The 57,671-nt window shown below is 41.6% G+C and carries 43 protein-coding genes (2 of these 43 cut by a window edge); 4 read left to right on the plus strand and 39 right to left on the minus strand.

The features are described from left to right. The 6 genes from AKG39_RS02625 to AKG39_RS02650 all read right to left on the minus strand — a co-directional run. Positions 1 to 83, minus strand: the beginning of a protein-coding gene (locus AKG39_RS02625; RefSeq protein ID WP_050738805.1) for a hypothetical protein. Its footprint begins 1,039 nt before the window's first position; 83 of the gene's 1,122 nt are visible here — the first part of the coding sequence; its start codon is at positions 81 to 83; the stop codon falls past the left edge of the window. Positions 84 to 268: 185 nt separating this feature from the next. Continuing rightward, entirely contained in the window at positions 269 to 997 is a 729-nt protein-coding gene (locus AKG39_RS02630; RefSeq protein ID WP_050738806.1) for an amino acid ABC transporter ATP-binding protein, read from the minus strand. Further along, positions 978 to 1,643, minus strand: a complete 666-nt coding sequence (locus AKG39_RS02635; protein WP_050738807.1) for an amino acid ABC transporter permease — start codon at positions 1,641 to 1,643, stop codon at positions 978 to 980. The genes AKG39_RS02630 and AKG39_RS02635 overlap by 20 nt, the downstream gene beginning before the upstream one ends. A 151-nt stretch (positions 1,644 to 1,794) precedes the next feature. Next, the gene (locus AKG39_RS02640) at positions 1,795 to 2,565 is read right to left on the minus strand and encodes a transporter substrate-binding domain-containing protein (RefSeq protein WP_050738808.1); all 771 of its coding nucleotides are present in this window, start codon (positions 2,563 to 2,565) and stop codon (positions 1,795 to 1,797) included. A gap of 288 nt (positions 2,566 to 2,853) precedes the next feature. Further along, positions 2,854 to 4,269, minus strand: coding sequence for a hypothetical protein (locus tag AKG39_RS02645; RefSeq protein WP_050738809.1), 1,416 nt, complete (start codon positions 4,267 to 4,269; stop codon positions 2,854 to 2,856). Positions 4,270 to 4,273: 4 nt separating this feature from the next. Beyond that, positions 4,274 to 4,843, minus strand: coding sequence for a hypothetical protein (locus AKG39_RS02650; RefSeq protein WP_050738810.1), 570 nt, complete (start codon positions 4,841 to 4,843; stop codon positions 4,274 to 4,276). Between the two features lie 304 nt (positions 4,844 to 5,147). On the opposite strand from AKG39_RS02650, the gene AKG39_RS02655 reads away from it, so the two are divergent. Further along, entirely contained in the window at positions 5,148 to 6,365 is a 1,218-nt protein-coding gene (locus AKG39_RS02655; protein ID WP_050738811.1) for an LCP family protein, read from the plus strand. 102 nt (positions 6,366 to 6,467) lie between these two features. Here AKG39_RS02655 and AKG39_RS02660 read toward each other — a convergent pair whose 3' ends face one another. From AKG39_RS02660 to rfbD, 19 genes are all read right to left on the minus strand, one after another. Further along, on the minus strand, positions 6,468 to 7,844 hold the full coding sequence (locus AKG39_RS02660) for a DUF6056 family protein (RefSeq protein ID WP_278277905.1): 1,377 nt from the start codon (positions 7,842 to 7,844) through the stop codon (positions 6,468 to 6,470). A 3-nt stretch (positions 7,845 to 7,847) separates the two neighbouring features. Continuing rightward, positions 7,848 to 9,224, minus strand: a complete 1,377-nt coding sequence (locus AKG39_RS02665) for a DUF3329 domain-containing protein (RefSeq protein WP_050738813.1) — start codon at positions 9,222 to 9,224, stop codon at positions 7,848 to 7,850. 52 nt (positions 9,225 to 9,276) lie between these two features. Next, the gene (locus tag AKG39_RS02670) at positions 9,277 to 11,145 is read right to left on the minus strand and encodes a DUF2142 domain-containing protein (protein ID WP_050738814.1); all 1,869 of its coding nucleotides are present in this window, start codon (positions 11,143 to 11,145) and stop codon (positions 9,277 to 9,279) included. 69 nt (positions 11,146 to 11,214) lie between these two features. Continuing rightward, on the minus strand, positions 11,215 to 11,991 hold the full coding sequence (locus AKG39_RS02675) for a glycosyltransferase family 2 protein (protein ID WP_201780238.1): 777 nt from the start codon (positions 11,989 to 11,991) through the stop codon (positions 11,215 to 11,217). 1 nt (position 11,992) lies between these two features. Then, on the minus strand, positions 11,993 to 12,352 hold the full coding sequence (locus tag AKG39_RS02680; RefSeq protein ID WP_050738815.1) for a DUF2304 domain-containing protein: 360 nt from the start codon (positions 12,350 to 12,352) through the stop codon (positions 11,993 to 11,995). Then, positions 12,349 to 13,071 carry a glycosyltransferase family 2 protein gene (locus tag AKG39_RS02685; protein ID WP_050738816.1) on the minus strand — a complete coding sequence of 241 codons (723 nt, stop codon included), beginning with the start codon at positions 13,069 to 13,071 and terminating at the stop codon, positions 12,349 to 12,351. The genes AKG39_RS02680 and AKG39_RS02685 overlap by 4 nt, the downstream gene beginning before the upstream one ends. Before the next feature lie 9 nt (positions 13,072 to 13,080). Continuing rightward, complete coding sequence (locus tag AKG39_RS02690; RefSeq protein WP_050738817.1) at positions 13,081 to 13,428, minus strand: hypothetical protein; 348 nt, start codon at positions 13,426 to 13,428, stop codon at positions 13,081 to 13,083. Positions 13,429 to 13,452: 24 nt separating this feature from the next. Further along, positions 13,453 to 14,850, minus strand: a complete 1,398-nt coding sequence (locus AKG39_RS02695) for an undecaprenyl-phosphate glucose phosphotransferase (protein ID WP_050738818.1) — start codon at positions 14,848 to 14,850, stop codon at positions 13,453 to 13,455. Between the two features lie 22 nt (positions 14,851 to 14,872). Next, a complete protein-coding gene (locus AKG39_RS02700) occupies positions 14,873 to 15,745 on the minus strand; it encodes a glycosyltransferase family 2 protein (protein ID WP_050738819.1) in 873 nt (290 codons plus the stop codon). 94 nt (positions 15,746 to 15,839) lie between these two features. Continuing rightward, the gene (locus tag AKG39_RS02705; protein ID WP_050738820.1) at positions 15,840 to 16,823 is read right to left on the minus strand and encodes a glycosyltransferase family 2 protein; all 984 of its coding nucleotides are present in this window, start codon (positions 16,821 to 16,823) and stop codon (positions 15,840 to 15,842) included. A 189-nt stretch (positions 16,824 to 17,012) separates the two neighbouring features. Then, on the minus strand, positions 17,013 to 19,856 hold the full coding sequence (locus tag AKG39_RS02710) for a GBS Bsp-like repeat-containing protein (RefSeq protein ID WP_050738821.1): 2,844 nt from the start codon (positions 19,854 to 19,856) through the stop codon (positions 17,013 to 17,015). Between the two features lie 165 nt (positions 19,857 to 20,021). After that, positions 20,022 to 23,150 (minus strand): GBS Bsp-like repeat-containing protein, encoded by a 3,129-nt coding sequence (locus AKG39_RS02715; protein WP_050738822.1) that lies wholly within the window; start codon positions 23,148 to 23,150, stop codon positions 20,022 to 20,024. A gap of 207 nt (positions 23,151 to 23,357) precedes the next feature. Continuing rightward, entirely contained in the window at positions 23,358 to 25,676 is a 2,319-nt protein-coding gene (locus tag AKG39_RS02720; RefSeq protein ID WP_083439384.1) for a glycosyltransferase family 2 protein, read from the minus strand. 23 nt (positions 25,677 to 25,699) lie between these two features. Next, a complete protein-coding gene (locus tag AKG39_RS02725) occupies positions 25,700 to 26,896 on the minus strand; it encodes an ABC transporter ATP-binding protein (RefSeq protein ID WP_050738823.1) in 1,197 nt (398 codons plus the stop codon). Positions 26,897 to 26,929: 33 nt separating this feature from the next. Further along, positions 26,930 to 27,739: an ABC transporter permease gene (locus tag AKG39_RS02730; RefSeq protein ID WP_242852538.1), complete on the minus strand. Its 810-nt coding sequence runs from the start codon at positions 27,737 to 27,739 to the stop codon at positions 26,930 to 26,932. A gap of 164 nt (positions 27,740 to 27,903) precedes the next feature. Next, entirely contained in the window at positions 27,904 to 29,007 is a 1,104-nt protein-coding gene (gene rfbB / locus AKG39_RS02735) for a dTDP-glucose 4,6-dehydratase (protein WP_050738824.1), read from the minus strand. 16 nt (positions 29,008 to 29,023) lie between these two features. Continuing rightward, entirely contained in the window at positions 29,024 to 29,590 is a 567-nt protein-coding gene (gene rfbC / locus AKG39_RS02740) for a dTDP-4-dehydrorhamnose 3,5-epimerase (RefSeq protein WP_050738825.1), read from the minus strand. Between the two features lie 8 nt (positions 29,591 to 29,598). Beyond that, positions 29,599 to 30,468, minus strand: coding sequence for a glucose-1-phosphate thymidylyltransferase RfbA (gene rfbA, locus AKG39_RS02745; RefSeq protein ID WP_050738826.1), 870 nt, complete (start codon positions 30,466 to 30,468; stop codon positions 29,599 to 29,601). A 20-nt stretch (positions 30,469 to 30,488) separates the two neighbouring features. Continuing rightward, positions 30,489 to 31,346: a dTDP-4-dehydrorhamnose reductase gene (gene rfbD, locus AKG39_RS02750; protein WP_050738827.1), complete on the minus strand. Its 858-nt coding sequence runs from the start codon at positions 31,344 to 31,346 to the stop codon at positions 30,489 to 30,491. Between the two features lie 183 nt (positions 31,347 to 31,529). On the opposite strand from rfbD, the gene AKG39_RS02755 reads away from it, so the two are divergent. Next, positions 31,530 to 32,900 (plus strand): LCP family protein, encoded by a 1,371-nt coding sequence (locus AKG39_RS02755; protein WP_160316136.1) that lies wholly within the window; start codon positions 31,530 to 31,532, stop codon positions 32,898 to 32,900. A gap of 239 nt (positions 32,901 to 33,139) precedes the next feature. On the opposite strand, the gene AKG39_RS02760 is transcribed toward AKG39_RS02755, so the two are convergent. From AKG39_RS02760 to AKG39_RS02775, 4 genes are all read right to left on the minus strand, one after another. Next, positions 33,140 to 34,843, minus strand: a complete 1,704-nt coding sequence (locus AKG39_RS02760) for a phospho-sugar mutase (protein ID WP_050738829.1) — start codon at positions 34,841 to 34,843, stop codon at positions 33,140 to 33,142. 181 nt (positions 34,844 to 35,024) lie between these two features. Beyond that, positions 35,025 to 36,809, minus strand: a complete 1,785-nt coding sequence (locus AKG39_RS02765; RefSeq protein ID WP_050738830.1) for an Ig domain-containing protein — start codon at positions 36,807 to 36,809, stop codon at positions 35,025 to 35,027. A 393-nt stretch (positions 36,810 to 37,202) separates the two neighbouring features. Beyond that, a complete protein-coding gene (locus AKG39_RS02770; protein WP_050738831.1) occupies positions 37,203 to 38,648 on the minus strand; it encodes a GBS Bsp-like repeat-containing protein in 1,446 nt (481 codons plus the stop codon). Positions 38,649 to 39,035: 387 nt separating this feature from the next. After that, positions 39,036 to 42,641 (minus strand): hypothetical protein, encoded by a 3,606-nt coding sequence (locus AKG39_RS02775; RefSeq protein WP_050738832.1) that lies wholly within the window; start codon positions 42,639 to 42,641, stop codon positions 39,036 to 39,038. A gap of 345 nt (positions 42,642 to 42,986) precedes the next feature. Between AKG39_RS02775 and AKG39_RS02780 the strand changes: the two genes are divergently transcribed. Both AKG39_RS02780 and AKG39_RS02785 read left to right on the plus strand, forming a co-directional pair. Beyond that, entirely contained in the window at positions 42,987 to 43,622 is a 636-nt protein-coding gene (locus AKG39_RS02780) for a TetR/AcrR family transcriptional regulator (protein ID WP_050738833.1), read from the plus strand. After that, positions 43,622 to 44,695: a radical SAM/SPASM domain-containing protein gene (locus AKG39_RS02785; protein ID WP_050738834.1), complete on the plus strand. Its 1,074-nt coding sequence runs from the start codon at positions 43,622 to 43,624 to the stop codon at positions 44,693 to 44,695. Before AKG39_RS02780 ends, AKG39_RS02785 begins: the two co-directional genes overlap by 1 nt. A gap of 192 nt (positions 44,696 to 44,887) precedes the next feature. Here AKG39_RS02785 and AKG39_RS02790 read toward each other — a convergent pair whose 3' ends face one another. From AKG39_RS02790 to AKG39_RS02835, 10 genes are all read right to left on the minus strand, one after another. Beyond that, positions 44,888 to 45,652 (minus strand): transposase, encoded by a 765-nt coding sequence (locus AKG39_RS02790; protein WP_050738835.1) that lies wholly within the window; start codon positions 45,650 to 45,652, stop codon positions 44,888 to 44,890. 379 nt (positions 45,653 to 46,031) lie between these two features. After that, entirely contained in the window at positions 46,032 to 49,034 is a 3,003-nt protein-coding gene (locus AKG39_RS02795; RefSeq protein WP_050738836.1) for a hypothetical protein, read from the minus strand. Positions 49,035 to 49,467: 433 nt separating this feature from the next. Beyond that, complete coding sequence (gene galU / locus AKG39_RS02800; protein WP_050738837.1) at positions 49,468 to 50,340, minus strand: UTP--glucose-1-phosphate uridylyltransferase GalU; 873 nt, start codon at positions 50,338 to 50,340, stop codon at positions 49,468 to 49,470. A gap of 2 nt (positions 50,341 to 50,342) precedes the next feature. After that, positions 50,343 to 51,671: a UDP-glucose dehydrogenase family protein gene (locus tag AKG39_RS02805; RefSeq protein WP_050738838.1), complete on the minus strand. Its 1,329-nt coding sequence runs from the start codon at positions 51,669 to 51,671 to the stop codon at positions 50,343 to 50,345. Between the two features lie 12 nt (positions 51,672 to 51,683). Continuing rightward, complete coding sequence (gene mreB, locus AKG39_RS02810) at positions 51,684 to 52,751, minus strand: rod shape-determining protein (RefSeq protein ID WP_083439386.1); 1,068 nt, start codon at positions 52,749 to 52,751, stop codon at positions 51,684 to 51,686. Between the two features lie 169 nt (positions 52,752 to 52,920). Then, positions 52,921 to 53,319: an ATP synthase F1 subunit epsilon gene (gene atpC, locus AKG39_RS02815; RefSeq protein ID WP_050738839.1), complete on the minus strand. Its 399-nt coding sequence runs from the start codon at positions 53,317 to 53,319 to the stop codon at positions 52,921 to 52,923. 15 nt (positions 53,320 to 53,334) lie between these two features. After that, on the minus strand, positions 53,335 to 54,735 hold the full coding sequence (atpD, locus tag AKG39_RS02820; protein WP_050738840.1) for a F0F1 ATP synthase subunit beta: 1,401 nt from the start codon (positions 54,733 to 54,735) through the stop codon (positions 53,335 to 53,337). 89 nt (positions 54,736 to 54,824) lie between these two features. Next, a complete protein-coding gene (gene atpG / locus AKG39_RS02825) occupies positions 54,825 to 55,709 on the minus strand; it encodes an ATP synthase F1 subunit gamma (protein WP_050738841.1) in 885 nt (294 codons plus the stop codon). Between the two features lie 24 nt (positions 55,710 to 55,733). Beyond that, positions 55,734 to 57,242 (minus strand): F0F1 ATP synthase subunit alpha, encoded by a 1,509-nt coding sequence (gene atpA / locus AKG39_RS02830; protein ID WP_050738842.1) that lies wholly within the window; start codon positions 57,240 to 57,242, stop codon positions 55,734 to 55,736. 15 nt (positions 57,243 to 57,257) lie between these two features. Then, positions 57,258 to 57,671: the 3' portion of a F0F1 ATP synthase subunit delta gene (locus AKG39_RS02835; RefSeq protein ID WP_050738843.1), read on the minus strand. It continues 129 nt past the right edge of the window; only the last 414 of its 543 coding nucleotides appear in the window; the start codon falls outside the window, past its right edge; the stop codon is at positions 57,258 to 57,260.

A 57,671-nucleotide genomic window follows, 5' to 3' on the forward strand; every position in this document is an offset into this window, starting at 1 on the left:
GCCCCTGTTCTTAACTTATTTTCCAGAACTTTTCTTTTTGTGAAATCCCAGCCTCGAACAACCTTATTTTTCAAATCCATCATTTTATTTTCCTCCTTGTATATTTAATTTTGTAATACCCATATTTTACGACAGTTACCATATCGTTATTTTTTAGAAAAAAAGCCGTCTCTGGGAGGAGACGGCTGAGCTTATGGCCAATAGATAAAGCACACAACTGATTAACAATTGGTCAGTACGGTAGTTTGTCCACAAGTAAAATTTTGATTTATAAAACCTTATTTAAAAAATTGATGGTCCGTTCGTTTTTAGGATTGCCAAAAATTTCACTGGGTGGTCCCTGTTCGACAATATACCCCTCATCAATAAAAATAACGCGATCAGCCACTTCTTTGGCAAAACCCATTTCGTGGGTAACCACAATCATGGTCATACCCTCATTGGCAAGCTTTTTCATAACCGCCAGAACCTCGCCCACCATTTCAGGATCCAAAGCCGAGGTCGGCTCATCAAAAAGCATGACATCGGGTTCCATTGCCAAAGCTCTGGCAATGGCCACACGCTGCTGCTGTCCGCCGGAAAGCTGTTCAGGGTAGACATTTGCTTTTTCTTCGAGATCCACACGCTTTAGAAGCTCATGGGCTTTGGCCTGGGCTTCTTCTTTGGTTTTAAGTTTAAGTGATATCGGCGCAAACGAAATGTTTTGCAGCACCGTCATGTGTGGAAAAAGATTGAATTGCTGGAAAACCATGCCAATGTCCTGGCGATATTTATTAATATCCGCATGGGCTCCGGTTATATCATGGCCATCAACCTCTACGGTTCCGCTGCTGGCATCTTCCAGAGCATTGATACAGCGCAGGAGTGTACTTTTTCCGGAGCCCGAAGCTCCGATTATGCAAATCACTTCCCTTTCACACACTTCCAGGTTAATGTCCTTCAGGACTTCCAAATCGCCAAAACTTTTTTTCAAGTTCTTAATTACTACTTTTCCCATAAGACATTCTCCTTTCGATACGTTTTGATATTTTGGAAAGAATCATAATGATAATAAAGTACATTGCCGCAATGATAGTCCACATTTGAAAAGCCTGATAGTTATTGGCAATAATCAGTCGTCCGGTCTGGGTCAGTTCCTGAATACCAATAACCGAAAGAATGGATGTATCTTTAAGAGTAATAATACACTGGTTAATCAGCGCCGGGGTCATGGTCCGAACGGCCTGGGGCAAAATAACCTTGCGCATGGCCATGCCATAGGGCAAGCCAAGACTTCGGGCTGCTTCCATCTGACCCTTGCTAATGGATTCAATCCCACCTCTGAAAATTTCTGCCAAATATCCTCCGGCATTAAGACTCAAGGCAATTATCCCAGCTAAATTTGGATCCAATCGAATTCCCGTCGCAGCCGGGATTCCAAAGTAAATAAAAAACGCCTGAACAATCAGTGGTGTACCTCTAACAATATCGACGTAGACAACGGCAATGGCACGCATTGCTTTTTTCTTCGATACCGATAAAAGACCAAAGACCAGGCCTAATATTCCGCCAATAATAAGGGATATAATAGTCAGTTGAATCGTTAATCCAAGGCCTGCTAAAAGCCGGGGCCATGTTTGTATAATCAGTTCTGGTATACTCACGTAAAACTCCTTCTTAATGTGTCTATTTATCCAACAGTCTTTACTCACGATGAATAAACACTGTCAGATAACTCATAGAAATCATCTGCCGGTAGAACATTCTACGAGCAGATGATTTAAGTAAACACTATGTTAAATTATAACTGTCAGATTATTTTTGAATGTAGGTATCCAGAATTTCCTGGTATTTACCGCTAGCTTTTACGTTAGCTAATCCGGCGTTGAACATTTTTATAAGTTCAGCATTTTGTCCTTTTTTAACTGCAAATCCATAAGAACTGCCTTTTTCCATTTCGCCAATTATTTTAAGTGGCACACCACTGGCAATAGCATCCCCAACAACTGGGTAATCTTCGAATAATGCAGCTGAATTTCCAGCTTTTACATCTTCATACATATTAGATGAATCCGGGAAAGAAACCGTTTCAAATCCGTACTGAGCCTTAATCGATTCAGCAAAGGTTGCCCCTTCAGTTCCGTTTTTAACCGCTACTTTTTTACCGGCAAGATCAGAGTAAGCTTTAATGGTATTATCATTTGCCGAAACTGCCATCACAACCCCTGAATCAAAGTATGGATCAGAGAAATCAAATGTTTCTTTTCTTACATCCGTAATACTCATTCCGGCGATCATTCCGTCAGATTGTCCGGAAGTTACTTCTCCGAGAGCTGCATCAAATCCAACTGCTTTTAACTCATATTCAAAACCTTGATCTGCTGCAATTGCTGCTAATAAATCAATATCAATACCAACACGTTCACCCTTATCGTTTTCAAACTCAAACGGTTTAAAGGTGGTATCTGTTGCAATAACATATTTTTTTGTATCGCTGGTTGATGTGGTTCCGCTGGAACATCCAACGAGTGAAAAAATCATTAATACAGCCATTGCCAAAACACCAATCTTTGTCGCTTTTTTCATTTCTTTTCCTCCTAAATATAATATTTTTGGTGTATCTCTTACTTGATACACCCGCCCTAATACAGTATGAAGTATATCATTTTTTTTTTATTTTCGCAATAAAAAAAATAATAAACCGAAGACATTTTGGGCCCAACTTTCATAATTAAATTGAATCAGATGCAAAACCTATGCTTGGTGCATGATATTCCGATAACTCCTGCATTTCCGGTCTAAAAAGCCATATATAATAATGAGCATCAAAAAAAGCAGCTATCATTTTTTTTTTAAAATGGCTGCTTTCTTGACTTAATTTTCGGAAGTTTGGGTCAGGTATTTTCGAATACTTTCGTAATCGCCTTCGGCAATAATAAATTCAGAATCCAGATTTTCAAGCATGACTTCCTGGGGCATTATTTCAATGTCATCATCCACCATACTGTTGTAGCTTTCGACCATTAAAACTTCTTTTTGATCCAAAGCCATTTTTCGCTGATTGAGTCCCGCTTCAATAACATCAAGATCATCAATGCGGTTATTAATCAATTTTGATAAACGAATCAGATCATCCAGTACTTCATCCACCACAAATTGCTTATCTATGATATCCTTAAGCTTTTCCCGAATCAAATTCCCGGTGGCAATAATTTTTTCATCTCCGGTAATCGGTGTATAGGTTTCCACTGCATCATGAAACTCTGATACCGCATCCTGGAGAAAATGTGTTTCTTTCATGGATTTCTCAATCTCATAAAAAAGGTAGCCTAATCGTTTTTCGATGGCCAGAAAATCTTCTTCTTTCTCCACAACCGCTTCTCCCGGCAATAGCACCTTTTTGTTCAGACTTTCATCAAGAGACACCGATTTAACTTGTTCAAGGTTATTTGGACTGATCAGATCGCTTCTTTCTGCACTGGGCAGATCTTTAAATAAGTCATTTAATCCTTTTGATTTTTTTTTTTGTTGATTTTCCAGCTCTACCTCTTCAGTTAAGAGGGGTGCTTCCCGGAAAGTACTGTCCATGATTTTTTTTTCGGTGCCTGACAGTTCAGCAGCTTTTGTCGGTGGCATTTTAGTTGTTGGCAGAACCTTTGTCCCGGAAATTTCTTCTCCGGGTTTATTAGCCAGACTTTGTTTGATATCCTTTAAAAAATCGCTGGTTTGATAGCGTTTTTCTTCCTCATAGATGCCCGGTTTTGAAGGTTCATAAGCCTTTTGTTGACCCTGTTTTTCATTTTCTAAAAGAGTCGTGAAGATGCTGTCGTATTCCGAATCCTCTTCATCTGCATGGGACAACCATGTTTTTCGCTCTTCAGTGCTATTGGTAACTTCAACGATCGCTTCATCTTTTCCGATAAGGCTCCACCACAGAAAATGGCAAAGCGTTACCACCAGAAAATCACTGATTGTCAATCCGATAAAAAAGGACAGTGGCACCTCTGGTATCAGAAACCAGCATATCCCAAAAACCATCGCATTACCGATCAGTGAAATAAGTCCACCGATAAATGGAATGTTTTTCAGCAGTAAATTTCGATTCAGATCATATAATGATAGTACCACAACCTTGATGCCAACAAAAATAGCCATTAGAATAATAAATGCATTCGCACTTGGCAGTGTCGCCAGCACCTGGAACACCAATAAAAAGGCATAACCTGAAAGTGCTAAACCGATGGTATCAAAAATCAGTAAACCCCAACATTTTCCCAAACTTAATTTCATCAAATCACTCCTTGCTATTTTTTCTCTGGGAAGTTTTTCGCTTGTCTTTAGAACTTCCTTCACCCAACGAAAAATTACCAAAGGATGACTCCAAATTATCAATTTCCCCTGTATTCCGGTATAATTCTTCGATTTCCTGAAGTTTTTTATATTCACGGTTCAAGGTTTCTTCCTTACGATTAACTTCCTCATGTCTTTGTTTTAAAATTAAAAGCGCTGTTCCAAGAGAATCCAACATTTCCTGAACCATTTTTTCCCGTTTTTCAATATTCGTTAACTGTTCATTCAGCTCTTCCGCTTTATACTCAGGAACTTCGCCTTCCTTCTTCAGAAATCGCGCTTCTTCTTCCTTAATATCTTTAAACACCGTTTCAAAGTTCCCCTTGCCCTGAATCAGGACCTTATTCTGACGTGATTCATCATCATTTCGCGACGCGCCATTATTGACCGTCTTGAGGATCAGGGATTTTAACTCATCATCCTTTTTCAATATTAATTTTTCTAAATCTTCAATACGTGACTCAACATATTCAAAGTACTCATTCTTACCACTGAGTTCCGATTCTTTTCCCATATTTAATCCGCTCCTGTTATTTCAGTTTGAATATTTTCTCTAATTTCTATTATAACAAAGATTTTCCAAAATGTATAATAAGATTTATTATTCCCTTAAATTTTTCCATATGTAAATGTTTTTTTACATATTGTTTACAAATATGGTATAATAGTAAACTGAAACCGAAGATTTATTGAATTGCGGACTCATTTCCAAATATAATTGCATCTGTGTTCTATCCCAATCCTTTGAATACACAAATCTGCACAGCTTTAAAAGAATTGTTATTTTTTTAAAAGCATTTCCAAATGAGGTATAAATATTGAATAAACGACGAAAAAATGTTATTGAAAACAGGCGAACGACTCCTAAAAAAAGACAGCCCAGGGAAAGCCTAAGGCAGGAAAACTCACCACAACGCATAACAGCTCCGGTGAGTCGCAAAAACAGGAAAAACAAAAGGCGTCAGGGTGGTTTTAAAAAATTCTTTAAAACCCTTATTATGCTTGTCATTGTCTTAGCGCTGACCGGTTTTGCCGTAAATGCATTTTTCCTTGGAAATGTCAATAGTGACCTCCACGGCAATATGAGTGCCTATGGCATCAGCAGCGAGGCGGCTGCCATGGCCAAACAGCACAAAATCGTTAATGTGGCTGTTTTTGGTGTTGACGGCCGGGATGATGTTGAAGGTGATCGAACCGATACCATTATGATTGCCAGTGCCGACTATGAGCATAGCAAGATTAAAGTAACCTCCCTGATGCGTGACACCTATGTTTATGTCAATAAAAAATACGGGTACGACAAACTCAATGCCGCTTATGCCTTTGGGGGTCCTGATCTGGCGCTTCAAACCATTAATCAGAATTTTGATACCGCCATCACCGATTATGTGACCGTTGACTTTGATGCCATGGTCACCATGGTTAATGCAGTTGACGGCGTCACCATCGACATTAAAACCGAAGAAGAACTTGACTGGGTGAATGAGTACATCAATGATGTCAATGAAAAAGTAAACACCGGCTCTCCGCATCTGGAAGAAACCGGATCCCAATTGGTGGATGGTTCACAGGCTCTGGCCTATTGTCGGGTGCGTTATGCCGGCGATGGCGACTTTGAGCGCACCCAGCGGCAACGGGCGGTGTTTGAGCAGGTTCTATCCAAGGCCCTTGACCTTGATTTGATGGCTCAATACAAGCTGCTGATGGACACCCTTCCCTATGTGGAAACATCCCTAAGCACCCTTGAAATCATGAAGTATGCCGCAAATCTTGCCTTTATGCCATCAAAAGACATCGAACAAACCCGGCTGCCGGCGGATGAATTAATTTCCCTGGACATGCTTGACGGCGTTTCCTATGTTATTCCCGACACGCTGACCGAGAACATCAAGGAACTATATACATTTATCTATGAAGAAAGCTATACGCCCTCAACCACTGCCACTGAGATCAGCGACGAAATCCAAGATACCCTGAATGGTACTTCTGACGATGAGTATTCCTATTTGGAAGAAGCCACGAATAATTATAAATAACTTCTTTCCGACCCAATAAAAATATATAAAACAAAGCGGCCCTTTATCGATTTGATAAGGGACCGCTTTGTTTTTTTAATATTAATAAATTTGCACTGTTTTTTAACTCGCCAATTGAAGAACTCTTAAAAAGGATTCCAGATATCCGGCGATGGCAAAAAAACAAAGGGCTTGAATCAGCAGTCGCTGTGTTTTTCCTGAAAGTTCCGGCTTAAACTCCTGATAAAGCAGTAAGCCGTAAATTGCAAAACTAACATATTCAAATAAAAAGGTTCGTGCCCCCGATTCGTATACGGTGGCTGAAAAACCCATGACAACCCTGGACATAATCCCGGCACCCATTACCATAACTGCAATCCACATTTTTTTCGAATTTTTAAAAAGCAAAAAAGTCAGCCCCATCAAAAATAATGAAGAAATCATCATTCCCACTAAAATAATATAATGATATAACCCTGGGACAACATTCATTAATTTATTGTAGTCAATCCAGTCCGTAATATTCACACCTTCTATTTTCGATAATAAGCCGTTGAATTTTGGACTCATTAAGATAACCCGGGCTAAGTTAACCAGCAAGCCAAAAATAAAGGTAATCACACCGACGATTCGAGTCATCTTGTCTTTATGCCATGAAAATACCAAAGCCATCCCGGTTATGACCAGTAAAATAAAATTTTGATCAATACAGATTAGCGAAGCTGTAAATGACAATGAAATTTTTTGGATAACACCCAGATCAATATAATCAGGAAAGCGGGTTGCGATTTCGGCCAATTCTCTGACTGAATTTCCCGGACAAATGAGAATAAATACTAGGTTTCCAATCGAGATGATTGTTCCGAGAATCAGAAACCAAGAAAGCTTTTTTTTACAAATAAGAAAAAGCGAAAAAGCAATGTAGAAAGTCATAATAATCGCGGCCATAATTTCCATATTGATTCCGAAAATCAAAGCCGCAAAATAGATAATATACTCGTACCACTTTATGGACTCTTCAAGTAAAATCTTTTTTAGGGGGTACAAGGCCACCAGTCCGATTGTTAACGGCCATAAATAATGAATACTCGTAACAACCCAGCCGGCGGTTGACATCATTGTGGCAAAGGGAACACATGCCAGTAAAAAAACAATGATCCAGTTATGTTCCCATTTATGGTCAGAAACAAATATCTTTGAAATTATAAACGGTAATAAAAAATAAACAACCGCATCGGCCATCGAAAACAAACCAAAGCCTTGGCCTGCAAAAAAAACTGCCACCGGCATAATTATAATCCGGGAACTCCACTGTTCATAGGCATTAGTAATATACATCCATAATGATTGGTTTCTAAGCACTTCTCTATAAACAAGATCATCCCCATAAGACTTCATTCCCAAATGCAACATTAACATTAAAAATGCGAATACTATAAAAGGAAAATACTCCCAGTGGAACAGCTTATTTATACTATCTTTGATTGCGTTCAATTGCACACCTCATTTTCCTTGTTGTAAAATGATATTGGATACGCCATAGTAATCAGCTAACGCACGATTCACCCAATGATTAGGGTCAGCCTGAACATCCCGGAGTCCGTATAAACCGTTATAACTTGTCAACGGAACAATGGCCGGTACCGCAATATAATCGGCCCCTCGTTGCTCTTCGATAATAGCAACCCGTGCTTCATAGTGTCTCATAACGATAACGGCATCGACTCCCGCATATCCCAGCGACATTCCATAATAGAGCAGCATAAAACAGGCTGGAATGAATACTCTGGCTGTTGTTATTTTTCGAGAAAATTCCAGCTGATCTAAAGCATAAATCACGGCGATAATCATAAATGACACCAAACCAAACATCGCCCGTGGCGGGAACTTTGGCGGTGCCAGCATCACCAGCATTGATGCCGCCGCTGCAATGGTAAATATCCCAAAAATCACTGCACCCTTTTTCCCTTTAGCCCGATACAGGAATAAAAAAGCGATAACAGCAATAATAATCAGCGGCATCAGTGCATATAAATTATAGGCAAAATAGGAAAACCGTGTAATCATGGGATTGGATCCAACCAAAGCCGTAACCTCGGCCACCGCCGATTCATTATCCGCCCGCAGCCCATTGCCGGGAGCAAAAATCATACACAAAAATCCGAGTACTGAAAAAGCCAGCCCGGTATATGCAAAAACAGGTATTTTTATTTTTCTTTTATAATAGACAAAGCAAAGTAGCAACATGATTAAAATCATACCGCCGGCAGTGTTTTCGTTGGTAATGCCGCTGAGAAAAAACAGGGGGATCATCACAATCCCAAACCAAATGCTTTTTAATGCCCTAGTCTGTTTTTCTTCATAAAGCCGAAAAGGCAAAATAGCCAGAAGAATGATGGTGCCGCACCATAAATAGTTACAGGAACCGGTAATCCACATCACGGTTTGGCCAAACATCGGAGTAAAGAACCAAACCATAATCGTCACTGTCAAAAGCATGACCGGCCGAATCTTGCGACCAACGGCATTAAAATAAATTGCCAGGATAAAAACAGTATAACACAGACTGTTGGCCACATTAAAGACCGATTTACCCCAAAACACAAACAACTGGGTTAAGGATTCCGCCACCACCCGGCCGCCCCAGCTCATATAGTAGGTTATCTGGGATTTTACAATGTCTTCTATGGACCCCACCGGAATAGGCGTCCCAAAGATAAAAGTATACACATAATCATCTGCAATCAGGGGGGTTTTAATATTCAAAAACACCATGTACACAAAAGTGAAAATTAAGACTGCAAAAAAAAGATATCCTTTTGTTTTTGAGTTTGAATTAATGCTGAGTGAAATAGCGTGTATTCTTTTTTTTAAATTCATATCTTATCGCACCTATTCTCTTTTTGAATTTAAAGCTTCAATCCATTTTTTCTTAGACATAATACAAATTAAATACATATAGAACTGAACTGAATAAAAGCGTTCCAGAAAAAGCAACAACGATAATGTTAATTATTTTTGTATTAAAACTAACCACCCATTTCTTTCGTTGAAACAAAAACAGAAACGGAAAAATCAGAGGGATCAAATAACGCCCCTGAAAGCCCAAAACAATTTGATTTCTTACCGGTGTAAATGTCGCATATAATGCAGTCATTGTGAGTATTAACGTGATTAAGCAGGTGAAAAGAATAATACCTCTATCTCTCATTACCAGAAGGGAACTCTTATCATCGACGTCAAACAAAGCAATTCCAAATAACATCAGCCATATGATAATTTGAGTATTTCTCCCTAAGTCTCCCATATAAGCTAAATACACCGTTGATCCGCCAAGTAAAACATCACGTTGTGAAATAAAAGTTTGAAATATTACCTTAATATATTCTAGTGGGGTGAATATAATAAAAAGAAGTTGTTCTCTCACACTGATTCCAGGAACTTCCCATTGGGTAAGGCCTAATTTTTGCCCATAGAGAAATACCGCCACAAAAGTTAAGCCACCCAGGGCTAACACGCTCAATTTAATAATCCATTCGCCTTTTTTACTACTAAAGTTATTTTTTTTGAAAAGCAGTACCATGAGAAATATCGGGGCATAGGTAACCTTACTTGCAGTAATCAAAATAAAGCAACCAGTCATAATCAATAAATCAGGAATTGATAACTTTTTCTCATCAATAAGCCATTTTATGACGAATGCAAATGCTAAAAAACTAAAGCCATTAAGCACGACATCCGCTGAAAAAGACGTTGCCTGAAACATAACCGTTGCCAATAAGGCACAAACGAATAAAAGTTTTTTGCCCATTGGAATTATCTTAATTGCATAAAAAACCGTTAATGCATATATGATCAAATTAAAAAATCGCCCCAAATAATAAGATCCAATAAATGGAAAATTCAATATTTTACTGACTAAAATCCCAAAAGCGCTAAATATATAAGGAACTGCTGTGTAGGTTAAAGCCATACTTGGATAATATGCCGATTCTGTGATTGAATATTTCTGTGCCAATAGTGAATCCGTTTCTACCTCAAATTCTTCATATGTTCGATAATTTGGATTTGATGTCTGAAATTTCTTTTCTAAAAAATCACCCATACCAATTGGGTACTCAATCGCTTCACCTTCTCGCATAATTATATTTCCACTTGCAAGATTATATGATTTCACAAAATGTTCGGCATCATCCCAACCATAAAGTACCGGTATCATAATCGTATTGGCCAATCCAAAACTTAAAACAAAAATCAAAAATATAACTTCAAGTCGAATATTCCCCTTTTTATATAGAGTAAATCCAATAACACCCATTAACATCATAACCAGTAAAATCATCATTACTCTAATAAGATTGATTTGAAAATAATTCATATTCCGAAAATTATTAACCGATATTTCCTGATCGGTTGCATTGACAAATGATATCGTAATACTATCTACTTTTTCACCAATATTAATACTTTTCTCATTAATAAAATCAATATTATTATTAACTGTTTTACCATTGTAAGAAATCCGGATATTTACATTCTTTCCAAAAGAATCCGTATTGAACTGTAATTTATTCACAAATTCATCGATATTATTAAGTTTAATCGAAGCATTATTGTCAAGAATTCTGTATTTTCCACTTTCCAATATTTCAAGATTATTTGTTGTGATTTCTGTAATATCCTGGTTTTTACTGCCATGGGTGATGAAATTCCAGTTAAATACGAAAACCTCTATTAGCAGAGTTAGTATTAGGACGATCAAACCAATTGCTATAATTCCTATTATCCGATTCTTTTTCACATTCCACCCTAACTATAATACTTATAGTCTTATCCCCTGTATTATTTTTCCAGTAAATTCATTTTTCATTTACAAACTATTTGCTTTTTCACTTTTTTTATAAAAATAAAAAATAATCTGAGCAATACTTGAGGGCCAAAATTTTTTCAACATCAACAAATCTTCTTCTGATCTTTTGTTATTGTTAATTGTATTTGATGTTTCACTCTCGGCATGGATGCGATGGTACATCAAAGTTTCCGACAAATATATAAATCTTCCCTTATATTGTGATATCTGCTCCCAAGCCGCCCAATCTAAATTAGTGCTAAATTCCATATGAAATCTAAAATTCTCAAGCAGACTCTTATTATAGGTCACTGTTGGACAACAAATAGGATTGCCCATAGAAAGCGCTCTTCTTCGAATCATTTTATTTTTATTTGAAATTCTAAATATTGATAACAAGAACTCTTTAATCTTTAAATTTTTATTTTTTGAAACTATCTCATTATTTCTAATTTCTTCATAATTCGAAAAAGAGATAAGAGTGTCCTTGTTTTTATCCATTGCCGCTAACATCTTTTCAAGATATTTTTCATGATAGATATCATCCTGATGAACCAAAGTTACATACTTAGAATTAGCACACTCATAACCAAAGTTCCAGTCTTTACCAATACTACCACCACTATGAGGCAAAATCTCAATATTGTATTTCTTCCCAATTCCCAGAATATGATCGTTGATTGTTGATGTTGCAATAACGATTTTTTCTTTAACCGACTGTTTAACTATTGAAAGAACACAGGCTTCTAAATACTGAGATTCTCCATAGGCACAAATTACAAAAGTATGATTATCCATTCTATTCCTCAGATATTCTTGTTTTTTCCAATTTTCTAACTCTATTATCCAGTAACCCAAAATTCTGAATCAACTCTTTATTTTTCTCAGACAGAACACTTAATTGCTGACTGTTGCGAAATAACAAGATCAATAAAAATGCCGATGTTAAAAAGAACAGTAATGACGGTGGATAGCTGATTCCCACTATTTTCGAAAGAAAAATAATGATATTTGGAAATATCGCCAGGATTAAAATAATGCAGGCACCAATCATCCACAAAATGCTTTCACCCTGTGACATCATATGTTTTCGAACATTATTGTAAATATAACCAATTAGCAAGATGCCAATAACAATAAAAAATATATTTGTAATCATTTCTTTTTACCCTTCCCCAATAAATTGTTAAAATAAACCATCACAATATAATAAAACATTTTTAGCATATATTTTATTGGCTTAATGACGCCGCCATGCATACTCTCTCCGAACTCACGATTTTTCATTTTGACTGAAATCTCATCAATGGTTACCCCTTGGTAAATAAGCTGAATCAATAAATTAGCATCTGGAAATTCAGGATAAGCATAAATTTTTGACAATGGTACGAAAACGCTGCGTTTAATTACCTGAAGCCCCGAAGTTGGATCAGATACATGTTTCCCTGTAAGCCTTTTAATAATTTTTTGAAATAACGTTGTTCCAATTTTCCTGAAGAAAGAATGCTGATAATCTGTTTCCGATAAAAAACGTGATCCTATAACAATATCAACATCCTTTTCCAACGAATACTCATACATTTTTTTAGCCTCGGAAGCCAGATGCTGCCCATCACCATCAAATTGAATAAGATAATCATAATTTTCCTGGACGGCATATTTAAGTCCGGTTTGAACAGCATAGGAGTAACCTAAATTAATTGGTAAATCAATATAATTGATTCCTTCTATTTTTTTCATTACTTCTAACGTATTATCCTTGGAACAATCATTTACAATCAATATGTCTGCTTCAGCGAAATTGTCTTTAATATCATCAACTACCGATGCCAAATTCATGGCCTCATTATAGGCTGGTATAATCATTAATACTTTCATATATTTTATCTATCCCCTAATATTCATTAAAATTACGCCGCCAAGAATACAACCAATCCCCAACCACTGAAACAATCCAATTGTCTCTCCTAAAATAAAGATTGAAGCCGCAATAATTAAAATATTGGAGAGGCCAAGAGCAATCGGCTGAATATAACTTAAGTCATACTTTTGAACAATTACTATCCACATAATAAAGCTAACAACATATAACGCCAATCCAATGATTGTTGTGTATGATAATGATAGGTCAAAATAGCTGCTATTTAAAGCAAAGGCATTGTTATTGGCACCTACTTTAACAAGGGTTAGCCCCCCTACAGTACAAAATAAATAAACAAAAAATAATACAATCATAAAAATCCTTTCTAAATCAAATATCTAATAGCCACTTTTAAAAATCGCTTTGAAAGTCATAAAGAATATTTTCACATCAAACCAGGGTGTCCATTTCTCAATGTATTCAATATCACAGGCAATCCGCTCTTTAATGGACGTATCACCCCGCCAGCCCTTAACCTGAGCCCAGCCCGTAATCCCAGGCCGCACATGATGTTTAATCATATACTTGGGAATCTCATCTTTAAACTGACTCACATAGTGGGGCCGTTCGGGTCTTGGCCCGACAATGCTCATATCTCCTTTTAAAACATTGAAAAACTGCGGCAGCTCATCAATACTCGTTTTTCTGATAAAAGCCCCGAATTTTGTTTTTCGGGGATCATTTGCGGTGGTCCAGCCATTATCATCGCTCTTGGGTGCATCGCTGCGCATGGACCGAAATTTGTAAATCCAAAATTCTTTGCGACCCATGCCAACACGAATCTGCTTGTAAATGATAGGCCCCGGTGATGTTATTTTCACAAGGAAGGCAGTCACAATCATAATCGGAGAAACAATAATTAAAATTATCAGAGATAATAGAATATCTAAAGATCGTTTCAGCGATTTGTAAAAGGCTTTATCTAGAGGAATATATCGGGTATTAATCAGCGGAATGCCATCGAGTTCATCGAAATATGGCTGGGTTCCCTGGATCAGGTGAAAATAATCCGGGATAATCTGGGTTTTAATGCCCTGGTACTCACACACATCAATGACTTCATCAATCCGTTTATAACTGGTATTTGGGAGTGCGATAATAACCTCATCGACCTGATAATCTTCAAGTATTTCATTCATTTCCCGGGTGGTGCCTAAAATCGGAATGCCATCTTTGTCGCTTTTATGATAGTAATCATCCACATATCCGGTAATCTTATAACCCAGCTGCCGGTCCTCGGCAATTTTATTTGCAAAGGTTTGACCGATACTGCCTGCTCCCACAATAATAATATATTTTAAGTTAAATCCCCGTTTGCGTGCGGTTCTCAATATCTTTCTCGCCGAACCCCGCTCAATGGTCATTAGAAGTGTGGCTATCAGAAAAAATGTTCCTAACATGATTCGCGAGAAGTTAATGCTTTTTCCCGTAAAAAGAATAGCCATAATAAGAGCGATTCCCACAATATTGGAAAAAATAATTTCCTGGCACTCTTTAAAAAAACGCTGTTTTCGGTACGGTCGATAGAGCCCGAAAATTGCAAAAATAACGAGGTAAACTGGAATAATTATAAACAGCAACCCCATATATGCGCCAAGATCCATGGTCCGTACTCCATCATCAAAAAGAGGGGAGACAAACCGAATATACCACGCCACAAAAAGAGAGGCTGTCACAACCGTAACATCGGCCAGCACCAATAAAAAATTAAAAAATCGTTGATTGCTTTTGATCATTCACGTTCCTCCTTTCGCTCAATTAAACGTTCTTCCGATGCTTGTTTTTAAAGAGGGCTTTCTTTTTCATCATAGAGGTTCCTGTAATCACACACCAACGTGTCAGCTTACTGTATTTGTTCTGATAGTGTTTGTTATAAAAAATGATCATAGAATCATAAAATGCCTCAATAACTTTGGGGTTTCGCTTGCCGATGCCACTGGCTTTTTTATGATGGAAAATACGAACTTTGGGATAATACATGACCTGATACCCGGCATTTTTTATGCGGTAACACCAGTCCACATCCTCACCATACATAAAATAATCCTCGTCCAGCATACCCACCGCATCAATGACTTTCCTGGGAACCATCATAAAGGCGCCCATAATACAATCGATGGAACAGATTTTGTCTTCATCCACATAGGTGAGGTTGTATGCCCCAAAGCGTGTACTGTCAGGAAAGGCATCATCCAAATGCAGGCTATGATATATCCCATTAAGCGGCGTTGGAAAACTCCGTTTACAGGCAACATCAAGCTTGCCTGAGGGCAGCAGGATTTTACACCCCAAAGCTCCGGTATGTTTATGGTTTTTAATAAACTCATGGGCTTCCTTAAGGGTGTTTGCTTCGACAATGGTGTCAGAATTCAATAAAAGAATATAGTCGCCACCGGCGGCTTTCATACCCAGGTTATTAGCCTTGGAAAAGCCCTGATTTTCATGATTAAGAATGGTTTTTACACTGGGAAACTGTTTTTGAATGCCTTCAATGCTGCCATCTTCCGAGGCATTATCCACTACAATGATTTCATAAGCCAGACTATTCATATTGCTCTTGAGAATGGAGTCAATGCAGTTTGACGTCAGTTCCTGTGTTTTATAATTAACGATAATAATTGATAAATCCATAACATGCCTTTCTTATGCATTTTTTCCATGCAAACGACATTTTATTTTACCATGCACCCCATAAATAGGGAAGCAAATAAAACAAAATTAAAGGTTACTTCCTGAGTTTATTGCCCACAAACCGAAACAGATTGAGGATCAACTGGACTTCAATCAACACATAATGACCTAAATTTTTTGATTGCACCGGGATTTTCTCAATCTTTTTCAGGGTTTTCAGGCCCTCTTTGATGCCGGCCCGGTAGTCCTTGCCATAACCGCGTTTGCGAAAGAGCAGATATTTAATTGAGAACCCCATCATCAGAAAGGGACTGTTTAAAAGCAGCTGCATGAAGGGCATGTTTTTATAAGCCACATAGATGTTGTTTCGGGCTGAAATATTCACCTTAAAGGGACTGTATTTTTCGCCGTCAGCCGTTGTGGCACTGCCAATATGGTAACACAGGGCACCGGGTTCATAATGATTTAAATACCCGAAAATTTTTCCCCGGTAAGAAAGATCCACATCTTCCATATAAGCAAAAAAAGCCTCATCAAATAAACCGATTTCGTCTAGTATCGACCGCCGGTAGATTCCCGCACCGGCGCAGGTACTGAAAATTGCTGTGGGTTTGTCATAGCGGCTGCGCTTGGCCCCATCGCCCCGTTTGTAAGCCCAGCCCAGTATGTTGTAAAAATCCCCGGCATCATCAAGCTTCTCCCGTTCAAAATAGCGGATCATTTTTGAACTTACCGAAAAAACCCGGGGATTTGCATTAATGTGATTATACAGCTTTTTCACAAAATTCTCATCAACCACTACATCGTTGTTCAACAGCAGACAATAACTTCCGTTACTGGCCCGGATCCCCTGATTCACCGATCGCGCGAAACCGGAATTAACTGGATTTTCAATTAGTTTCACTTGCTGGTAATCTTTGATAATGGCAACACTGTGATCACCGGAACAATCATCGACCACAATAATTTCCATGGTGCCCCGGGCTTCAAAACTCTGACCCATTAAACTGTCAAGGCAATTGCCAATATATTTTTCTCCATTATAGTTGGGAATGATAATTGAAACGTCACTCTTCATAAATACTTCCTTTATCGGCTTAATAACTTCGCTTTATTATAACACAGAGTAGGGATTTTTCTAAATAAAAAGAGGCTGAGTGATTTCACTCAGCCTCGAGGGTTATCCGTAACCTCGTCCTGAGGACAATGGTAAATAAATGTCCGTGAAGAGGTTTGCCGGCATACAGCCTTTTTGCGGCATTACTTTTTATTTCAAATTACTGTAAGGATTATGAAAATCAATCCATATTTCGGGATCCACACAGGCGAAATCCGCATTGGCGATGGCCCCAAAGTGGAGATGCGGTCCGTAGGCATCATCAATGTATCTTCCATTAGCATCATAACCGGACCCGCCAACCTTGCCCACTAATTGTCCTTTCGTCACCGTTTGTCCCACACTGACATTTATTTCCTGAAGGTGACCATAGAAGAAAGATACGCTTTCACCATAGCGATCCGTCATTCGGATCCGAACATACCGCCCATAACCCATAAAATAACCGGCCTTTTCAATAACCCCATCTCCTGGAGAATAACAATTGGCGTAATAAGGTGCCGGAATATCGATGCCCTCATGAATGCTTCCCCATCGTGGTCCAAACCAGTCGGTTGGATCACTTGGATTGGGCTTGTAGCCTTTATCCAGCGGATAATTAAAGTAACCATAAATGGTTGAAGTATTCTGTAAAATAGTTTTGACTGAGCTTTGAGCCATAACCATTTTTCCGTTTTTATCCGCTAAATAAGCATGGGTTACGAAATCATCCACAATAATATTGTAATTTCTTAAATTAATGCTGGCTTCCCAGGTGTGGTTGCCAATATAGGTACCCTGCTCCCAGCTGATATCGTCCTGTCCATTGGTTTTACTCCAGGTTGGAAAAACAATACTCCCCACGCCATTTTCATTACCCACATTTTTTATTCTTATTTTAAAGGTATTATTTAAAACGGCTTTGTCATATTCAATGGTTGGGGTTATTTTTTCCATGGTGTAAGTGTTGTTGGCAAATGCGATATTCTCACCCCCATTTCCATACAAATAGGCATGGATAATGTATGGGCCGGTTTCAAAACCATGGCTGTCAATATCTATCAATGCGGTATACTCGCCAATGGTTCCCAAGGTTCCTGGAAACCATTGCACATCATCCTGTCCATTTCGGTTTGTCCACACTGCAAAAGATACCTTTTTTACACCTGTTTGATTACTACAATTATTTGTGCTAATTTTGAATTTTGATACGTCACTATCCTTTATCCCTCCTATTTGCGCCGGCGTTTTTACAAATGGATTGGTTATAATCTTTTCAGTTGATCCAACATAATTGTATTTTTCACTCTTATCAATCACATATGCATGACTTACAAAAGTATCATAGCTCGCATTGTAATTCTTCAGATTAACGGTGGCTTCCCAGGTATCGTTGCCAACATAGGTACCCATTTCCCAATGAATGTCATCCTGACCGTTGGTGTTACTCCAGGTCGGGAAGCTCACCCCGGTAACCCCCTGGGCATTGCTTGCCCCGGTAAGCGTTATTTTGTAGCTATTGTTTGCTACCTCACTAACCTTAATGCCAGGGCTTGGGGCAGCTTGATTGAATGTGTTGGTGTAAAAATTCAGCACTTCACCTCGCAGCCCATAAATATAGGTGTGCACATTATAACTCCCGGTTTCGAAGCCATGATCCTTATTATCAATGGTTACACTGTATTCTCCATTACTGCCAAGAATTCCCTGGGACCATTGAATGTCATCCTGGCCATTTTTTTCACTCCAGGTCGGAAATAACACATTGCCGATGCCAGTTTTCCCGACACAGCCCACCGTGCTAACGGTAAATTGCGTTGGATTTCCCGGAACTTGAGCAACGGCTATCGCGATCTCTGTTAACGGGCTTTTTATGGTTTTTTCCACGGCACTGATATAATTCATTTTGCCTGTTGTATCGATCACATATGCATGGCTGGTGAAGGTATCATAGGTTTGTTTGTAATCTTTAAGATTAACGGTGGCTTCCCAGGTATCGTTACCAACATAGGTCCCGGTTTCCCAGCGAATATCATCCTGACCGTTGGTGTTGCTCCAGGTCGGGAAGCTCACCCCGGTAACTCCCTGGGCATTGCTTGCCCCGGTAAGCGTTATTTTGTAGCTATTGTTTACTATCTCACTAACCTTAATGCCGGGGCTTGGGGCAGCTTGATTGAATGTGTTGGTGTAAAAATTCAGTACTTCACCTCGCAGCCCATAAATATAGGTGTGCACATTATAACTCCCGGTTTCGAAACCATGGTCTTTAATATCGACCGAAACACTAAATTCTCCATTGCTTCCTAAAGTTCCCTGGTACCATCGAATATCGTCCTGGCCGTTATGTTCACTCCAGGTGGGGAATAACACGTTGCCAATGCCGGTTTTACCGGCATAGCCAACCGTACTTAAAATAATTTGTGTTGGGTTGCTTACGTCTCGATTAATCTTCACGGTTATACTGTCCAATGCTACCATTGCCGCTACACTATCTATAGCTCTGGTCTCAATTGATTCCTCACTAGCTTCATGAATGCTTGCATCGGATTCTGGCTTATTTTCATCTGTAATTAGTGGTTCCTCGGCCTTTGCTGCCCCTTCCTGGGTTTCCGGAATTATTTCCGGTTCTGACAAAGCAAGGCCATTGATCACAGTTTCTTCACGAATAGGATTTTGGGTCTTAATTTCAATGGGTTGTTCTCTGATAACCACATATCCTTGTTGGGTTTTTACCTGTACAAGCTGGTAAATTCCGTCCTCTGCCTGGAAAATTTCTGCCCGGCCATTTTCATCGCTGATGCAGGTCTCCATGATTTCTTTTTTCTGATTTTGAATTTCAAAAACTGCACCTTCAATAGGTTCGCTCATTTCATTTTTTACCACAATTACCTGTTTCGGAATTTCAAGGCTTTCCTGGGCAACTATTTGCCAGGGGAAAAAGCTTGAAAGTAAGACTAATACTAAAAATAATGCCATCATTTTCATGCCGGGTTTTTCTCTAATTGTTTGAATCATTTCTGTCTCCTAGAATTCTTTATTGTTAAACGTTACCATATTCCGCCACTTTTATTATCGGCGGGTTCACTCTAATCATAAGTACTAATTGCAGACTATCACTAAACTGTTCCCCATGTCAAATAAAAGCCTGGACTGATTGTTTCTCAGTCCAGGCTTTCAGTTCTAAAATCGATTCATGATTGTTTTAACTTTTGCCGCATAATTTGTATCCGCTGCCCAGGTTCCGGCTAATTCTTCAACTGAGATTGCCCGTAATCTTAATGTATCGTTCCATCTCGGATCAACTTTCGTTTGGTATAACGGTTCAGAGCAGGCATAACATTTCAAATGCTGAACATGTCCTCTAATTCCCATTTGCAGTCCGGTAGCATTGTCTCCGTATTTCGCAGCAAAATCAAATCCCGGTACTCCGCCGGTAGCACCTAAGCCGGCAAAATTAAATTGCCCGACTTTGACATCACCCCCAAATTGAAGGTTACCGGTTTCCAACATTGCCTGAGCAAAAGCGACCTCTGCCCGAACACCTTCTTCGTTACTCTCCTGGATATATAAATCGACAAAGGTTTCTAGATTAACCCCTTTATCGATATACGATTGAGGGTAAACACTTCCCGTCCCCTTGTAATAAGCCACCAATTCTGAGGCTGTCACCGTGGTGCCCCCCATAATAGGCGTTTCAATATATCTGACATTGACGGATGTGTTCCCAAGGAATACATTTCGGCCATTCGCTTCCACTCCATAAATATGAATGGAATAAGACCCGCTATTGCCATTGTGATTTTTGGCATCAATGACCATCTTATAGCTTCCATCACTTTGTTTGGCAGCGGTATACCATTTGATATCATCCTGGCCATTAAGATCACTCCAGGTTGGTACTAGAATACTGCTGATCCCATTGGGTGCCGTAATGCCATCAATGGTCACCGTAATGATATTTTCCGCTACCGAAGCCGCAATATCCTCTGCTGTCATTGGTGAAGTACTCACGTTGATCGCGGTCTCTCCTAAAATTGTCATCTTATTATTATTGTCCGTGCCATAACCATGAACATGATAGGTTCCGCCGTCGTAATTATGATCTTTGATGTCCGCAGTCACACTGTAGCTGCCATCGCTTTGAGCTGTAGCCGTGTACCATTTCAAGTCATCCTGGCCATTAGTTTCACTCCAAAGGGGGATTAGTATTTCTTTAATCCCATTAGGAGCGGCAATGCCTTTGATGGTTGCCGTAATTTCACTTCCAGATACCGTTGCTTCCAGGCTGGCTGCCGTCATATTGGCAGTGGTTGTGGTGGTAATGGAAGCTGTTGCCTCGCCCAATATAACCATCTTATCGGCGTTGTCTGTTCCATAACAATGAATGTTGTAAACACCCATATCATTGTTATGATCCTTGGTATCGATGGTCACGCTGTAGCTGCCATCGCTTTGCCTACTTGCAAGATGCCATTTGAGATCGTCCTGGCCATTAAGCTCACTCCAAACGGGGACTAATATTTGTCTAATCCCGTTGGGGGCGCTGATCCCTTTCACCGTGGCCGTGATCGTAGACCCGGATACACTGGCGGTCAGGCTTGTGGCTGACATGGATGCCGTCATTGTTACCGTGGTATTCCCTAACATTGTCAACTTATTGGCATTGTCCGTTCCATAACAATGAACGCTATAAACACCCGTATCATTATTATGATCCTTGGTATCGATGGTCACACTGTAACTCCCGTCGCTTTGAGCGCTGGCCGTATACCATTTCAAATCGTCCTGGCCATTAAGCTCGCTCCATACCGGCACTTGTATCTGTTTAATGCCATTGGGGGCGGTGATCCCTTTCACTGTGGCCGTGATCTTAGTTCCGGATGCACTGGCAGTCAGGCTTGTGGCCGTCATATTCGCAGTGGTAGTGGTAATGGTAGCGGTTGTTACCCCTAACTCCACCATATAATCGCTGTTGTCAATTCCATAACAGTGGACATTGTAGACTCCGGTATTATAATTATGATCTTTGGTGTCGATGGTTACACTGTAGCTCCCGTCGCTTTGAGCGCTGGCAATGTACCATTTCAGATCATCCTGGCCATTAAGTTCACTCCATACCGGCACTTGAATCTGTTTAATACCATTGGGCGCGGTGATCCCCTTCACCGTGGCGGTGATCTTAGTTCCGGATACACTGGCGGCCAGGTTTGTGGCTGTCATGGGTTTAGTCACGACTACGGTAGTATTCCCTAACATCGTCAAATTATTAGCGTTGTCCGTTCCATAACAATGAACGCTATAAACACCAATCTCATTATTGTGATCCTTGGTGTCGATGGTTACACTGTAGCTCCCGTCGCTTTGGGCACTGGCCGTGTACCATTTGATATCGTCCTGGCCGCCGGTCTCACTCCACACCGGAAACTGAATCTGCTTGATGCCATTGGGTGCGGTGATTCCTTTGACGGTTAACGTGATTTTACTTCCGGATGCACTGGCGGTCACACCGGTTGCGGTCATCGGTCCGAGTTGTGATCCGAAAAGGCCGTTGACTGTCACCAGAATCTGATCCGCCATCTTTTGCTGATTGGCATCATTAGCCATTCTAACGGATTCTGCATTATTTGATACAAAACCGGCCTCAATTAATACCGAGGGCATGCTGGTTCGACGGGTAATGCTGTCATCTCTTTCGACGACTTTGTTTCTGGTGGGAACGTAACCCAAACTTTTAAAGTTTTCATTTAAACTGTAAGCCAGTTCCTTTGATTTAAGGGCGATGGCTGATGGCGATATATCCAAATCCGCCGACGATCCATCCGACCATAACCCAAATGCCTGATAAATGCCGTCGTTATCGACGCTGGGATGATAACTGCTCCAATAGAGCTCATAACCGCTGGCATTACCGCCGGAGTTGTGATGAATACTTAGCAAAAGATCAGCACCTCTGGCATTTGCCGTCTCGCAGATTGTTTTTGAATAAACATCATAATTGGGCTTTGTTGCCAACAACGTTGGTAAACCTGGGTTTCCGGGAATCGGATGACTCAGCATGGCATTGTAGCCGTTGGCCCTCAGCGTTGCAACGGTTTTTATTGCCACCGCATTGTTAAGGTCGACCTCCCGAATCCCATTGCTGCTGTTGACTGCCCCGGGATCCACCCCATCCATATGTCCCGGATTAACCACAACCATTGTTCCTGCGGCCTCAACCGAAAGACTTTCATACGAAAAAAGAACCAGACACATAAAGAGCAGGATTGCCCCCAAGAGTGCGAACTTTCTTTTGTTTTTTATACTTTCCAATTATTTTCCTCCTTCCAATTGAATTTTATATATTCAAAATATTTAAAATATTTTTAAAATTCTATTTGTCACAATATTATCACAATTACCCGGTTATCGTCAATTTTATTGTGACATTTTATACATATTCTTACCCGAAATCACTGTAAAAAAAGAACAATGCAAAATAAATTTATGCATTGTTCCTCAGGCTAATCTTATTCTGTTTTATTTCGCTTTTATTTCGCTTTGTTTCTTGGCATTCATTAATTCATCCCGCTTTTTAGAAGCCACCATTTCATGGTATTTCCGGGGATCCAATAATTCATCATCTCTATTGTTCTCCGACTGCTTAGCATTGATGTCTTTTCCAATGATAAACCCGTTGATATCAACGCAGATGGCATAGTTTCCATCAACCCGGGTTAAATTTCTATTATAAAAAGGATCATCCTTGATATATTTTAACCAGTGGTCCTTCATGTACTTGATTTCGCTGTTAAAGCGCTTGTATTTTGAATAAGTATCCTCGGCGCCGCGTGATTTGGATTCATAATGATATAGTTCCACATTGTGGAGCCAGATATTATATTTTCCTTTTTCATAAAGCTTTAGACAGAAATCCACATCGTTAAAGGCAATGGTCAGCTTTTCTTCAAAACCGCCTACCATATCAAAATCGGAACGCTTAACCATCAGACAAGCCGCGGTAACCGATGTGTAGTTGTTGTTAATAACCAGTTTTCCGAAATAGCCATAATCACCCCGAGGATATCCGCAGTGTCCATGTCCGGCCACCCCGCCCATGCCCAGAAGCACTCCGGCATGCTGGATGGTATTATCGGGATAGTACAGTTTTGCGCCAACCGCACCAATATGTTCCTGTTGGGCAAAGCTGACCATGCGGGTCATCCAGCCCTTGGTAATGACGGTGATATCATTGTTTAAAAACAAAAGATACTCGCCGTTGGCTTCTTCAACCGCCAGATTATTGATTTTTGAAAAATTAAAGGGAATATCGATCCGGATCACCTTAAACTGATCCGGGTATTTTTTTGAGTAATAGTCAAAAAGCATAAAGGTCTCATCTTTTTCACTGCCATTGTCAGCCACAATGATTTCAAATTTTTCATAGACCGTTTTTTCGAAAATAGAATCGATACAGGCTTTCAAATCAAGGGGGTTGTCCCTGGTGGGAATAATTACGGACACCAAACCCGGATTGAATACTTCATACTCAATGTCATAAACTCCCGGAAAAGCCCCATGGCTAACGGTTCCTTTAATGCCTCTTCGTGTCAGGGCATCTTCCAGAGATTTTAATCCGGCTTCAAAGGCATAACCCTTGGACTCGGGATTCACCGCCGTGGAGTTCTGAATCATCCGCCAATGGTACAAAACTTTCTGGATATGATGTATCTTATCGGTTTTTTCGGTGAACCGCAGCACCAGGTCATAGTCCTGGGCGCCTTCGTAACCTTTTCGAAAGCCGCCGATTTCGTCGATGATGCGCTTTCGGTAGACCCCAAAATGGCAGACGTAGTTTGTTGCCAGTAAGATATCCGGGGCCCAATCGGTTTTAAAGAAGGGTTGACTCCGTTTATTGTCTTCGCTTAACTTATCTTCATCACTATAAATCAGATCTGCTTCAGGGTTTTCATTCAAGACTTTAACCACTTCAAATAAGGCAAAATCCGCCAGGGTATCATCATTATCCAAAAGTCCGATGAATTCCCCGGTGGCCAATGCCAAGGCTGAATTCGACGCCTCGGAAATATGCCCGTTTTCGGTCCGATAAACAATTTTTATGCGGGGATCAAGTTCCCGGCAGGATTCCAGCAAGGGCTTAATATGGGCATCCGAGGAATTGTCGTCGGCGATACAAAGCTCCCAATTTTTATAAGACTGGTTTAAAACAGAATCGATACACGCCCGCAACCACTGCTCTTCGACATTATAGACCGGCATAATAATGGAAATTTTCGGATTATACGCAAAGTGCTTAATCTCTTCAAGGACTTTTTTGCTGTCAAAATCTTCATGCACATCGATCCAGAAATCATAGTTTTCCTGATTTTTATATTTTAATTCAAATTTTACTTTTCGGATGGTATTTTTTAAGCCATTACGACCGAGATAACCAATGGTTCTGGTCGCGATATTCGTAATTCGCACCGCATTAAAAAGATTGGGTTTCTTTAAATAGTCATAATTTTTTTTCAAATTGATTTTGACTATTTTCATGACGGTGTTGTCTTTTAATTTGAGTCTGAGCTTCTTCCCATAGCTTTTTTCGTCAAACTCAATGATAAATCCGACCTTGGCATCATCAGACAAAACATACTTATTGTTCACATCGATCCTAAAATCCCGTTTAAAATTAACGCCCTCGGCCTCTTGGCCCAGCACAAACAACTCCACCGGTTCCTTTGTTTTTGTGTTAAACGCCCAACCCTGAACAATGGCTCGTCGATTTTCCTCATCTTTAACAATTTTATCAATGAAATATTTTATTTCTTCCTGCTCTTTAACAGATTTTTTAGCCATTCCAATAACCTTTCCATTCTTTTCTATTCAATTTCCCAATTGTGATCGATATGAACCAGTCCTTCTGTGAAATAATCCGCCACAACCTCAATAATAAAGGCTGATGTTTTATAGTCCAGATTCACAATGCTCTTATTTGCAAAAAGACCAATGTCGACTTCATACTTCCCGCCCAATAATGGCAACCGCGGCACCACATAGCGGACATGGTGAAGCCCTTTTGTATTTGGTATTTTAAGTCCATCCAAATAGGTATTGGGCCCAAAGATGTATTGCCGGTCGATGGTGTAAAATGCCACCCCCACCAAGGGATCAGCGATATAATCATCAAATAATTCATAGTCGATGTCCACTGTAAAATCTTCAAAGGTGTTGATTTTCTCACTGCTGCATGTGACCGTTCTGATTTTGCCGAGATGGATGTCCAATTCCTGTACTTCCAGCAACGAGTTACCTTCTTCAAGGGCCTTTTGGGCCATTGATTCTTTAAGCATTTCACTTTCATACATATCGATGACATGGGTGACATCATCAAACATCCGCATCTCGCCCTGATCGATCCAGACCCCCTTGGTACAAAAACGTTTGATCTGTTCCAAGGTGTGGGAAACAAACAGCACGGTTTTTCCCGAAGCTTTAAATTCCTCCATTTTATTGATGCATTTAATCTGAAACTTCGCATCACCAACTGCCAGAACTTCATCCACAATCAGAATTTCCGGATCCACATTGATGGCTGTGGCAAAGGCCAGTCGGGCAAACATCCCACTGGAATAGGTTTTAACCGGTTGATCAATGTATTCCCCTATTTGAGCGAAATTAACAATATCATCCAATTTTGTGTCCATTTCTTCCTTACTGTAGCCCATAATCAATCCATTGGCATAAATATTTTCAATGCCGGTGTACTCCGGATTAAAGCCGGTTCCCAGCTCCAACAGTGCCGACACTTTTCCATCAACCATAACCTGGCCTTCGGTTTGGGTCAGAACCCCGGCAATAATTTTCAACAGGGTTGACTTACCGGATCCATTTTTACCAACAATCCCAATGGAATCGCCCTTTTTAATTTCTAAATTAATATTATTCAGAGCGTAGAATTTATGATGATATTCTTTTTTTCTGAAAAAACTCATAGACTCTTTTAACCGATCCATCGGCTTTTTATATAATCGATATATTTTTGTTACGTTCTCTATTTTAATTGCTAAATCCGACATTTTTTCCTCCAATGATACGTTAATCAGCATTTTCTATAAAACATCAGCAAAATGCGGTCTCAATCTTCGATAAATCCAAATCCCGACAAATAGGAGGATAAACGAAAAGCCCCAAAAATAAGCGGTCATCACCGGATGTTCCCAAAACCAACCCTGTCCGAAAAAGGATTCCCGATACCCCTGAACAATATAATACAGAGGATTTAATTTTAAGATCCACAATAGCTCCGGAGGAAAAATGTTCACATCCCAAAGAATCGGAGTCCCCCAAAAAAGCACCTGCATCCCCACATTAATAAATTGGAGAATATCCGTAAAAAAAGGTTGTAGCGAAGCTGATATCCAGGTCAGTCCCGTTAAAAAAACAATTAAGCAGAATAGATAATAGAAAATCTGCAAAAAATAGGGGGTTAACGGTTTCCCATAAAGTAATACCATCACCAATGCAAAAATAATAAAGAAAATATGCGTGTACAACGATGATATTATTTTTACGGTTGGTAGAATCTTAATGTTAAACGTCACCTTTTTAACCAGATAATTGTATTCCCGAAAACAATTCGTGCCGTTGACAAGGGACTCTGAAAAGAAAAACCAGACAATAATTCCCGTTAATAGAAATAGAAAAAATGGGATATTTCCAGTGGGCGTCGATTTTAAACCAACTTCAAAAACGAACCAATATACTAGTATTGTCACCGTGGGCTGAATAAAGGCCCACAGTATCCCTAAAAACGATCCCGCATACCTTGCTTTAAAATCATTTACGGAAAATTTCTCAATGAGCTTTCGACTGCCATATAAATCCTTAATATAATTGAATAAATCTTTAATCAAATACAAAGTAACACCTCTTTATCAATCTTAAATGAAAAAGCACAACAAATGTGCTTTGAGACTATCGACAAACATATAAAACAGTACCGACAGTTGTTAATCAGTTGATCGGTACGGTAGTTTATCGACAAGTTGAAAGCACAATAAATGTGCATTTTTTTGACTTTATTCTATTTTTTTGAATACATGGTCTCGTAATACTGCTGATAGCCCCCGGACTTCACCTGTTCCAACCATTCCTGATTGTTCAGATACCACTCGATGGTTTCCACAATGCCCTCTTCAAAGGTATAGGATGGCTCCCAACCCAGTTCGGTGGTAATCTTGGTATTATCAATGGCATAGCGACGGTCATGTCCCAAACGGTCTTCTACATAGGTGATTAACTCCGTGCAGATCTTGGTGCCGTCATTGTCGATGTCATAGTCTCCTGAGCGAAGTTTTTCGCCAACGTTTTCGATAATCAAATTGACAATTTCGATATTGGCTTTTTCATTGTTGCCGCCAATATTATAAACCTCACCTTCAACGCCCTTTTGAAGGATCGCATCGATCCCGCTGCAATGATCTTTCACATGCAGCCAATCTCTGATCTGCATGCCATCCCCATATACCGGCAGGTTTTTTAATGCACAGACATTTGAGATCATCAAGGGAATCAGTTTTTCCGGAAAATGATAAGGCCCGTAATTATTGGAGCAGCGGCTGATGGTTACCGGAAACTTAAAGGTTTGGCCATAGGACCGCACGATTAAATCCGCACTGGCCTTGGACGCCGAGTAAGGACTATTGGCCGTAATAGGGGTGGTTTCGGTAAACATACCGGTTTTTCCCAGCGCACCGTATACTTCATCTGTGGATACCTGGTGAAAGCGCACGCCGTCACGAAAAGTTGGACAGCCACAGGCATCTTTTCCGGTTTGCCAATGATTTTTAGCCTCATCTAAAAGCACCAGGGTTCCCATTACATTGGTCCGAATGAAAATCTCAGGATCTTCAATGCTGCGATCCACATGGGATTCCGCCGCAAAGTTTACCACTGTATCGAAATCATAGGTCTCAAAAAGATTTTTGACCAAAGGCCGATCCGCAATGTCCCCTTTTTCAAAAGCATAATTGGGATGATCTTCAATATCCCTTAAATTTTCAAGGTTCCCGGCATAGGTCAGGGCATCCAGATTGACAATCTTATCATTCGGATGCTCGGCCAGCATATATTTTACAAAGTTCGAACCAATAAAACCGGCACCGCCGGTTACTAATACTGTTTTCATTATTACTCCATTCTCTCTATTCAAATCTTAAAGTATCCCGAATCTCACTTAAAAAAGGCAATTGTTTGTCCTTTTCTGAAAGCAGAGGCTCATTGATACCTTCCAGCGGCCACTTCACACCAATTGTAGGGTCATTCCAGCGTACTCCGCCGTCGTATTCCGGGGCATAAAGGTTGGTGCACTTATAATTAAACACCGCTTCATCGGAGACGACCAGAAAACCGTGGGCAAAGCCCTCCGGCACATAAAACATGGTTTTGTTTTCCGCGGTTAAAAGCACTCCGGCCCATTGTCCATAGGTTGGCGAACCTTCCCGAAGATCAACCCCCACATCAAACACTTCGCCCTGAGTAACCCGTACCAGCTTACCCTGGGAAAACTTGCGTTGAAAGTGGAGGCCGCGCAGAACCCCTTTACTTGATTTCGATTCATTGTCCTGGACAAATTTCATCGTCAGTCCAGCCTCATGAAATTCCTCTTCATTATAAGTTTCCATGAAATAGCCGCGCTCATCCCCAAAAACTGAGGGTTTAACAATCACCAGGCCTTCTATTTCCGTTTTAATTACATTTATTTTTGACATATTGTCTCCTATTTTTCCTTGGAACACTGGATCAGGTACTGTCCATACGCTGTTTTCTTCAATGGTTCCGCCAGCTTTAATAACTGGTCTCGGTTAATGAAACCACGTAGGAAGGCGATTTCCTCAATACAGGCCACATAAAGCCCCTGCCGTTTTTGAATGGTCTCCACAAAATTCGAAGCTTCAATCATACTATCATGGGTTCCGGTATCCAGCCATGCCATCCCCCGACCAAACAGTTCAACTTTCAGGTTGCCCTGTTTTAAGTAGGCTTCATTCACCGTGGTGATTTCCAGTTCACCCCGGGCCGAAGGTTTAATACCTTTGGCGATTTCAACAACGGTGTTGTCGTAAAAATATAATCCGGGAACTGCAAAATTGGATTTTGGCTCAGTGGGTTTTTCTTCAATGGAAAGCACGGTTCCGTCTTTTGCAAATTCGACCACACCGTAGCGCTCGGGATCCGTCACCGGATAACCAAAGATTACTGCGCCGTCGGTGAGCTCAGCCGCTTTTCTGATGGCTCCGGTAAAGCCATGACCGTAGAAGATGTTATCCCCTAAAACCAGGGCAACCTTGTCGTCACCGATGAATTTTTCGCCAATAATAAAGGCCTCTGCCAGTCCGTTGGGAGCATCCTGAACTTCATAGGAAAAGTTAAGTCCTAACTCTTCTCCTGAGCCAAAAAGCCGTTCGAACATGGGAAGGTCATGGGGCGTTGAAATGATTAAGATATCCTGAATCCCTGCCAGCATCAGCGTAGCTAAAGGGTAATAAATCATGGGTTTGTCGTAAATGGGCAATAATTGTTTGGATACCACCCGGGTAATGGGATAAAGTCGTGTGCCGGATCCTCCGGCTAAAATAATACCTTTCATGGTTGCCTCTTTCCTGCTTCCTATTGTAATTTTTCCAGATACTCTGCCAGGGATACCTGCCAGGGTCTGAAATGATTCATCTTTAAATCGTTGAGTGCTTTATTTTCCAGAACCGAATATTTGGGCCGTGGCGCCGGGCGCACAAACTGCTCTGAAGTCACCGGTTCCACCGGGATTTCAATTCCCGACAGTCTGAAAATTTCCAAAGCAAAATCATACCAGCTGCACTGGCCTTCACAGGTGCCGTGGTAAAGTCCATAATGCTCGGTCCCGATTAAATCGATGATGGCAGTGGCTAAATCAACGGTGCTGGTCGGGGATCCGACCTGGTCGTCAACCACGGTAAGTTTGGGATGTTTACCGGCCAGATCCAGCATGGTTTTGACAAAATTATTACCATCGCCGTAGAGCCAGGCGGTGCGGACAATAAAATATTTAGGTGCAATTTTCGATACCGCCTTTTCACCGACGGCTTTACTTTCGCCGTAAACCGTTTTCGGATCAACCGGATCGGTTTCGACATAGGGACGCAATACGCCATTTTCAACAATGCCGGCACCGTCAAAGACGTAATCCGTGGAAACCTGAACCAATACAATATCCAGATCCCGAGCAATTTCCGCTAGCTTTTCAGGGCCGGAGCCATTAATATTCATGGCCAGATCTCTTTGGGTTTCGCAGCCGTCCACATTGGTCAGAGCACCGCAATTGATGATCACCGTCGGCTGTTCTTTTTCGATGATTTCTGTAATCTTTTCTTTATTTGTGATATCAAATTCCGGAATGTCATATCCAACATGAAAAATCTTTTTTTCACTCAGTTGTTGGGTAAGTTCTCTGCCGAGTTGCCCATTACATCCTGTTAATAAAACTTTCATATTTCACCTTATTTCATTGTTATTTTTTCTTTTTCTGGTCATAAAAATTCAGTGTCATTATACTTCAAATTCGAGAATAAGTCTATTTTTTTCTTGGTTCTGAAGATTTCCTATGTTTTTTTAAGGAATATTATGATATTATATCAAAGCATGATTTATTACCATAAAGTGAAAGGAATCTTTATGAAGAAAAAAATAATCCTGGTAGTCCTAGTTCTGTTGGTTTCACTGATTGGCACTGGATTGGTTTATGGTTTCAACACCCTTAGCCAACTCAATGAAATTGTTGCCGAACCGAAACTGGATAAAACCGATTTAAAAGTAAATAACGATTTAGATATTGACACCGTCAATATCGCTGTCTTTGGCATTGATGGCCGAAGTGATGTAGACGGGGATCGCGCTGACACCATTATGGTTTTAAGCATGGATTTTAGAAATGGCACCGTCAAAGTAACCTCAATCATGAGGGATTTAATGGTTCAAATCCCGGCAACTGACGATACCTATGAAAGCTTTGACAAAATCAATGCTTCCTATGCCTATGGCGGACCTGAGCTGACAGTAAAAACCTTAAACGAAAACTTCGATCTCAATATTACCGACTATGTAGTAGTTAATTTTGATGCCATGGTGGATACTGTGGATGCCCTTGGCGGGGTCGAAATCGATGTTAAAAATGAAGACGTACTTGAATGGACCAATAAATACATTGATGACGTGAACGACAAAGTGGGAAAATCGGATCCCAAGCTTGAAGCCATTGGCCCCCAAACCGTAACCGGTGTCCAGGCCCTGGCCTATGCCCGAAATCGCTTTAGTGATGACGACTTTGGACGTACCGAGCGACAGCGGGAAGTAGTGGGACAGATTGCCAAAAAGGGATTCCAGATCGATGCATTGACCGGGGTTAATCTTTTAAGCAAAGTGTATCCCTATGTGAAAACCACCCTTTCCATAAAAGAGCTTACCACCTACGCCAAAGCCTTTTTAGAGTCGACCGATAAGGAGTTTTTGGAATTCCGGGTTCCGACCGATAAATTTGTTACTGATGCGATGATTAACAATGTCTCCTATGTGATCCCAAATTCCCTGGCTGATAATGTGATTGCACTCCATGCCTTTATTTACGGACCCAAACAAACTCAAGTCGCCGCTGACGATACCAGTACCAGCACAAGTGGGACAAGCAGCTCCAGCAGCACAGGCACTACCAACAGCTCCAGCAGCAGTTCCTACACCCCTTATGTACCAACAGACCGGGTAATGGAAATCAGTGATGCCATTGCCTATTATGCCGGCTCATCGCCCAGTGTGACAACCAATACCAATAATTCTGAAAGTACCTATTCGGAAACATACTCTGAAACAACCAATGATACCACTTATAATAACAACACCACCGAAACCAAAACCAAAGAACCGATCAATTACGATAACACATCCAATGATCCCATTGTTTCGGATCCCATCGTTTCAGATCCCATCACCAACAGTCCGACCACAACCGAGCCGGTCACGGCTAATCCTGATTCTGAAACCACCGCCAATTAACCTATTTTGCTAAAAGTCAACAGGCGTCACCTCACAATGAGGTGACGCCTGTTTTGTTTGCAAACCCGTCCTGAGGACAATGGTAAATCGTTGTGTGCTGCAAGATCGTACAGGCTAGGGCCTGTTCGCCTTGATGCACACAACTGATGTTACGATTGCCCTCAGAACTCACTTTTCTGCTTTTTCAACAGAGGGAATGACCTTGCAATGAGGTGACGCCGATTGTATTTCTGACTCGTTTAGCCGTTAATCAGCTCAGTGACCAGTTGCTTAAGAATGGCCTTCTTTTCTTCAGCTTCTTCAGCGGTTTTCCCGGTGACTGAAAAATAGATTTTAAGCTTGGGTTCTGTTCCTGACGGCCGCAGGGCAAACCAGGAATAATCATCAAAAATAAATTTTAATACATTGGATTCGGGCAGTTCAATTTCAGTTTTCCGGGCATTAACCAAATCATCACTAACCCGGGTTTGATAGTCGTTAAACTTAACCAGTTTTGCATTGGCAAAGCCGGGGAAATTCAAGGTTCTGAATTTTTCCATAATCTCAATGATTTTGGCCTTCCCGGTAATGCCTTCAAGAGTCAGTGCCATAACGTCCTCTACAAAATAGCCATGCTTTTCATAGAGCGCAATCAGCGCGTCCTGGAGCGTGAGGCCCTGCTTCTTATAATAATCGGTCATTTCGCAAACCAGTGCCGACGCCACCACCGCATCTTTATCACGGGCATGGTTCCCGGCCAAATAGCCATAACTTTCTTCGTAGCCGAACACAAAGGTATATTCTTTGGTGTTTTCTAATTCAGTGGCTAATTCGCCGATATATTTAAAACCAGTGAGCACATCCATTACCGCAGCACCATGGCTTTTGGCTACAATTCCCCCTAACTCGCTGGTGACGATGGTTTTAACCACCAATTTATTTTCCGGTAAATCTGTTCGGGTTTTTAAATAGTAGTCCACCAACAAGGCGCCGGTTTGATTTCCGGTAAAAAACACGTATTCCCCTTTGGCATCTTTTGCGATGACACCAACACGGTCCCCATCGGGATCCGTTCCGATAATCAGATCTGCATCTTTCTCCTGCGCCAATTTTATGGCCAGCGTAAACACCGCCGGATCCTCGGGGTTGGGATAGGGTGCCGTGGTAAAATCGCCATCAGGCAGCTCCTGCTCTTTTACCACAAACACATCTTGATAGCCCAGATCCGAAAGAACCCGCCTCACGGGTTTGTTTCCGGCACCATGAAGAGGTGTAAACACCACTTTCAGCTGACTATCGGGGTTTGGCAAACACACCGATTCAACAGCTTTCGAAAAAGCCAGATCCATTTTTTCCCCCACCATAGCAATGATCCCCTGGTTTAAACCTTCTTTTAAGGTCATGGTTGGAATGTCAAAGCTGTCCTTTACTGTCGCAATTTCCGCAATGAGGGCGTCTGCTGATTCAGTGACCATTTGGCCGCCATCAGGACCATAAACCTTGTAGCCATTATATTCCTTCGGATTATGGGATGCGGTAATGACAATCCCCCCGGCGGCATTAAGCTGTCGCACAGCAAAGGAAAGCTCTGGAGTTGGTCGGAGCTCTTCAAAAAGGTAGGCCATCAAACCCATTTTACCCAAAACCCCGGCGGCGGTTTCTGCAAACTCACGCGACTTATGCCGTGAATCATAGGCAATAACTACACCTTTTTCACAGTTTTGGATGTTCTTCTTTAAAAGATATTGTCCAAAACCCCGGGTTGCTTTGGCCACAGTATAAATATTCATCCGATTGGTACCGGGGCCGATTTTTCCACGCATGCCCCCAGTGCCAAATTCCAGGTCTGTATAAAAACAATCTTCAATTTCTTTTTCATCGGTCAGGTTTTCCAGTTCCTGCCTTAGTCCCTGGTCCAGATTCGATTGACTGAGCCAAAGCTCACGTATTTTTTTATAATCCATTATGTTCCCTCCCTATGCTTTTCTTTAGCTTCATTATAACCCCTAACCCTTTTAGGATTCAAGAGTAAATAACGCCTTCAACTTTAATAAATTGCAATCCAATCATGATCTGAGACGACTTAAAAAAGGAAGCGAATTTCTCCGCTTCCTTTTTCTTAGTTAATTAAATGTTATTTTTACTTTAAACAGCTGGTACATCAAATCCGCGAATAACTGCTCCGGCATTGGAAGGATCAGCAATTTCAGTTACATGGAACTTCACATCTGCATAACCGCCTGCTCTAACGAGACCATCATTGTTAATTACAGCACGGTTCTGGCTTTCAATAGTAACAACGAAACCGTCTCCGTATGCCTGATCAACAATATTTTGTGCGATCGTTAATACATTGGAACCAACAAATACAGGTCCGATGCTATCTTTCGTAATTGATTGAACCACAACAACCGCATTGACAACTAAGTTATCCTGTGCAGCTAGAAGATTGGCTGTTGCTGTGTCATAATCAGCCTGGTCAGATCTTTTATTGTTATCTACCGCAACACCAGCATCAAATGCCGCTTGGTATGCACACCAGGTATTAGAACTGTAGTTATCTGCGTTAGGTTCTAATACTAAATAAGCTTCCATAGCTGCATCAAATAGGGTTCTGTCGATTGCTACTAAATCACTTTGTAAGCCAAGAATCATACCTGTTGCAAAGTCTACATCACTTTGAAGTTTTGTAGTTTCAGCAAGATTTCGGTAAACTTCAGTAGCTCTTACAAAATGATAGAAAGATTGTTCTGTGTAAACTCTTCTTCCGGTTATTGGGTCTGAATTATCATTTGTAATTGGTAAAATAGCTTCATGATAAGCTGTGTAATCCAAGGTCATTACCAATTTTGCTTTCTTATCAGCAATTTGCGCTGCGGCGAAATCAACCGTTACTTGAGCGCTGTCTTTGGTTATGCTAGATACCCATACGCCATCGTGATTAAAGCATGCCCACTTGTTTACTGCCCAAGCATAATCATCCCAAGTTCTATTGGTATAAACGCCACTTGAATTGTCTCCACCCATTGCCACATAAATTGAAACAGCGTCATTAAATGCGGTGAGATCAGCAGCCGCCACTAAATTCTTTTGTGCCGCCAGAATATTAGCGGTTGCTGTGTCAACTTGTGCTTGGGTATTGTCTCTTGTCACTACATTTGTTAACACAACCACTTGATAGAGTTTCCATGAGTCGGTTGTAAAATTGTCTTCAGTAGCAGCTGCCAATGCGGCATTGTAAGCATCCATATTGGCAAATAAAACTAATTTTGCCTGAGCATTTACAATATTCATTGTTGCTAAATCAACTTCTGCCTGAGTATTATTTACAGTTACAACATTTGCGTTTACAACTGCCTGATACTCAGCCCAACCTGATTTCACCTGATCTTCTGTTACTGCTGCAAGTGCGGCATTGTAAGCCGTTAAATCAGCCAGTTTTACAATTTTAATTTCAAGACCTTCTAATCTTAAACTTTGACCTGTAGTACCTGCGATTGCTCCGTCAGATACCCATTCCTGCCAGCCAATGTCTTGAACATGAACCCGATACATTACGGAATAGCCCGGCATGTTTTCAAGAGTAATGTGGATTGCTTCCAAACGTAAGCTCATTCCCTCGGTTCCGGCCAGCTGTCCATTGAATCGATCCGGTTTTTGGTCGCCAATGTTCTGTACATGTACAAAATAATTGATTTTTGCATTTGTTGGTGCATTGACAAGATTAATTTCCGTTGCCTCTAATCGAAGACTTTGACCCGATGTGCCTGCCATTGTTCCATTAGACACCCAACCCTGGGACCAGCCAATGTTTTGAATGTGTGCTCGATAAGTAACTCCGACATCAGAATTAGCTGCAAATGCACTTCCTGAGAAAAACAGTGCAACCATCATAATCACTGTGAATAAGCTAATCGTAAATTTTTTCATTTTAAATCTCCTTTTTTTTATTTTTTTACGTTGTGGTGCAATTCTAAAAAGTAAGCAACGGAAACTATTTTTTTCTTTTTCTTTCCTCTAATATTGCTACCCCCTCCTTAGTTCTTCTTTGGGTCACTGTTATCCTCCTTCCTTACCAACGAATCACGTCAAATAACTCTATAGCGAATTGTTACCCGAAATAAATATAAACTAACGAATTACCATAAAAAAATATGTTTTTTTTCAATATTTTAAAAATCTATTTTTTTACGATATTCCACCTTGTTGCTTTTATCGGCTTTTATTTTTTCATTGAATTTTTTGAAAAAAAAAAACAGCCTCAGTAAGTCTGAGACTGTTTCGAAATAGCGGTAATATATTCATATTTTTATCTAGTCAATCTTATACCCCATTGCTTGTAAATGCATTGATCGTTGCTCCCGGTGCCGGGGAACCTGCGGGGACGATCTGAATTTCAATGGCTTCCAATCGGTAAGCAAAACCGGTGGTGCCTGAGCTGGCACCATTTTTGGCCCAATCCTGCCAGCCGATATTCTGAGTATGAACCCGATAGTAAATATCAAATCGACCCGCATCTTTTCCGGTAAGTTTGATATTTATGGCTTCCAGACGCAGGCTCGCACCAGACGTACCGCTTATATTTCCATTATCGGCCCAATAATCCTGCCAGCCGATATTTTCAACGTGGGTCTGATATGCTATTCCCAGGTCATACCCTTTATTATCAACCTGAATTTCAATGGCTTCCAGACGTTTCGAAAGACCATATGTTCCGCTGATCTCCCCTGCCTGTTTCCATCCCTGCCAGCCAATGTCCTGAATATGGGTTTGATACGAACAGCCGATCTTTTTTTCGACCACTGCACCTAAACCAGTACACGCAGCATTTCCAAACTGATCATAAGCATAGATATGAATTGTATATGTGCCTCTTTCATTATTGTGATCGCTGTATAAGACCCGATATGTGGCTGTATTACCATTGACTGTTCCGGTATACCAAATCAGGTCATTTTGTCCACCTTCATCTGTCCATGTCGGGAACATGACTCGATTGATGCCGGACCCTACATCAGATACCTGACAGCTTACCGTAAAACCTTCATCGTCAATATCCGTAATTTGTGGGTTGGAAATGGCCGGCGGTGTCGTATCGCCGGTATCCTCCGAAAATTCCCCGATATAAATATAACCCTGGAATCCGCCCACCGATATTTCATCTTCAGACCCGATGGTATAGGTCGTGGTGTAAAATAACGCCCCGCTCCAGGCGGACTCCGAAATAGTCACCGTATTTCCTGAGATTGCCTCGACAACGGCAACATGGCCGCAGGAACTGCCATCCCAGCATACAATGGCGCCCAGTTTAGGCGTCGACCCATAGGAATAGATATTTCTACTTAAATTATAATCCCAGAACTGATTGGCATTGCCATTGCTTAAACTGGGTTTAGACCCCAGTATTTCATAGGCTCTTCCCCAGGCATAGGCGGTACAATTGGGCATGCCGTATCCCGACTGATAGAAAATATTTTTTTCATAGTAATAATCATTATCTGTACTCGGCGCAGAAAGCCTTGAAGTAAAGACAGATGCTGTTTTGAGAGAATTGCTCTCGATATTCTGCTCCTGACTCCCGTCATCGGTTGCAAAATCCCCTGGCAGCATCTCCCGACTTTCCACAACTGCTTCGACATTTGCCGTGTTTATTGCCACATCGCTTCCACTGTTATCGTTTTCTTCGGCCAATACACTACCCGGCAAAATCCCCATAACCAGAATCAAAACAAAACATAACCATGCCCTATTATCAGCCCCTCTTTTCATTGATCCTCCCTCATTCTTATTAGTAGTTTTTAACCTTAATCCATAATATGTTATCGGCTCAATTCGGTCAAAATTGTTCGGCTTTGATAACCAAATCAATCTTTTTTTAATTTCGCCTAACTTAGACTTTATTATCATTTTGTTGTAATTTGTTACATAAATTTTACACTTTATTCGTAACTTTTGCAATGATTTATTTTAATATTTTGAAAGTAAATTGGAAGCTGTGAAAGCCATGGGAACGTCTCCAGGATTGATCTTACTGAGACGAAAGCGCTACTGAATGGCGTCTCATAATTAGCCGGATAAAAAACAGCGTTGAAAGTTATTAATCTTTCAACGCTGTCTTTCGCTGTTTTAAGCCCTTCGGATTTTCATATTATCCTGTTACACTGTGACTATAATATCGGCGATTGTAATGATATAGCTGCTTTGAGTGCTTTCCACCCTCAAAGTAATTGTTACCTTGTCACCATTTACTACTCCAGTTTGATCCACACCAACATTAGCGGGTGCAGGTGGCGCGGTAACAATTTCTACTGAAAATGCGGTCCCGTGTTCTGGCGTAAGCAACGCCTGTGCTCGTTCGACTAAATTAGTATTTTTAGTAACGCCGGCTGCTTCCAGTGTTTCTTTAGTGATCAACCGACTTGCATATTCTGCTGTTGTTTTGAAATCCTCTGTTGGTACCAGTGTTTCTCTCAACGCTTGTAAAGCAATTGTCGCGTCATTATATTCTTTCTGCGTATTGTTTTCAGGCTTTAATTTCGTTGTAGGCCTTTCATAACAATCAATGTATTTATTTTTGTAGAGCGTCCATGAAGCAACAGTATAATTAGCGGATTTTGGTTTCAGAGCTTCATAACGCTGTATTTCTGCATTAAAGACGGCCGTGTCTGTTGCTCTTTTTAGTAATGCTAACTTCATCGTATCGATCCGTTTTGTTGCCGCATCAACCAGATCTTTGGCCGCTTTGATGCGAACTGGAAATTGATTATAAGCATAATTCCGTTCAGCATTATAAGATGCATAGGATAACACTGTAAAACTAGTTTCTACTGTTCCCGTCGAAAGCTGGATGGCTTCATCATATGCCGCAAAACTTGCAGTTAAGCTTGCACTGCTTGAGATCAGTTTATTTTTCGCATTATTAATAACCAATGTTGCATCATCAACAGATTTTTGATCGCTTGCCGCGGTAATTGCTTTGGGTATCCATTCCCCGGAAACAGCTTCAAAGTCAGCAAAATGGCTTACCCAATTCGCATATTCGTCCCAGGTCACTGGCGTGGCCAGGCTGGCAATTGATCCGCTTAACTGGATATTTTCCTGATAAAGTTTAATCGCATCTTTAAAAGCAGTGATATCGGTTGAATAAACAAGATTTTTCTGAGCATTCTCAATATTTACCGTCGCAGTATCAACATCTTCCTGAGTATTATCCTTGGTCTTTAAATTCTTGGTGATAACCCCCAGATAGGTTTTCCATGAGTCGACGGTAAAATCAGCCTGCTTTCCTTTTGTTTCTTTTCCCTGATAATTGTCCAGAACCTCATTATAATAGGTCATCCTCGCTGCGGGATTCATCAGCAGGCTAACCTGCGCTTGTTTTATTCGTGCAACTGCCATATCGATCTCAGCCTTCTTGTTTTCAGTAGTCATAATATTTGCGCTGAGAGCTATCTGATACGTTGACCAAGCCAAGGTTTTGTAATCATTCTGTTTGCCATTATAAAGATTGAACACGGTATTATATTCTGCCGTATCCCCCTTAGGCACCAAATCGCCTTGAGCAATTTTTATATTATTGACGGCCTTATCCAGTTCATCCCTGGATTTTTCTTTGGTCAGCTGATTTGCCGCCAATATCTTTTTATAAATCGTCCAGGAAGCGACTGTTTTCTCATCTTCTTTCACAATATCAAGCACTTTAAGTGCATCGGCAAGCTCTGCCGCGGTGGCTCTTTTTTCCAGTTTTTCCTGAGCTATTTTTATATTCTCAACGGCCGCATTAATCTGCTCCTGGGATTTATCAGTTGTCATCGCATTTGTATCCAGAATCTTTTGATAGACCGCCCAGGTTGCTGGCGTATAGTCTTCTTTCTTAGCAAGCAGCAAGGCTGCCCGATAACCATCAGCCAGATCAAGACTTCCTTTTTTGACCAATAATCCCTGGGCATCTCTGATTTTCTCGGTGGCCGGATCAATCGCGGTCTGGCCTTTATCTCCAGTCATAACATTTGCTTTGACGATATTTTGGTAAGCAGTCCAGGATGCCGAAGTATTATCTCCAGCTTTTACAAGTGCTAACACGGCTAAATAATTTGTCAAATCGCCAGCCTTTACAAGCTTTTTCTGAGCAGGCTCAATTTTCTCGGTGGCCGCATCAATGGCGGGCTGACCATCAGCTGGAATCACCACATTAGCATCCACAATCTGCTGATAAGCTGCCCAGGAAGCTGTGGTATAATCTGTTCTGAGCATTGGCTTGCCTAAAATCTTATTATATGCCAGAGCCTTGTTATAATTGTCCATAATCCCAATTCCAACCAGACTTTGCTGCGCTTCCAAAATTTTTGCCGTCGCCGCTTCAACCACTTCTGCTTTACTGGTTTGGGTGACCACATTGGCCTGTACAACCTTTTGGTAAACGGACCAGGATGCTGTGGTATAATCGTCTTTATTGACCCCATCAACAGCGGCATTATAATAGGTTAAATCTGCCTTTATAACCAGTTTTTTCTGAGCCGTTTCAATTTTTTTAATGGCTTCTTCGACGTCTGTTTGATTGCCATCTTCGCTAACCTTATTGGCATTTACAATTTTTTGATACGCGGTCCATGATGATTTAACATAATCTTCCTCTTTAACAGCAGCTAGCAGGGCATCGTAGGCACTAAAGTCAAATTTACGAACCATTCTTTTCTGGGCTTCGTCTATATTTTTAGTGGCGGCATTAACCTCAGTTTGCGTATTATCTTCTGATACTACCGTTGTCGTTAATAATTTTTGATATGCTCCCCAGGAAGAAGCTGAATAATCAGCATTTCTTACCGCTGCCAGGGTTTTATTATATGCCGTTAAATTTACTTTTCGCTGCAAACTCTTTTGCGCTTCAACAATATTTTTTGTCGCCGTAACAATCTGATCCTCAGTATTATTGAGATCAACCGCATTCTGACTTAGCACAGCTTCATAGACAGCCCATGTTGCCGGAGTATAATCCACTTCATTAACCGCCGCTAAGGCAGCTTTATAAGCTGTCAGATTTCTACCTCTGACAAGATTTTCCTGAGCGGCTAAGATATTTTTTGTTGCCCCTAGAATATCAGCCTTTGGATTATCTTCCGTCATCTTATTGGCATCAGCCACTTTTTTATAAGTTGCCCAGGATTCAGCCGTATAGTTTGATTCCGTAACTGCTGCTAATGCCTTTTGATAAGCTTCATATTCCTCATTTATTTCGACCAGTTTAATTTTAAGGCCTTCCAGACGAAGACTCTCATTTTTAGTACCGGCTGCTTCACCACCACTAAACCAGGCATTAACATCATTTTCATTTCTAAGCCAGCCTCTATCTTCAACCTGAACATTATATTTTAAACGATATTCTGGTAGATTATTTAAAGTAAGCGTGACACTTTCCATCCTTAAAGCCCTACCCTCGGTTCCGGCCTTTTGACCCATTGCAATTGGTTTTAAGTCTCCAAGGTCTTGAACATGGGTAACCGTTGTAATAGTAGCGCCTTTCGGTAAACTACCTGTGAGCTGAACAATGATGGCTTCCAGACGTTTTGACTGATTAACCGTTCCTGAAAGTTCCCCATTACTTTTCCAATTCATTTCCCAACCAATATCCTGAATATGGGTTTTGTACTGCACTCCTGGACTCGTTGCTACCTTAGCCTCTATGCCTGATGCAAAGGCACTGGATGGGCAAATGACCGACATCAACAGCACCGTTGATAATATTGACTTCGTTATTTTTTTCAAATTTTTTACCTCCGTTTTCTCGTTATCGTCAAGCCCTGATCGTTAGGGCTTAAAATCGCTTGCTGAATCTTTATTTTACACTCTATCAGCCAATTTTGCACTGAATAAAAAATATTTTTGAATCATTTGTTCATTATTTCGCCCATCCATTTAGCACAACTATAGAACAATCGATCTCTTTACTATGTTTATCGTCAAAATACTTTGTTTCTTTAGTTGAAAAATTTTACATTTCAATTGAAATACCAATTGAAATACAACTTGACAAGCTAGCGTTCATTAGCTACAATAAAGCTAACGAACGCTAGCTTGCTGTTTCTTGCAAGCATATTGAAAGGAGATCCCATGACAAAACGCAATACCAAAGAAATAATATTAGAGGAAGCCCTGAATCTGTTTTCGGTAAAAGGCTATCAGAGTGTGACGGTTAAAGAAATCGCCCATGCGGTGGGGATCAAGGACAGCTCACTCTATAAGCATTTTGCCAGTAAGCAGGCAATTTATGATACCTTGCTGGAACGGATGAATCAGAAATTTGAAGCGACCATAGCCTATTACCAGTTGCCCCAGGGCGAAATGGAAAGTGTTGCCCGGCAATATGGGAGCAATGATCTGGTCTGGCTTAAAAAAGCCTGTGAAGCGGTGTTTCTGTTTTTCCTGAAAGATCCTCAGGCATCGAAGTTTCGCCGGATGTTGACCATTGAGCAGTATCGAAATGATGATGCAGCCAAAACCTTGAGCAGCTGGTTTTTCGCTGATGCCATTCAGTTTCAGACCGATTTGTTTGGCGAAATGATCAGGCAGGGAACTTTCAGAGAAGGCCCAGCCCAGATCATCGCTTTGCAGTTTTACGGTCCGTTCTATACACTTTTATGTCAATATGACAATATGTCGGAAAAAGAAGCTGAAGCACTGGCCCTTCTAATGGCGCATATCGAACAGTTTGCGTCGATTTATCAAATAAGAAATGAGGAAAGCTGATGAATTTAAACAAAATGATGGATCAGGGAATCGCCCAAATCATGACAACTGCCCGACGATTCTATCTAAATAATGCAAAAGGACGGGCTTTTTTAATGGGCATTCTGCCGGAGATGGTAAAAAGCACCACCAGAAGAAAGCTACAGGAAAAAGAAGGCCTGCACGTGCCGCCATTTCTGATTGCCAGTATCACCTCCCAATGTAATCTGCATTGTGCCGGATGTTATGCCCGGGCTGGCGGAGGCTGCGGCACAACCATCAGCAAAGCGAATATGGAGGCCGATCAATGGGGAAATATTTTTGACCAGGCGTCAAGACTTGGTGTCGCATTTATTCTGCTGGCCGGAGGCGAGCCCTTTTTACGCCGGGATATTCTGGAGCTGGCCGGGGAGTACCCAAATGTGATCTTTCCGATTTTTACCAATGGGACGATGCTGGATGAGGAGACCATTGAGTTGCTTAACACCCATCGCAACCTGATCCCAATTCTCAGTATTGAAGGCAATGCCAGAGAAACCGATGCCCGCCGAGGGACGGGTACCCATGAGCAGATTGAAGCGGTTATGGCAGCCTTAAAAAAGCGAAAAATTCTGTTCGGGACATCCATTACGGTCACAAAAGAAAACATGGCCCTGGTTACGGAAAATGAATTTCTCAGCGCTCTGGAGGATAAAGGTTGTGGCGTGACCCTGTATGTGGAATATGTACCCGCAGAAGCAGGAACCGACTATCTTGTCCTGGAACAAGCTGAAATAAAACAACTTCAGGCGATTTGTCTTAAGCTGCGAAAATCCTTCCGTCGAATGGTGATCCTGTCCTTCCCCGGCGACGAGGAGGAAATGGGTGGTTGTCTGGCTTCCGGGCGGGGATTTTTTCATATCAATCCCTATGGCGATGCCGAGCCTTGCCCCTTTTCACCCCATGCCAAACAGAACCTGACCAGTGATTCGATGGAAGCCATTCTCCGATCCCAGTATTTTGCTGATCTCCGGGAGATTGCCGTAAGGGCCGGAAACCATGGCGGATGCACCTTGTTTGAGGTGAGCGATCAGGTGGAAAGCTTGTTCGCTTAAGCGATGGTTTAAAAACGCAACAGTTGTTAAATTAAAACAGCCCTAACTGTTTACTATATCAAAGCAATCAGTTAGGGCTGTTTTGTGTTTTTTGGGATCATGGGAACGTTTGTGTAGTATACGATGTGTAGCTTTTCCAATAATGCCTTTTGTAGTAAGCCAGTTGGGACGTCTTTTCCATGATTAAATGCGTCAGTAATCGTATTCTTTTATCGCTTTTTCGATAATGCGTTTCCCGATTCCTAATACCCTACTCAATTGTCGAATGCTCCCCCCGGTTGCCTGATGTATTGACTGGATACATTCGTTTCTTTCTGCCTTGGTTAAGTCCATTATTCCGGCATATCGCTGATTCTCTTTAATTAAAGCCTTGATATCGTCATCACTACATTTTACAAAAGTACTTACCTCAAGACAATGATCCTGATTATCTTCACATGAGAACTTTTCAAAATCGGAAAGCTGATTAAAATAACTTTGCATTAACTCAGCATCAATAGGAGTGATAATCCCATGATAGGCATCAAGATAGTTTCGATAACTACTCCATCTATACTCAGCCTGTGATGCTGCCATATGTGCCTTTAAGGGATTATTATGAATATAACGGCTAACGGTCAATAAATAGCGATCATCTTCCACTGGTTCACTATGATAACGGTTTTGAAATAAATGACCCTCTCTTCCATATTTTTGGTTGTGATATCGGACATAGCCAACCGTTATTCGTTTCATGCTGACTCCAATCTCTTCGCCTTCTTTCAGGAGCAAGTGGACATGATTATCCATCAAACAAAACGCATACAGTTTAAATTCTCCTGTTTCTTTAGCGCGTTTTAGTTTTTCCATAAAGAACATTTTGTCCTCGTCGTCCATAAATATGTTTCGGCTGTCGATCCCTTTCAACATCACATGATATATCCCCGTGGTACTTTTTATTCTTGCCTGCCTCGCCATTTTACACCTCCATTTCTTTTCATTATATCATCTTTCAAATAAGGTGACAAGTGAAACGTCCCCCATGTCTCACATAAAGAACATTTTGTCCTCGTCATCCATAAATATGTTTCGACTGTCGATCCCTTTCAGCATCACATGATATATTCCCGTGGTACTTTTTATTCTTGCCTGCCTCGCCATTTTACACCTCCATTTCTTTTCATTATATCATCTTTTAGATAGTGTGACAATTGAAACGTCCCCATGTCTCAAACGTCCCCACGTCTCAATAAAAAAGCCACACAAGGATTGCTCCCAGTGTGGCTCTTCCGGTTTCCTTCTAGTTTTACCTATTCAGGTGAATTAGAAAGGAATCACTTATTTCTTTTGTTCAGTATTAAACAACTAATACTTGAATTTCTGCGACTGTTAAATAAGAACCTTTAACTTCTGCCGCTGCTACTACTGCTGCGTTCGTAGCAACAAGATTAGTAGCGGTTACGCCTGTAATCTCTGCAGTTGTATAATCTGCAACTACTGCAGTTCCGTTATTAATAGCTTCAATCGCTGTATCAACACGTGTTGGTACAGTTTTCATTCCATCGATTGCTCCAGTTTTAGCAGTATTTACAGCTGCTATAGTTGTTGCTGCATCAATGTTTGTATCACCAATAGTTTTAATACCGGTTAAGCCTGTCCAGTTTTCTGCTGAGTACTCAGCTTGAGTATAAGTTGCTAATTCAGCTGTAAGTTCATCTTTAGCTGCTTTTTTAGCTGCTGCTAAATCAGCAAATGTCGTTACATCAACTTCAAATTGAAAGTCAACTGTTACAGTTTTACCATTGACTACAATTTCATCAACATAAACTGTGGCAGTACCATCAGCTTTAACTACGGTTATGGCATTTGCATTAGTTAATTCAAATATCGAATCAGTACCGTTTCCAATTACAGTGGTATTTGCAGATACTACTGAGAATGTATCACCTGCTGTAACATTTACAGCTTCGCCATCTTGAGTAACTTCAATCGCATTCTGCATTGCTGCAAATAAGGTGGTATAACCATCAATGGTTAATTCATCATCTATTTGATTGATTTCATAAGCTGCTTCAGTGTCAACAACCTGGAATGTTGTATTAACTACTTCTAATGTACCAACTTTTGCTGTTAATGTGTATGTACCCGTTTCAGTTACAACTAATTCAGTAGCTGCTTGTGTATTCTGGATACCTAAATTAACAGCAGCACCAGTTGCAGTTTCATCATTAGCACCGTCTTGGTCTTCGATTGCCCATGTAGCTGCTACGGCAGGACCTGTTTTAACGCCATTTGCATCTACTGGGAATACATTTAGTGAAGTGTTGTTAATGATCGTATCATCTTCAGCATTTACAAACAAGTCAATATTATCCAAACCTTCAAGTTTGTAGTTTTCAACGTCGCCAGATTCTACAATAGAAACTACAAGTGATTTAACAATAGTTCCATCTTCGCTTTCAACCTTTATGGTTGTTGTTCCGGTTTCGCCATCAACTGCTGTTAATTCTAATGCTAGAACACCAGCGGTAGTATCTTCGTCACCTGTTACATTAGATTCAACAGAATCGCCTGTTACGGTAACTGTTAATGTTTCTTCAGTTGCAGGGTCAATTGCTTCTTCATATTGATCAAGTAATTGAACATTCACGTCAGCTGAAACATCTACTGCTGGATTAATATTAAGAGCAGTAATTGCTGCATCATCTTGAGTTGGATCCTGGAATTCAAATCCGTCAAATTCAGGTGCTGCAACTACTTCGATGGTTACAACTTGTGTGATATCACCATTTTCTACTTTGATATCTGCAGTACCCACTTTACGTGGTGTTAACTTGCCTGTTGTTACATCAACAATGAGTAATTCAGGATCAAGTGATTCATATGTTATTTCGTTTAAATTTGCAACTTGTGCGCCATACTGATCTAAGAATAAGGCATCAAGCATTAAACCGTTTTGGCCTATTGCAATATCAGTATCTGCTTCAAAATCGTCAGCATTCCAAGCATCTAAATCTCCAACTGCTGCAGCTGTAACTGTGTATGCTGAAAATTCAGTTGCTTCTCCACTATTTGCAGTAATTTTAATTCTGTCGCTTTTAATGTCGCCAGCGACGATTTCAACAAATACTGAATGTCCGTTGGCAAGAGCGCCAATAGGGATTACACCAGCAGCATTAACGATATTATTAGTACTTTGTTGGAATACAACTGCTGTTGTATCTGTTACGTCAATACCTGTATCAGTTAATACTGTGTATTCAAGTTCATAAGCTTCAGCAGGGTTAATTGTTGCGCTTGAAGCTTTTATAACTGCAACTTCACCAACTACATAATCAAAGCTTCCTGTTGCTTTATTGGTAAGGAATGCGATTGACATATTATAAGTAGTTTCATCAACAAATGCATTGTAGAATGTTACTGCTGCAGATAAACCATCTTTAGCTAATTCTACCGATTTGATGTATTGTTTGTTACCATCTTCATTTGTAACAGTAATTGCGGATTTGTCTAAACCAACAACCTGATTGCTAAATTGTACGGTAGCAGTTGTAGGGTTAATAGCAGTTACTGCTGTTACGTTTGTTACTTTTACTAACTGAGCTTGAGCGTCAGTAATAGCTTTTGTTGCTGCGTCAACTTCTGCTTGCGTATCTGCTGCAGTTACAACATTATCATTGACAGCTTTTTCAAGAGCTGCATATGAAGCTGCTGTATAATCTGCTGCAACAACTTCTTCTGCTGCGCCTAAAGCTACATTGTAAGCAGTTAAATCAGTTGTTTTTACAATCTTAATGCTGATTGCTTCAATACGTTTGAATTCTCCTTGTGTTCCACATCTTGCTCCATCGGATACCCAAGCGGAATTACCGTAATCTTGAATATGTCCCATGTAAGACACTGAGTAACCTGGTAATGCATTACCATCAGCATCTACAAGTTTGATATAGATTGCTTCAATTTGTCTGCTTAATCCAACTGTTCCTGCAAAGTTAGGACCAGTAATCCAAGCTGAATCGCCTTGATCTTGAATATGCACTTTATATTGAATGGTTGCGCCTGCAGGAACATTTCCTGTCAGTTCGATGTTTAAACCTTCAATACGTTTGCTTTCGCCGGTTGTACCAAATTGATCAGCACCGGTTACCCAAGTACCTACTGGTTGAGGCATATTGCCGTAATCTTGAATGTGGCCCTTGTATTGAACCCCGATGTCAGTCGTTGCCGCTTGTGCGAACAATCCGGTGAATGAATCCCATGCTGATGTTTTGGTTTCGTCAGTTGCTGCAAGAGCACTTGATGTAAAAACCATCGAAAGCATCATCATGATTGCTAATAATTTTACTGTAATTTTTTTCACGTGAATTTTCTCCTCTTTGTTTTTTTTGATTTGATGTTCAAATTCCAGAAAAAAGCACTTTGCTCATTTCTAGCCGTTTCTTTTCCCTATTTTAACATTCCCCTCCTTCACTATGCTCAATTCCTCAATGATCCACCCTCCTTATACACAAGTTACCGCTTTTAAGGAGTTACCTACCTATTACTGGTATTAAAAATTTATTCTACCTAATATTACACCCAAATGCGTTTATTTGCAAACACTTTCGACTGTTTTTTTAATATTGTAACAGTTATAAACGCAACTTTTATTTATGTTGTAATTTATATACACATTAATGATAATTCAACTAATATTATTAGTTTTACTGTAGATAACATGCAAAAAGAACCGACTTCAACTTGCGTTGTTGCCGGTCCTTCTTTTTTGGTTAGTTATGAATCGGTTCATTTTTCTATTTGCTCATCAATTGTTCAAGGTACGCTCTAAAATCCGGTCCCAGCTGTTCATTTCTCAGGCCGAATTCCACGGTGGCCTGTAAAAAACCCAGCTTATCCCCGACATCGAAGCGTTTTCCGAGGAAATCATAGGCCAGCATTTTTTCCTGGGTGGCCAGCGTTTTCAGGCCGTCGGTGAGTTGAATTTCACCGCCGGCGCCGGTGCCGGTATGCTCGAGGATATCAAAAATGGCCGGGGTGATGATGTAGCGGCCGAGGATTGCCATGGTCGATGGGGCTTCGCCAACGGCCGGTTTTTCAACCAGATCATTGACTGTAAAAATCCGATCTGCCAGCCTTGTTCCCGACACAATGCCGTATTTATTCACCTGATCTTCCGGTACCTGCTGTACGCCGATGACGGACGCGCCATAGTTGTCGTAGACTTCAATCATCTGTTTCAGGGCCGGTTTGCCGTCATTGTAGACAATATCATCCCCCAGCACCACCGCAAAGGGTTCATTGCCGACGAATTCTCTGGCGCAAAGCACCGCATGACCCAGGCCTTTGGCTTCTTTCTGACGGACCGAGAAGATTTTGCCCATGTTGGTAATGGCTTCCACTTCTTCCAGCGCTTCCAGTTTCCCGCCGGCTTTTAACAAGGCTTCCAGTTCCGGAACCTTATCGAAGTGGTTGATGATGATTTCCTTATTGCGTCCGGTGATAATCAGGATTTCCTCAATCCCCGAGGCGATAATCTCTTCGATGATATATTGGATGGTTGGTTTGTCGACAATGGGCAGCATTTCCTTGGGCACTGACTTGGTTACCGGCAAAAACCGGGTACCCAGACCGGCTGCCGGAATAACGGCCTTTCTTACTTTTGTCAATGTTATATCTCCTTTTCTGGAATTCCCAGGCCTGCATAAATAAAGCCTTTGGGTGGATCCTCGCCGAATAAGTTTCGCAGATCAAATAAATAGCGGTCCTTCATCACCGTCTTCAACCGCTCGGGATCCAATCCCTTGAATTCCCGCCAGCTGGTAATGATCACCACCGCATCGGCATCATTGGCCGCGTCGTAAAGATCCTCGCACAGGGTGATGGCTTCCATTTCGTTATGCAGCCGCCATTTAGCTTCCTGGTTGCCCTCGGGGCTGTAGATTCGAATCAACGCACCTTCGCTGACCAGGCCTTTGATAATATTAATGGATGGGGCTTCGCGCATATCAGCGGTATCGGACTTGTAGGAAAGCCCCAGGATACCGATGGTTTTTCCCTTTAAATCGCCGATGGTACGCTTTATTTTTTCAACCATTTTCGTTTTTTGTTTTTCGTTGGCATCAATCGCGCCCTTGAGGACTTTGAATTCCTCGCCGTAAACCCTGGCAATTTCCACCAGCGCCTTGGAATCCTTAGGCAGATCGCTGCCGCCAAAACCCGGGCCGGCATCGAGATAATCCGGTCCAATCCGACGGTCCCGGCCAATCCCCCGGGCGACATCCAAAATGTTGGCATTGGCATTTTCGCAGAGCAAAGCCATTTCGTTAATGAAGGACAGCTTAATGGCCAGAAAGCCGTTAACGCCGTATTTAATCATTTCAGCACTTTGGGGATTGGTGATGATGTAGTTGCGATCCTGGAAATGGATGCTGTCGTAAAGGGATTTGAGGACTTCCACGGCGGTGGGATTATCGGCGCCGATGACCACCATTTCCGGTACCAGACAATCCCTAATCATGGAGCCTTTGCGGGCAAAATCGGGATTGCTGACGACATCGAATAAATAGTCGACCTGGCGATCATCGAGCACTTTCTGAATGGTATGCTTGATGATCTTGTTTGAACCCGGGGCTACCGTCGATTTAATGACCACGGTGAGGTACCCTTCCATGTGGTTGCCGATACTCTGGGCAATGGCGTTCATAAACCGCAGATCCGGCAGGCCCTCATTATCGCTGGGGACTTCGCAGGTGATAACGACAATGTCACTGGTTTTGATGGCCCGTTGCATATTTGAGCTGAAGCGCAGGCGTCCCGAGGCTTCCGAGGTTGCCACCAGGGCCTTGAGGCCGGGTTCGTAAAACGGTATTTCGCCGTCTTTGAGCATGTTGATGGTTTCGTCATCGGTGTCCACACAAATGACGTTAACGTCGGAATCGGATAAAATGGAACCGTAGGTAATGCCTAAAATGCCCATGCCGATGATACAAATATTCATATTTTTTTCTCCTTACTCAATAAAGTCTTCACTCGAAGTTTCGGTGTCGTAGTGATCTTTTAAAATATGTTCAAAACGGGAAGCCGGCCGGGCCGCCAACCCGGGATTATCCAAAATAAGACCGGTGCCCAGAGCCACGCATTCTTCGGCGTTCTCAGTAATATGAACCGGCACATCCGGGAGTTTCTCATTGATGAGCTGCTCCAGACCTCTCATTTTCGCACCACCGCCGGTGATGTAGATCCCGGCGTCGCAAATATCCGATACCAGCTCCGGCGGGGTTTTTTCCATCACCGCCAGGATGGCTGTCATGATTGCTTCGATGTATTTGGCATAGGTGATCCGGATTTCTTCGGAATCAACCACCACTGTTTTAGGTAATCCGGTATCCAGATCGCGTCCCCGCACTTCGGCTTCGAGAACTTCAACCCCGGGATGGGCTGAGCCAATTTTGCGCTTAAGATCCTCGGCGGTGCGCATGCCGATGAGCATATGGTGTTTGCTGTGCATATGGCGGACAATGGCCTCGTCAATACGGTCTCCGGCGATTTTAATGGAGTGGCTGGTGACGATGCCCCCCAGGGAAATCACCGCAATATCGGTGGTGCCGCCGCCAATATCGACCACCAGATTCCCGGTCGGTTTCATGACGTCGATGCCGGCGCCGATGGCGGCGGCCATCGGTTCCTCCACCACAATCGGGGCGCTGCCGCCGGCGGCGATGACGGCCTGGTACACGGCGCGGCGTTCAACCTCGGTGGCCCCGCTGGGAATGCCCACCACCACCTTGGGCCGAAATAAGCCGGATCGGCCAATAACTTTGCCGATGAAATAGCGGAGCATCTGTTCAGTAATATCGAATTCCGCAATGACTCCGTCCTTCAGCGGGCGAATGGCGACGATATTGCGGGGGGTTCTGCCCAGCATAATCTTGGCTTCTTCCCCTACCGCCAGAAGCTTGCCGTTATTTTTATCCACGGCGACCACCGAGGGTTCCTGCAGGACAATGCCTTTCCCTTTGACATAAACCAAAACATTTGCTGTGCCCAAATCGATTCCAATCTGTTTTCTTAGCGCCATTTTTCCTCCAGCGTGACCTTATTATCATTGATTCTGCGTTGTTTTACGATCACATTTGAAACCAAATTATATCATAAAACCGGTTTTTTTTAAATACTTCCACTGGATAAATCCATAAGAAAAGCCGGGATCCCTAAGGAATCCCGGCTTTTCTTATTTATTGTTTGTTTTATTTTTCTTTTGTACTGATACGAGCAATGGCTCTTTCTAAAGCTGCCTGTGCACGGGCGGCATCGAATTTATCATCCTTAAGCCGTTGTTCCGCACGTTCTTTAGCTTCTCTGGCGCGATTGAGATCAATATCTTCCGGCCATTCTGCTGCATCGGTTAAAACAATGGTTTCTCTGGGCGTAACCGTGACAAGTCCTCCAAGGAGGGTGCCGCTTTTATGTTGATTATCCCCGAGGATCATGTTGAAGGTACCCACTGCAAGAATGGTTGTCAAAGGTGTGTGTTCTGCCAGCACGGCAAACTCTCCTTCGCATCCTCTGAGCACAATGCGTTCCACCTGACCGTCATAAAAAACACCAGTTGGCGCAATGATTTTTAATCTGAAAGTTTCAGCCATTAAAACTCACCTCTACTAACCTTGTATTTTTTTTGCTTTTGCAACGGCATCTTCAATGGTTCCGACCATTAGAAATGCACTTTCTGGTAAATCATCATGTTTTCCTTCAAGGATTTCTTTGAAGCCCTTGATGGTATCGCCAATCTGGACATAGAGTCCCGGTGTACCGGTGAACTGTTCTGCCACGTTGAAAGGCTGGGATAAGAAACGCTCGATTTTACGGGCCCGGGATACTGTGATTTTATCGGCATCGGACAATTCGTCCATCCCTAAAATCGCAATGATATCCTGTAATTCCTTGTAACGCTGTAACATTTCCTGTACTTCACGGGCGGTATCGTAATGTTCCTGGCCAACAACCTTAGGATCAAGAATACGCGAGGTGGAATCCAGCGGATCCACGGCCGGGTAAATACCTTTTTCGGTGATGGCACGGCTAAGAACCGTGGTGGCATCGAGATGGGCAAATGTTGTGGCTGGGGCTGGATCTGTCAAGTCATCGGCAGGTACGTAAACGGCCTGAACCGATGTGATGGAGCCTTTGCTGGTGGACGTAATCCGTTCCTGCAGGGCACCCATTTCGGTTGCCAGTGTTGGCTGGTAACCAACCGCACTTGGCATCCGCCCCAACAGGGCTGATACTTCAGAACCGGCCTGGGTGAATCGGAAAATATTATCGATGAACAGAAGCACATCCTGGCCTTCATCATCACGGAAATATTCGGCCATGGTCAGTCCGGCTAAAGCGATCCGCATTCTGGCGCCTGGGGGCTCATTCATCTGACCGAAACACAGGGCTGTTTTATCAATAACTCCGGATTCCATCATTTCGTAGTAAAGGTCATTTCCTTCACGGGTACGTTCGCCAACGCCGGCAAAAACAGATAAACCACCATGCTGGGTTGCGATATTGTTAATTAATTCCTGAATCAGTACGGTTTTACCAACGCCGGCACCGCCGAAGAGACCAATCTTACCACCACGAACGTAGGGGCAGATCAAGTCAACAACTTTTATCCCAGTTTCAAACATTTCCGGCTGGGTTTGTTGTTCTTCAAAAGATGGTGGATGACGATGAATCGGGTGCATGACTACCCCTGTTTTATCAAAAGGTTTCCCATCAATGGGTTCCCCTAAAACATTAAACATTCTGCCAAGGGTTGCTTTCCCTACTGGCACCTGGATTGATGCTCCGGTATCCACTGCTTCCTGGCTTCTTACGAGACCATCAGTGGAATCCATAGCAATACATCTGACAATGTCATCCCCGAGTTGCTGAGCTACCTCAACAACCAGAATGTGTCCATTGAGTTCTATATTTATTGCATTGTTCAATTTTGGCAGTTGGTCTTTTTGGAATTTAACATCGACAACCGGTCCAATAACCTGAACAACCTTCCCTATATTATGGGCCATTCTTTATAACCTCCTTGTGCAAAGTAATTCACACTCATTATTAATCTATTATTACTGCGTTGGCTGATGCCAACGGTTTTAAATCTTTTTTACTTTAATGCCTCAGCACCGCTGACAATTTCAGAAATTTCCTGGGTAATTGCCGCTTGACGTACCCGGTTATATTTGAGAGTTAGCCCATCAATCATTTCGTTGGCATTGGTTGTTGCCGATTCCATTGCTGTCCGGCGCGCGCCTTGTTCACTGGCGGCACTTTCAATCATGGCACCATACACCGTGCTTGTAACAAAATTGGGAATCAGGTATTCCAGCAGTTCATCGGGTTCAGGCTCATATTGCATGACCGAATGTTCTACCTTAGTTTCCTCCGCTTCCCCATCCTTTTGCGCCGGTTTCAGATCGTTCACATCGAGTGGAAGGACCTTTAACAAGTAGGGATGTTGGGAAATGGTTGATACAAATTTGGTATAGACGAGGTAAACTTCGTCGTACTCGCCATTTTTATATCCTTCCATTACAATTCGGGTTACTTCTTTGGCATTGAAAAAGTTGGGACGTTCTGAGTTACCGAGATATTCACCCTGGATATTGTAATCGCGATTTCTAAAATAATCCCGGCCACGTGATCCGACGGTATATAAAACAGCATCTTCCTTGTTCGCTACGTGTTCCTCAACCAGTTTAGCAATATTTACATTGTAGCCCCCAGCCAGACCTTTATCCCCAGTTATGACGATATAGGCTGTTTTTTTAACTTCACGCTGGTTCATAAAAACACTTTTGGTGCTTCCGCTTTTTCCTACAAAGATTCCCATACTTTCAATCATGGCCTCAAAATAAGGGCGGCGACCCTCTGCGTACTCACGGGTTTTCCGGAGTTTTGCAGAAGCTACCAGCTCCATGGCATGAGTAATTTGCTTAGTACTGTTGACACTTTTTATCCGACGTTTTATATCTTGTACATTTTCTGCCACTCGAAAATCACCTCCGCTGACAATCTATACAGATTTAAAGAAAACTTTTTTATAAGCTTCTAAACATTCACCAAAAGCAGCGACAACCTCATCTGAAAGGCCGTCTTTTCCCTTAACCTTAGTCATGATTTCCGGGTAATTTTTCTTGGCGTAAACCATCAGACCTTTTTCAAAGGCCCGAATGTCCTTAACTTCAACATCAAGCAGGAAGTTATTCGTGGCCGCAAAAAGAATCAGGACCTGGTCTGCTACATCCATGGGGTCATATTGATCCTGTTTCAGGATTTCTACAATACGTTCACCTTTGGCCAGCTGAGCCTTCGTCACATCATCAAGGTCGGATCCAAACTGGGCAAATGAAGCCAACTCGCGATATTGAGCGTACTCAATACGAAGTGGTCCGGCAACCTTTTTCATGGATTTAATCTGGGCGGACCCACCAACACGTGATACTGAAATCCCGGGGTTAACGGCTGGACGAATACCGGAACGGAATAATTCCGCTTCCAGGAAGATCTGGCCATCAGTAATCGAGATAACATTGGTTGGGATATAGGCGGCAACATCACCGGCCTGGGTTTCGATAATTGGTAAAGCGGTGATGGAACCACCGGCTTTTAACTTCGCGGCACGCTCTAAGAGACGTGAATGCAGGTAGAAAACATCCCCCGGATAAGCTTCACGACCTGGTGGACGACGAAGAATCAGGGACATGGCACGGTATGCAACCGCATGTTTTGATAAATCATCATAAATGATCAGAACATCTTTTTGTTGTTCATTCATGAAGTATTCAGCCATGGTAACACCGGCGTAAGGTGCTAAATACTGGAGTGGTGCCAACTGGGCAGCTCCGGCTGAAAGGATGATGGTATAGTCCATGGCGTTGTTTTCTTCTAATTGTCCCACGATCTGGGCAACCGTTGATTCTTTCTGGCCAATGGCAACATAGATACATATAACATCTTCACCCTTTTGGTTGATGATGGTATCAATGGCCAAAGCCGTTTTCCCGGTTTGTCTGTCACCGATGATTAACTCACGCTGACCACGACCGATGGGGATCATGGAATCGATGGCTTTATAGCCAGTCTGAATCGGTTGATTTACAGATTCACGCTCAATAACACCGGGCGCTTTAACTTCAACCGGACGATGATGGTCGGTAACAATTGGGCCTTTTCCATCAATTGGAAATCCCAATGCGTTTACAACACGACCAATCATTGCCTCACCAACCGGTACTTCAACAATACGACCGGTACAACGAACGATATCACCTTCAACTATGTCATCGTCATAACCTAACAGAACACAACCAACGTTGTCCTCTTCAAGGTTCAATACCATTCCGTAAACATCATTAGGAAAGGCTAACAGTTCTCCTGCCATGGCATTTTCCAGGCCATGAACACGAGCAACCCCATCCCCAACTTGAATAACAGTTCCGATATCGACGACTTCAAGCTTATCTTCATACCGCTCAATTTCACGTTTTATTATTTGACTTATTTCCTCTGGTCGGAGATTCAACTTTACTCACCTCGTTTATTGTAGTCTTGAATTATTCATATTCGTTTTCATTTGATTTAATTGATTTCTGATGCTGCCATCAATGATCTGATCGCCTACGTAAACCACAGCTCCACCAATGATGGATTCATCAATTTGGTTATTGAGAATGACCTTTTTACTAAAGCGTTTTGCGAGTTTTTCTTCAAGAGTCATGCGCTGGGCTTCATCTAAAGGCACCACGGTTAATACGGTGGCTTCAACCATGTTCTTGTAAGGGAACACAAGCTGTCTGAAACTTTCTTCAATTTCCACAAGATACTCAAACCGATTTTTATCGATGAGGATGTTGAGAAAATTTCTTAAATATTGATTAAATTCGGCTCCAAAAACCCGGCCCAATATTTCTTTCTTTTCAGAAATATTCATTGAGGGGGTCAGTAAGAGTCT

Source organism: Acetobacterium bakii, assembly GCF_001263355.1.
In the GTDB taxonomy this organism is placed as follows: Bacteria; Bacillota; Clostridia; order Eubacteriales; family Eubacteriaceae; genus Acetobacterium; species Acetobacterium bakii.

Bases quoted from the DNA above. Each gene is read 5' to 3' on its own strand.
- AKG39_RS02760 (WP_050738829.1), bottom strand. From the start codon at position 34,843: ATGGATTATAAAAAAATACGTGAGCTTTGGCTCAGTCAATCGAATCTG.
- AKG39_RS02695 (WP_050738818.1), bottom strand. From the start codon at position 14,850: ATGATCAAAAGCAATCAACGATTTTTTAATTTTTTATTGGTGCTGGCC.
- AKG39_RS02755 (WP_160316136.1), top strand. From the start codon at position 31,530: ATGAAGAAAAAAATAATCCTGGTAGTCCTAGTTCTGTTGGTTTCACTG.
- AKG39_RS02675 (WP_201780238.1), bottom strand. From the start codon at position 11,991: ATGGATAATCATACTTTTGTAATTTGTGCCTATGGAGAATCTCAGTAT.
- rfbA (WP_050738826.1), bottom strand. From the start codon at position 30,468: ATGAAAGGTATTATTTTAGCCGGAGGATCCGGCACACGACTTTATCCC.
- AKG39_RS02640 (WP_050738808.1), bottom strand. From the start codon at position 2,565: ATGAAAAAAGCGACAAAGATTGGTGTTTTGGCAATGGCTGTATTAATG.
- AKG39_RS02705 (WP_050738820.1), bottom strand. From the start codon at position 16,823: ATGAAGAGTGACGTTTCAATTATCATTCCCAACTATAATGGAGAAAAA.
- AKG39_RS02790 (WP_050738835.1), bottom strand. From the start codon at position 45,652: ATGGCGAGGCAGGCAAGAATAAAAAGTACCACGGGGATATATCATGTG.
- rfbD (WP_050738827.1), bottom strand. From the start codon at position 31,346: ATGAAAGTTTTATTAACAGGATGTAATGGGCAACTCGGCAGAGAACTT.
- atpC (WP_050738839.1), bottom strand. From the start codon at position 53,319: ATGGCTGAAACTTTCAGATTAAAAATCATTGCGCCAACTGGTGTTTTT.
- AKG39_RS02785 (WP_050738834.1), top strand. From the start codon at position 43,622: ATGAATTTAAACAAAATGATGGATCAGGGAATCGCCCAAATCATGACA.
- mreB (WP_083439386.1), bottom strand. From the start codon at position 52,751: ATGGCGCTAAGAAAACAGATTGGAATCGATTTGGGCACAGCAAATGTT.
- AKG39_RS02780 (WP_050738833.1), top strand. From the start codon at position 42,987: ATGACAAAACGCAATACCAAAGAAATAATATTAGAGGAAGCCCTGAAT.
- AKG39_RS02710 (WP_050738821.1), bottom strand. From the start codon at position 19,856: ATGATTCAAACAATTAGAGAAAAACCCGGCATGAAAATGATGGCATTA.
- AKG39_RS02665 (WP_050738813.1), bottom strand. From the start codon at position 9,224: ATGAATTTAAAAAAAAGAATACACGCTATTTCACTCAGCATTAATTCA.
- atpD (WP_050738840.1), bottom strand. From the start codon at position 54,735: ATGGCCCATAATATAGGGAAGGTTGTTCAGGTTATTGGACCGGTTGTC.
- AKG39_RS02700 (WP_050738819.1), bottom strand. From the start codon at position 15,745: ATGGATTTATCAATTATTATCGTTAATTATAAAACACAGGAACTGACG.
- AKG39_RS02765 (WP_050738830.1), bottom strand. From the start codon at position 36,809: ATGAAAAAATTTACGATTAGCTTATTCACAGTGATTATGATGGTTGCA.
- AKG39_RS02805 (WP_050738838.1), bottom strand. From the start codon at position 51,671: ATGAATATTTGTATCATCGGCATGGGCATTTTAGGCATTACCTACGGT.
- rfbC (WP_050738825.1), bottom strand. From the start codon at position 29,590: ATGTCAAAAATAAATGTAATTAAAACGGAAATAGAAGGCCTGGTGATT.
- AKG39_RS02650 (WP_050738810.1), bottom strand. From the start codon at position 4,843: ATGGGAAAAGAATCGGAACTCAGTGGTAAGAATGAGTACTTTGAATAT.
- AKG39_RS02725 (WP_050738823.1), bottom strand. From the start codon at position 26,896: ATGTCGGATTTAGCAATTAAAATAGAGAACGTAACAAAAATATATCGA.
- AKG39_RS02680 (WP_050738815.1), bottom strand. From the start codon at position 12,352: ATGATTACAAATATATTTTTTATTGTTATTGGCATCTTGCTAATTGGT.
- AKG39_RS02720 (WP_083439384.1), bottom strand. From the start codon at position 25,676: ATGGCTAAAAAATCTGTTAAAGAGCAGGAAGAAATAAAATATTTCATT.
- AKG39_RS02690 (WP_050738817.1), bottom strand. From the start codon at position 13,428: ATGATTGTATTATTTTTTGTTTATTTATTTTGTACTGTAGGGGGGCTA.
- AKG39_RS02645 (WP_050738809.1), bottom strand. From the start codon at position 4,269: ATGAAATTAAGTTTGGGAAAATGTTGGGGTTTACTGATTTTTGATACC.
- rfbB (WP_050738824.1), bottom strand. From the start codon at position 29,007: ATGAAAACAGTATTAGTAACCGGCGGTGCCGGTTTTATTGGTTCGAAC.
- AKG39_RS02685 (WP_050738816.1), bottom strand. From the start codon at position 13,071: ATGAAAGTATTAATGATTATACCAGCCTATAATGAGGCCATGAATTTG.
- AKG39_RS02770 (WP_050738831.1), bottom strand. From the start codon at position 38,648: ATGAAAAGAGGGGCTGATAATAGGGCATGGTTATGTTTTGTTTTGATT.
- AKG39_RS02630 (WP_050738806.1), bottom strand. From the start codon at position 997: ATGGGAAAAGTAGTAATTAAGAACTTGAAAAAAAGTTTTGGCGATTTG.